General features: G+C 46.2%; 63 protein-coding genes (1 of these 63 cut by a window edge). 29 read left to right on the plus strand and 34 right to left on the minus strand.

The window, feature by feature from the left end; genetic code table 11:
• Positions 1-112: 112 nt before the first annotated feature.
• Together QZY95_RS08245 and QZY95_RS08250 are read left to right on the plus strand one after the other, a co-directional pair.
• The gene (locus QZY95_RS08245) at positions 113-544 is read left to right on the plus strand and encodes a hypothetical protein (RefSeq protein ID WP_290921978.1); all 432 of its coding nucleotides are present in this window, start codon (positions 113-115) and stop codon (positions 542-544) included.
• A gap of 140 nt (positions 545-684) precedes the next feature.
• Complete coding sequence (locus QZY95_RS08250; protein WP_290921981.1) at positions 685-1,032, plus strand: hypothetical protein; 348 nt, start codon at positions 685-687, stop codon at positions 1,030-1,032.
• A 759-nt stretch (positions 1,033-1,791) separates the two neighbouring features.
• On the opposite strand, the gene QZY95_RS08255 is transcribed toward QZY95_RS08250, so the two are convergent.
• Complete coding sequence (locus tag QZY95_RS08255) at positions 1,792-2,361, minus strand: hypothetical protein (protein WP_290921984.1); 570 nt, start codon at positions 2,359-2,361, stop codon at positions 1,792-1,794.
• A 283-nt stretch (positions 2,362-2,644) separates the two neighbouring features.
• Between QZY95_RS08255 and QZY95_RS08260 the strand changes: the two genes are divergently transcribed.
• A complete protein-coding gene (locus tag QZY95_RS08260) occupies positions 2,645-3,529 on the plus strand; it encodes a CPBP family intramembrane glutamic endopeptidase (protein ID WP_290921987.1) in 885 nt (294 codons plus the stop codon).
• A gap of 236 nt (positions 3,530-3,765) precedes the next feature.
• Complete coding sequence (locus QZY95_RS08265) at positions 3,766-4,410, plus strand: TRIC cation channel family protein (RefSeq protein WP_290921990.1); 645 nt, start codon at positions 3,766-3,768, stop codon at positions 4,408-4,410.
• 47 nt (positions 4,411-4,457) lie between these two features.
• On the opposite strand, the gene QZY95_RS08270 is transcribed toward QZY95_RS08265, so the two are convergent.
• Positions 4,458-4,703: a hypothetical protein gene (locus QZY95_RS08270; RefSeq protein ID WP_290921994.1), complete on the minus strand. Its 246-nt coding sequence runs from the start codon at positions 4,701-4,703 to the stop codon at positions 4,458-4,460.
• On the opposite strand from QZY95_RS08270, the gene QZY95_RS08275 reads away from it, so the two are divergent.
• A complete protein-coding gene (locus tag QZY95_RS08275; RefSeq protein ID WP_290921997.1) occupies positions 4,690-5,091 on the plus strand; it encodes a hypothetical protein in 402 nt (133 codons plus the stop codon). The two genes, QZY95_RS08270 and QZY95_RS08275, sit on opposite strands and share 14 nt — an antisense overlap.
• A 189-nt stretch (positions 5,092-5,280) precedes the next feature.
• On the opposite strand, the gene QZY95_RS08280 is transcribed toward QZY95_RS08275, so the two are convergent.
• The 20 genes from QZY95_RS08280 to QZY95_RS08375 form a co-directional block, all read right to left on the minus strand.
• Positions 5,281-5,847 (minus strand): DNA-3-methyladenine glycosylase I, encoded by a 567-nt coding sequence (locus QZY95_RS08280; RefSeq protein WP_290922001.1) that lies wholly within the window; start codon positions 5,845-5,847, stop codon positions 5,281-5,283.
• 146 nt (positions 5,848-5,993) lie between these two features.
• Positions 5,994-6,986, minus strand: coding sequence for a contractile injection system protein, VgrG/Pvc8 family (locus QZY95_RS08285; RefSeq protein ID WP_290922004.1), 993 nt, complete (start codon positions 6,984-6,986; stop codon positions 5,994-5,996).
• Positions 6,980-7,186: a tail protein X gene (locus QZY95_RS08290; RefSeq protein ID WP_290922007.1), complete on the minus strand. Its 207-nt coding sequence runs from the start codon at positions 7,184-7,186 to the stop codon at positions 6,980-6,982. The genes QZY95_RS08285 and QZY95_RS08290 overlap by 7 nt, the downstream gene beginning before the upstream one ends.
• Positions 7,183-7,602: a phage tail protein gene (locus tag QZY95_RS08295; RefSeq protein ID WP_290922010.1), complete on the minus strand. Its 420-nt coding sequence runs from the start codon at positions 7,600-7,602 to the stop codon at positions 7,183-7,185. The genes QZY95_RS08290 and QZY95_RS08295 overlap by 4 nt, the downstream gene beginning before the upstream one ends.
• Complete coding sequence (locus QZY95_RS08300; protein ID WP_290922013.1) at positions 7,592-9,826, minus strand: hypothetical protein; 2,235 nt, start codon at positions 9,824-9,826, stop codon at positions 7,592-7,594. The genes QZY95_RS08295 and QZY95_RS08300 overlap by 11 nt, the downstream gene beginning before the upstream one ends.
• Before the next feature lie 123 nt (positions 9,827-9,949).
• Positions 9,950-10,192 carry a phage tail assembly protein gene (locus QZY95_RS08305; RefSeq protein ID WP_290922016.1) on the minus strand — a complete coding sequence of 81 codons (243 nt, stop codon included), beginning with the start codon at positions 10,190-10,192 and terminating at the stop codon, positions 9,950-9,952.
• 166 nt (positions 10,193-10,358) lie between these two features.
• Positions 10,359-10,880, minus strand: a complete 522-nt coding sequence (locus QZY95_RS08310; RefSeq protein WP_290922019.1) for a phage major tail tube protein — start codon at positions 10,878-10,880, stop codon at positions 10,359-10,361.
• The gene (locus tag QZY95_RS08315; RefSeq protein ID WP_290922022.1) at positions 10,880-12,082 is read right to left on the minus strand and encodes a phage tail sheath C-terminal domain-containing protein; all 1,203 of its coding nucleotides are present in this window, start codon (positions 12,080-12,082) and stop codon (positions 10,880-10,882) included. Before QZY95_RS08315 ends, QZY95_RS08310 begins: the two co-directional genes overlap by 1 nt.
• A gap of 62 nt (positions 12,083-12,144) precedes the next feature.
• Entirely contained in the window at positions 12,145-12,486 is a 342-nt protein-coding gene (locus QZY95_RS08320) for a hypothetical protein (RefSeq protein ID WP_290922025.1), read from the minus strand.
• Complete coding sequence (locus QZY95_RS08325) at positions 12,486-12,887, minus strand: hypothetical protein (RefSeq protein ID WP_290922028.1); 402 nt, start codon at positions 12,885-12,887, stop codon at positions 12,486-12,488. The genes QZY95_RS08320 and QZY95_RS08325 overlap by 1 nt, the downstream gene beginning before the upstream one ends.
• Positions 12,888-12,896: 9 nt before the next feature.
• Entirely contained in the window at positions 12,897-14,372 is a 1,476-nt protein-coding gene (locus QZY95_RS08330) for a phage tail protein (protein WP_290922031.1), read from the minus strand.
• Between the two features lie 47 nt (positions 14,373-14,419).
• A complete protein-coding gene (locus QZY95_RS08335; protein ID WP_290922034.1) occupies positions 14,420-14,881 on the minus strand; it encodes a hypothetical protein in 462 nt (153 codons plus the stop codon).
• Positions 14,882-16,018: a phage tail protein gene (locus QZY95_RS08340; protein WP_290922037.1), complete on the minus strand. Its 1,137-nt coding sequence runs from the start codon at positions 16,016-16,018 to the stop codon at positions 14,882-14,884.
• Between the two features lie 8 nt (positions 16,019-16,026).
• The gene (locus QZY95_RS08345; protein WP_290922041.1) at positions 16,027-16,626 is read right to left on the minus strand and encodes a phage tail protein I; all 600 of its coding nucleotides are present in this window, start codon (positions 16,624-16,626) and stop codon (positions 16,027-16,029) included.
• On the minus strand, positions 16,623-17,510 hold the full coding sequence (locus QZY95_RS08350) for a baseplate J/gp47 family protein (protein WP_290922046.1): 888 nt from the start codon (positions 17,508-17,510) through the stop codon (positions 16,623-16,625). The genes QZY95_RS08345 and QZY95_RS08350 overlap by 4 nt, the downstream gene beginning before the upstream one ends.
• Complete coding sequence (locus QZY95_RS08355; RefSeq protein ID WP_290922047.1) at positions 17,507-17,881, minus strand: GPW/gp25 family protein; 375 nt, start codon at positions 17,879-17,881, stop codon at positions 17,507-17,509. The genes QZY95_RS08350 and QZY95_RS08355 overlap by 4 nt, the downstream gene beginning before the upstream one ends.
• Before the next feature lie 203 nt (positions 17,882-18,084).
• Positions 18,085-18,765, minus strand: coding sequence for a phage baseplate assembly protein V (locus QZY95_RS08360; RefSeq protein WP_290922049.1), 681 nt, complete (start codon positions 18,763-18,765; stop codon positions 18,085-18,087).
• Positions 18,765-19,331: a hypothetical protein gene (locus QZY95_RS08365; RefSeq protein ID WP_290922052.1), complete on the minus strand. Its 567-nt coding sequence runs from the start codon at positions 19,329-19,331 to the stop codon at positions 18,765-18,767. The genes QZY95_RS08360 and QZY95_RS08365 overlap by 1 nt, the downstream gene beginning before the upstream one ends.
• Positions 19,332-19,506: 175 nt before the next feature.
• On the minus strand, positions 19,507-19,929 hold the full coding sequence (locus QZY95_RS08370) for a sigma factor-like helix-turn-helix DNA-binding protein (RefSeq protein ID WP_290922054.1): 423 nt from the start codon (positions 19,927-19,929) through the stop codon (positions 19,507-19,509).
• A 244-nt stretch (positions 19,930-20,173) separates the two neighbouring features.
• On the minus strand, positions 20,174-20,383 hold the full coding sequence (locus QZY95_RS08375; RefSeq protein ID WP_290922058.1) for a hypothetical protein: 210 nt from the start codon (positions 20,381-20,383) through the stop codon (positions 20,174-20,176).
• 409 nt (positions 20,384-20,792) lie between these two features.
• Here QZY95_RS08375 and QZY95_RS08380 point away from each other — a divergent pair, with 409 nt between their 5' ends.
• A complete protein-coding gene (locus tag QZY95_RS08380; protein ID WP_290922088.1) occupies positions 20,793-21,170 on the plus strand; it encodes a PH domain-containing protein in 378 nt (125 codons plus the stop codon).
• A gap of 351 nt (positions 21,171-21,521) precedes the next feature.
• A complete protein-coding gene (locus QZY95_RS08385; protein ID WP_290922090.1) occupies positions 21,522-22,034 on the plus strand; it encodes a hypothetical protein in 513 nt (170 codons plus the stop codon).
• Positions 22,035-22,105: 71 nt separating this feature from the next.
• On the opposite strand, the gene QZY95_RS08390 is transcribed toward QZY95_RS08385, so the two are convergent.
• Entirely contained in the window at positions 22,106-22,750 is a 645-nt protein-coding gene (locus tag QZY95_RS08390) for a hypothetical protein (protein ID WP_290922093.1), read from the minus strand.
• Entirely contained in the window at positions 22,747-24,099 is a 1,353-nt protein-coding gene (locus tag QZY95_RS08395; RefSeq protein ID WP_290922096.1) for an AAA family ATPase, read from the minus strand. Before QZY95_RS08395 ends, QZY95_RS08390 begins: the two co-directional genes overlap by 4 nt.
• A gap of 206 nt (positions 24,100-24,305) precedes the next feature.
• Here QZY95_RS08395 and QZY95_RS08400 point away from each other — a divergent pair, with 206 nt between their 5' ends.
• Positions 24,306-24,710 (plus strand): hypothetical protein, encoded by a 405-nt coding sequence (locus QZY95_RS08400; protein ID WP_290922099.1) that lies wholly within the window; start codon positions 24,306-24,308, stop codon positions 24,708-24,710.
• 98 nt (positions 24,711-24,808) lie between these two features.
• On the opposite strand, the gene QZY95_RS08405 is transcribed toward QZY95_RS08400, so the two are convergent.
• From QZY95_RS08405 to QZY95_RS08420, 4 genes are all read right to left on the minus strand, one after another.
• On the minus strand, positions 24,809-25,345 hold the full coding sequence (locus QZY95_RS08405; protein ID WP_290922101.1) for a hypothetical protein: 537 nt from the start codon (positions 25,343-25,345) through the stop codon (positions 24,809-24,811).
• The gene (locus QZY95_RS08410) at positions 25,338-25,985 is read right to left on the minus strand and encodes a DUF6475 domain-containing protein (RefSeq protein ID WP_290922103.1); all 648 of its coding nucleotides are present in this window, start codon (positions 25,983-25,985) and stop codon (positions 25,338-25,340) included. Before QZY95_RS08410 ends, QZY95_RS08405 begins: the two co-directional genes overlap by 8 nt.
• Before the next feature lie 4 nt (positions 25,986-25,989).
• Positions 25,990-27,006, minus strand: coding sequence for a hypothetical protein (locus QZY95_RS08415; protein WP_290922106.1), 1,017 nt, complete (start codon positions 27,004-27,006; stop codon positions 25,990-25,992).
• 498 nt (positions 27,007-27,504) lie between these two features.
• The gene (locus QZY95_RS08420) at positions 27,505-27,969 is read right to left on the minus strand and encodes a hypothetical protein (RefSeq protein ID WP_290922109.1); all 465 of its coding nucleotides are present in this window, start codon (positions 27,967-27,969) and stop codon (positions 27,505-27,507) included.
• 191 nt (positions 27,970-28,160) lie between these two features.
• Here QZY95_RS08420 and QZY95_RS08425 point away from each other — a divergent pair, with 191 nt between their 5' ends.
• On the plus strand, positions 28,161-28,430 hold the full coding sequence (locus QZY95_RS08425) for a hypothetical protein (RefSeq protein WP_290922112.1): 270 nt from the start codon (positions 28,161-28,163) through the stop codon (positions 28,428-28,430).
• A gap of 299 nt (positions 28,431-28,729) precedes the next feature.
• Here QZY95_RS08425 and QZY95_RS08430 read toward each other — a convergent pair whose 3' ends face one another.
• The 3 genes from QZY95_RS08430 to QZY95_RS08440 all read right to left on the minus strand — a co-directional run bounded on the left by QZY95_RS08430 (position 28,730) and on the right by QZY95_RS08440 (position 30,839).
• Positions 28,730-29,884: a hypothetical protein gene (locus QZY95_RS08430; RefSeq protein ID WP_290922117.1), complete on the minus strand. Its 1,155-nt coding sequence runs from the start codon at positions 29,882-29,884 to the stop codon at positions 28,730-28,732.
• 383 nt (positions 29,885-30,267) lie between these two features.
• Complete coding sequence (locus QZY95_RS08435; RefSeq protein WP_290922120.1) at positions 30,268-30,495, minus strand: hypothetical protein; 228 nt, start codon at positions 30,493-30,495, stop codon at positions 30,268-30,270.
• Positions 30,496-30,635: 140 nt separating this feature from the next.
• Positions 30,636-30,839 (minus strand): hypothetical protein, encoded by a 204-nt coding sequence (locus QZY95_RS08440; protein WP_290922123.1) that lies wholly within the window; start codon positions 30,837-30,839, stop codon positions 30,636-30,638.
• 527 nt (positions 30,840-31,366) lie between these two features.
• Between QZY95_RS08440 and QZY95_RS08445 the strand changes: the two genes are divergently transcribed.
• The 4 genes from QZY95_RS08445 to QZY95_RS08460 all read left to right on the plus strand — a co-directional run bounded on the left by QZY95_RS08445 (position 31,367) and on the right by QZY95_RS08460 (position 35,265).
• The gene (locus QZY95_RS08445; protein WP_290922126.1) at positions 31,367-31,891 is read left to right on the plus strand and encodes a helix-turn-helix domain-containing protein; all 525 of its coding nucleotides are present in this window, start codon (positions 31,367-31,369) and stop codon (positions 31,889-31,891) included.
• A 266-nt stretch (positions 31,892-32,157) separates the two neighbouring features.
• Positions 32,158-32,601, plus strand: a complete 444-nt coding sequence (locus QZY95_RS08450) for a hypothetical protein (protein ID WP_290922129.1) — start codon at positions 32,158-32,160, stop codon at positions 32,599-32,601.
• A gap of 98 nt (positions 32,602-32,699) precedes the next feature.
• On the plus strand, positions 32,700-33,281 hold the full coding sequence (locus QZY95_RS08455) for a class I SAM-dependent methyltransferase (RefSeq protein WP_290922132.1): 582 nt from the start codon (positions 32,700-32,702) through the stop codon (positions 33,279-33,281).
• Positions 33,282-33,990: 709 nt separating this feature from the next.
• Positions 33,991-35,265: an outer membrane homotrimeric porin gene (locus tag QZY95_RS08460; protein ID WP_290922135.1), complete on the plus strand. Its 1,275-nt coding sequence runs from the start codon at positions 33,991-33,993 to the stop codon at positions 35,263-35,265.
• 377 nt (positions 35,266-35,642) lie between these two features.
• Here QZY95_RS08460 and msrB read toward each other — a convergent pair whose 3' ends face one another.
• Positions 35,643-36,185, minus strand: a complete 543-nt coding sequence (msrB, locus tag QZY95_RS08465; protein WP_290922139.1) for a peptide-methionine (R)-S-oxide reductase MsrB — start codon at positions 36,183-36,185, stop codon at positions 35,643-35,645.
• Positions 36,186-36,507: 322 nt separating this feature from the next.
• Between msrB and QZY95_RS08470 the strand changes: the two genes are divergently transcribed.
• The 4 genes from QZY95_RS08470 (at position 36,508) to QZY95_RS08485 (ending at position 41,492) form a co-directional block, all read left to right on the plus strand.
• A complete protein-coding gene (locus tag QZY95_RS08470; protein WP_290922141.1) occupies positions 36,508-37,941 on the plus strand; it encodes a hypothetical protein in 1,434 nt (477 codons plus the stop codon).
• Positions 37,942-37,991: 50 nt separating this feature from the next.
• Positions 37,992-38,606: a penicillin-binding protein activator LpoB gene (gene lpoB / locus QZY95_RS08475; protein WP_290922144.1), complete on the plus strand. Its 615-nt coding sequence runs from the start codon at positions 37,992-37,994 to the stop codon at positions 38,604-38,606.
• Positions 38,607-38,794: 188 nt separating this feature from the next.
• Positions 38,795-40,231, plus strand: a complete 1,437-nt coding sequence (locus tag QZY95_RS08480; protein ID WP_290922146.1) for a DUF6844 domain-containing protein — start codon at positions 38,795-38,797, stop codon at positions 40,229-40,231.
• Positions 40,215-41,492, plus strand: a complete 1,278-nt coding sequence (locus QZY95_RS08485; RefSeq protein WP_290922149.1) for a CsgG/HfaB family protein — start codon at positions 40,215-40,217, stop codon at positions 41,490-41,492. Before QZY95_RS08480 ends, QZY95_RS08485 begins: the two co-directional genes overlap by 17 nt.
• Before the next feature lie 830 nt (positions 41,493-42,322).
• Here QZY95_RS08485 and QZY95_RS08490 read toward each other — a convergent pair.
• Positions 42,323-46,945, minus strand: coding sequence for a hypothetical protein (locus QZY95_RS08490; RefSeq protein WP_290922152.1), 4,623 nt, complete (start codon positions 46,943-46,945; stop codon positions 42,323-42,325).
• A gap of 114 nt (positions 46,946-47,059) precedes the next feature.
• Positions 47,060-47,545: a type III secretion system chaperone gene (locus QZY95_RS08495; protein WP_290922155.1), complete on the minus strand. Its 486-nt coding sequence runs from the start codon at positions 47,543-47,545 to the stop codon at positions 47,060-47,062.
• Positions 47,546-47,993: 448 nt separating this feature from the next.
• Here QZY95_RS08495 and QZY95_RS08500 point away from each other — a divergent pair, with 448 nt between their 5' ends.
• From QZY95_RS08500 to QZY95_RS08555, 12 genes are all read left to right on the plus strand, one after another.
• Complete coding sequence (locus QZY95_RS08500; protein WP_290922160.1) at positions 47,994-48,284, plus strand: hypothetical protein; 291 nt, start codon at positions 47,994-47,996, stop codon at positions 48,282-48,284.
• Positions 48,285-48,340: 56 nt separating this feature from the next.
• The gene (locus tag QZY95_RS08505) at positions 48,341-48,820 is read left to right on the plus strand and encodes a SycD/LcrH family type III secretion system chaperone (protein ID WP_290922162.1); all 480 of its coding nucleotides are present in this window, start codon (positions 48,341-48,343) and stop codon (positions 48,818-48,820) included.
• 17 nt (positions 48,821-48,837) lie between these two features.
• Positions 48,838-49,851 carry a hypothetical protein gene (locus tag QZY95_RS08510; protein ID WP_290922165.1) on the plus strand — a complete coding sequence of 338 codons (1,014 nt, stop codon included), beginning with the start codon at positions 48,838-48,840 and terminating at the stop codon, positions 49,849-49,851.
• A gap of 31 nt (positions 49,852-49,882) precedes the next feature.
• Entirely contained in the window at positions 49,883-50,824 is a 942-nt protein-coding gene (sctB, locus tag QZY95_RS08515; RefSeq protein ID WP_290922167.1) for a type III secretion system translocon subunit SctB, read from the plus strand.
• A 164-nt stretch (positions 50,825-50,988) separates the two neighbouring features.
• The gene (locus QZY95_RS08520; protein ID WP_290922169.1) at positions 50,989-51,594 is read left to right on the plus strand and encodes a hypothetical protein; all 606 of its coding nucleotides are present in this window, start codon (positions 50,989-50,991) and stop codon (positions 51,592-51,594) included.
• 168 nt (positions 51,595-51,762) lie between these two features.
• On the plus strand, positions 51,763-52,215 hold the full coding sequence (locus QZY95_RS08525) for a CesT family type III secretion system chaperone (protein WP_290922172.1): 453 nt from the start codon (positions 51,763-51,765) through the stop codon (positions 52,213-52,215).
• A 37-nt stretch (positions 52,216-52,252) separates the two neighbouring features.
• The gene (sctC, locus tag QZY95_RS08530) at positions 52,253-54,013 is read left to right on the plus strand and encodes a type III secretion system outer membrane ring subunit SctC (protein WP_290922175.1); all 1,761 of its coding nucleotides are present in this window, start codon (positions 52,253-52,255) and stop codon (positions 54,011-54,013) included.
• Positions 54,014-54,069: 56 nt separating this feature from the next.
• A complete protein-coding gene (sctD, locus tag QZY95_RS08535; protein WP_290922178.1) occupies positions 54,070-55,521 on the plus strand; it encodes a type III secretion system inner membrane ring subunit SctD in 1,452 nt (483 codons plus the stop codon).
• On the plus strand, positions 55,521-55,754 hold the full coding sequence (locus QZY95_RS08540) for an EscE/YscE/SsaE family type III secretion system needle protein co-chaperone (RefSeq protein WP_290922181.1): 234 nt from the start codon (positions 55,521-55,523) through the stop codon (positions 55,752-55,754). Before sctD ends, QZY95_RS08540 begins: the two co-directional genes overlap by 1 nt.
• A gap of 36 nt (positions 55,755-55,790) precedes the next feature.
• On the plus strand, positions 55,791-56,006 hold the full coding sequence (locus QZY95_RS08545; protein WP_290922184.1) for a hypothetical protein: 216 nt from the start codon (positions 55,791-55,793) through the stop codon (positions 56,004-56,006).
• Between the two features lie 16 nt (positions 56,007-56,022).
• Entirely contained in the window at positions 56,023-56,397 is a 375-nt protein-coding gene (locus tag QZY95_RS08550; RefSeq protein WP_290922187.1) for an HrpB1 family type III secretion system apparatus protein, read from the plus strand.
• Between the two features lie 18 nt (positions 56,398-56,415).
• Positions 56,416-56,584: the start of a hypothetical protein gene (locus QZY95_RS08555; RefSeq protein WP_290922190.1), read on the plus strand. 293 nt of this gene lie beyond the right edge of the window; 169 of the gene's 462 nt are visible here — the first part of the coding sequence; it begins with the start codon at positions 56,416-56,418; its stop codon lies beyond the right edge, outside the window.

Raw genomic sequence — 56,584 nt, forward strand, 5'->3', positions numbered from 1 at the left:
TGCCGTCGTATGATGGCATCATCAGGTGTTTGCCTGATGTGACCGGCCATAACAGTATTGAGACGATCACCTATAACAAGCGGATTCATCGCTGGTACAAGGAGATGCTGCTATGCCCATAGGATTGCTTACACTGCTTGGAGGCTGGAAGAATGCCATTGTGCTGGGAATTCTTCTCGTTGTTGGCTTGATTGCCTGCTACTACTGGAACGACTACCAGAACCTGCAAGAGACTCACAGGCAGCTCCAAGCAGATTACGACATTGCAGTCAGTATCAACAAAGCAAATGAGGAAACTCTACAACTGGCTCAGCGCCAACGTATTCGCGAGGAAGCCTTTACCAAGGCGCTAATCTTACGCAGAAACGAACGGGAGAAAACCCTCCATGACCAAATTACAATGCTCCAGTCTATCGAACGGCCTGAAGGCGATAGGCTTTGTCCTATTCATCCTGCTATTGAGCGTGCTATTACATGGCTGCGGCCGTCCACAGATACAGACGGTAGTAAAAGTTCAACACATCGTCCCCGTTCCCCCGACTAGCCTAACGCAGTGCCTAGATAAGCCCGTCCCTCCCCCCTTACCACTCGAGGGCGCCGAGGTCGGGCGGTTTATTTTAGAATACGACCATGCCTACGAGGACTGCAAAACAACCCTATCAAAATTTAAGGAATGGCTTGACGATGCACGAAAACGGTATGCTAACGCCGGAACCAAATGAGCTTTACGGCAAGGCCATAGACACCTTTGGCGAAGCGCACCAGCTCACCAAACATTCCTCTGAACTTGCAGAGTATGCAGGTCGCATCTCTCAGCTCTCATGCGACAAGCAACGCGGGATTGATCTGAATGAAACATTGAAGGAAGCAGCTGAAGAATATGTCGATGCGATGATTATTACCCATGCACAGTTCATAGAAATTTTGCGCAGATCAGGAAACTTGAACCAGTTCATGCAATACGTGAACGAGTACAAGCCGGTGGCTTTAGAAAAACTTCGTACAGAGTTATGTAACTGTAACGACGTTTAAGAAAATTTGTTCTTTTATTTAACGAAGCCTCGGATATAGTAGCCACACATATGCACGTAGGGGCATATCACTATGTTTTCGTTGGCCTCAATGCGTTCACGCAAATGGTTTGCGTGGGTTCACTACCCCTCTGCTGATGGGAGCAGAGCAATTGAGGTATCCCTTTTGGCCTCATTATCATTCTGTACAAATACCCTCCCCCCCCTAGTATTGTGTACAGCGCTGTAAAAAGAATTCTCCAGCAAAAGGATTCAACAGCATTCGGGACTGCTTCGGCAGTCCCTTTTTTGTGCTCAAACGTATTTCAACTTCATCGTATTATTTCTATGTCTACAGATGGTTACTGAACATAAGAAATGTGCGCACGATGTGCGAAAATATGTGCGAATTTCAAAAACTATAGCTAGTTTTAGGATAACTTGGGATGTGTTCAGTCAATGTAACTCCCTATTACTTAAGGCATTCTCTAGCTTGCCGACAACCCAATTACGACTCGAAATCGTGCTTGGGCTTAACCGTCCAACGAGGGTTCGAATCCCTCTCTCTCCGCCAACGAACCATAAATAAAGGGCTTTATCCGAGTGGATGAAGCCCTTTTCTGTATATTAAAAAGGTTCGATTCTCCTTCGCGGTTCGTTTTGTGGTTCGATTTTGTAAAAAAAGAGCTTCAATCTGTCAGATTGAAGCTCTTCATTTTTTTATACTCCCCCACCTATAAGACGGCAAAATGTTACCGCGGGTAGATACGTTCGATAAGAGTTAAAAAATATCTTCTTTAGAAACAACATTCAATTCTTTAACATTCTTAATTGTACGCTTAGCATCGTTTCGGGATTCCAGACCGTTTTTTTCGCTGTCTCGTATTTGGGTAAGCAACCCTATAGCCGCATCTTTTGCATACTTTTTGTTCTTCCTAAAAGAGTCCAGATAATGACCGCATGTTTTATGCCCCCCAACAACGTAATCAAGAACGTCTGTACCGCTACTGCCTGAGAATTTAGCAGTATAATTTCTTGAGAATGGCTTAAATGGAACGAACTCACCAGCGCCTGTTATAAAAAAGCCTTCTCGCTCAACAAATCCGCTCACCCTATAAGAACATCTTCTTGTATCTAATGGATGCTTCCATGATGAAGATTCGCCATCTTGTCTCATGTACGATTTCACTTTTGCAGTGTACTTGAACATAAAATAATCTTTTCTACCATTTTGGTACACCAACTCGTAATACTCTTGTACATTCTTAACAGATATTATCAAGTCTTCCCGTACGCCTGCATAGGCAGTTGTCGCCAGCAACACCAACATTAAAACTAAACACCTCTTCATCCCCCCTCCTTGGGTTTAAAAAGAAAACAATGTTAAGAAGTTAAAACATAGACTGCTGCATACCTCATTTTATATAAAAACATCAAGCAACATGTTGCAATTCTTAAGAAATATCTTCTTTCACGAGCCGTGTTACACAAGCTCTCCCCATGTCATCACTAATCCGCACTATTCGCGTGGAAAATTCTCTCTTCCATTTACCATCTTTTCTTTAACTTTGTACCGCATAGAAAGTAACCAATTGCCATGACTAAAAAGAATAGTACTACCATATTCAAGAGATATGACATCATTCTTTCTTGACAGAACAGACCTCCTGCTAAAAAGTTACAGAATGAACATGCCACTCTCCATCACTATTACATACTCCCTCTTACTCTTTGCTATCATCACCTTCTCTATGCATAAAAGAAAGGAAGGACTTGCACTTGTTATTCTTACATTAATCGTTGGAAGCATTTGGGGTGCAATCAGTCCTTTTTCCTCTTTGTTCGCTTTAGCAGGTTTTATTATTATAACGATGACTCACACAAAGCGAACAACCATGAACCTGACAATGCATATGGCGTTTATCGCATGGTGTGCCGCACTCTACTTTCATTGGATTCCGGGGTTCCACAACTGGCAGGTGCTGAAAGAAGTTTATGCAGGGCCCGAAAGCACGGCTTTCACCATGTATGCAAATCTGGACAAGCCCTTAATTTTCTGTGCGTTAAGTTTCGGTTGGGTGCAAGTATTCGGCAATCATCAGTCATTCCGACCTCGAATGCTGCTGCTCAGCGCCTCAGGGCTAGTCGGCATGCTCTTCTTAGCATGGGGACTTGGCGCAATTCGTCCAGAACCTACTCTGCCCGCTTGGTGGTGGATTTTTGCTTTAAACAACCTATTTCTCACTTGCACAACGGAAGAAGCCCTATTTAGGGGGTACCTCCAGCAAGGACTCTGTACTAAAGCGGGGCCTTGGCCAGCGATTGCCATAGCAAGCCTACTTTTTGGACTTTCCCACTATCATGGTGGTTCCTTGCTTATTGCATTCGCCAGCCTAGCTGGAATCTTCTACGGAATAGCTTTTCAATATAGCTCACGTCTTTGGGTTGCTATCCTATTTCATTTTTTATTCAATCTTAATCACTTACTTGTTTTTACGTACCCATCTGCCACCATGTAAAATCTCCATATACATCTCCCATCAAAAAAACAGTTGCAATCCGTTTCATAGTTCGTTAAGCGACGCAGTCTTTTCCAGTAAATTTGGTGTGACATCATCGATTGGAAAAACAACTTCGACAAATACTGCTGCACTTCGCGGCATAAAAATACATTTCGAGAAGATGTGCTATCAACATAGCCTTCTTGCTCATATTTCTATTTGAATGCGTAAAGGCATTACACAAGGAAGAACGGATGGAGATTTTCAGCTACTCTTTGGCGATGCTTGGCACAGTCGCCTTTGCTGTTACTGCGGTGCTTGCTTCCTCCAAACAGAGAATCTCTCTTTTTGGTGTATGCGTTGTCGGCATTATTACAGCCATTGGCGGGGGAACCATCAGAGATCTCATTCTTGATGTTCCTGTCTTCTGGGCAACCGACTTGAACTATATTTGGGTAGGTCTTGTTTCAAGCTTGCTCACCTTTGTTGCTACGCCGCTCTTTAAACGCAAATCGATTCTTGCACTGATGCTCTATATTGACGGACTCGGCGCCTCGCTGTTTGCTATACAAGCTATGGATAAGGTCTGGGAACTCCAGTTCGCCATGCCTGTAGGCCCAATACTGCTTGGTGTCATCACTGCTATCGGCGGCGGTGTAACCCGTGATGTCCTCACAGGCCGTCAGTCTCTTATTATGACACGTGAACTCTACGCAACACCCGTGGTCTTAGGTTGTATCGTTTTTTCCGCACTCGCCCACGCGTTTCCGGAACACCGTGCAACCCTCGGCACATTATGCATCCTCATAATCTTCGGCATCCGTTCTGCGGCAATTCACTGGAAACTCTCTGTTCCAGATTGGCTCATGACCAAAACAGCTGAGGAAGACGGCTTCTAACGCAGAACATGTGCTAGAGATGCACCATCTTACATTTCAAAAATCACCTACATCACCCCGTTGTAATAAAAGGCTTCTCTTTTACAGAGAAGCCTTTTTGTTTGTGCTCCCGCCGCAACACGTAAAAGCCCCATATAGTCAGAGCTGGCCAACTCCTTCCCGAAAATATCATTACATAATATCTGAACGGGACTACGATAATACTGCGTATACATATTGGCAGAGGCGACTTTTACACGTTCATTTTTTAACTGCACTCCTGTGCAAAGAGAGGAAAAAATGACAACAATCACAAAAGAACGCCCTCCAGGATTAAACGACCCCGGTATTGGTAAGGAGGTCGCTTTACACGTTGAAGACATAGAGCGTCTGAAAATTGCCAAAAAAGAAAAAGAGAATCTGACTGAGGAAGAAAGAAAGCAGGCTGGATTTGATTGCATTATTACCAAACACGGAATGTGCGGATTCGCAGGCAGCGGCTGTCATGACTACATACTCAACACAAACGCACATAAAAATCATACTGTCACCATCAACACAAACTGGCGGCAAGGCATTAAAGACGGATTCTACACTGATACCTATCAGGTTCCAGCAGGAGGAAAAGTTTTCCTCGGATGCACCAGAAGCGGACAGATCCCTGTGATGGAATATCATCGCTCCATTGTCGGTGAAGTGTAAGGAAGGTACTATGAGCGATCACAAAAAAAGCCCCCTACAACAGGGGGCTTAATCATTACATTACAGAAGCTTGTTCTGTGGTCTCAATCTATGCCTGAAACGTACAATGAAATCTAATACACTTCAAGTAATTTTGAGGTGTTATGCAAAACACCTTAGAATCAGCTAACCATCAGGGCTTGCGCCCCATCACAGGGCTTTGACTTCTGCATATCTAAAACATGAAATTTCGTGATCATTCACCATTCCCACAGCCTGCATATATGCATAGCAAATGGTTGGTCCCACAAATTTGAAGCCCCGCTTTTTAAGCCCTTTGCTCATTGCTTCAGATTCAGGAGTACTCACAGGCACCTCAGCAGAGGATGCCCACGCATTCTGCTTTGGTTTTCCGTCAACAAACGACCAGATATACGAATCAAAGCTGCCGAACTCTTTTTGTACTGCCAGAAAACATTTGGCATTTGAAATAGCGGCAGTAATCTTCAACTTGTGCCGCACAATTTCTGAATTATGCAATAATGCTTGAATCTTATTTTCTGAATATGCCGCAATACGACTTGCATCAAAATTATCAAATGCCCTGCGGTATCCTTCCCTTTTTTTCAAGATTGTACTCCAGCTTAAACCGGCCTGCGCACCTTCAAGAATCAACATTTCAAAAAGAAGACGATCATCGTGAACAGGCACTCCCCACTCCTTATCATGGTATGCAGCATCCAAAGCCGTAGTGTTCGCCCATTCACATCGGTTCATATCGTTCTCCTTAAAATAATAGTCCATTGTTGCTGCTACAATTCCAGATGCCACACCTTTTGTACAGAGCGAATGGCTGATACGTTACTTCATAACAAAAAAGGATGCTGGCATCATATCCAACATCCTTTACTCATTTCATCTTATTACCCTGAAACAGGCCGTTCACCTTCAATGCTTGTTGTTGCACCAGAGGAGCTCATGGAATGAGTTGCTTTCGTTACACTCCATGTACCGTTAATACCGGTTCGAAACCCATCAAGCACAATGCGAGACTCTGCCACCAACTCCGGTGTAAACGGCAATGACAGAGACAACGTCCATTTTCCCCTTTCATAAAATGCAAGACGCTGCTTTGCTGCTTGCAACGCTGTTTCTTTGTTCGAATAGACACCTTTTATGCGGTAAACAGGATCACCTTCACCAGCAACAACTTCAACATCTTTTGCGGCAGCAATATCCCGATACGTTGAAACAATCTTTTTAAACGCCCCACGTAACGATATTTTAGCAGAACCGCGCGTTACTTGCTCCTGAGATAAATGCACCACAGGCATTGGTTCGCCTCGAGAATTATACCCTGCTCCCCGTTCCACAAAAAGAATGGTACCGCCATTCACTTTGGCAATTGCATCATATTCTTTGGCGATACGAGTAAGCAAATGGATATCTGATTCATCCATCTGATCAATATGATCGAGCTTAATTAGGCCAAGCTTTTCAGAAACTGCCACTTCAAGCCGATGCTCAGTAGCAATAGAACATACCAGTTCTTTAAGGGTACAGGCTTTAAACGAGCGCTGCCGCTGTGACTGTAACGGCGAACATCCGGAAGAACTTCCTTCAAACGGAGCGGCGTTCGCAGAAATTGTCATGGTGTGGGGTGGAAAACTCAACCCTACTTCATCAACAATGTACTTTCCCATAGGGGTCAACGCGCCTTTATCACCCATTGCAACACAGAGTTCAGCTCCGGTTTGCGGCATAGCAATTCCCGGATCATTCAACGTAATGCTCAAGCTGTCCGATTGATATCCAGCCGCATCAGTAACTGTAATCTGAGCGCAATACTTTTGAAGAAGGCTTGTGATGTCATCATTATTGGCAGTAATCCGATAATCAAGCGCATATCCTACCATAAGCGAACCGCATCCTTAACTTCTACACGTTGAACTTCCGGAAGCAGCACCAACACACCAACCGGAAGAACTGCGCCACGCGATGCGAGACCTTTATTTGCAGCAAGCACTTGTTCAAGCGCTCCAGTCTGTCCGCCATAGTGCTTCCAGACAATCGCATCCAGAACATCACCCTGTTTTGTATAATATACTCCATTCACAGCTTATCCCCATAGTATTTCAGGTCCATTGTGAACTCAATTTTTCGCGGCAATCCAGATGCTCTAAATTCGCTGGATGTTTCCTTTACACTTGTAATGCACCAATAGCCTTTTATGGTTCCCGTACCGGAAATCAATAATAACGGCCTACCGGAACCAGCCAGCTTGCGCATCTCTTCAACCTGCTCAAGTCCACCACGAAAATACGGGAAAATCACACCGGACAAAGAAAGAGACGTTACGCCTGTTCCGGTAAACTGCAACACAGGACTACTTCCAATACGTGACTGTTCTGGCCAGTTGTAAGAGCTGCTGTGACTATAATTTTGATACGCCGCAGTATTGAGCGTAAACGTAAAGTCACCTAACTTCATCATCCCCTTACTATCTGCCACGCCAACATTTTTACTCGTCATACATAGCTCCGGAAGAAGAAGTCACAAACTTATCATGCACGTCATCTGCAATTTCTTTGGAATCTTGTCCTTCGCCTGCAGTAACGTTGATAGTTACATAGTTGGTTATCACCTGCTGTTTTGAGTCAGCTTTAGCGGGTAACGATTTTGGGGAAGAAGTTGCTGCAGCAAGTGAATAACTCTGTTTTGCTTCAACACCATTCCCCTGTTTGTCGACTCCTGCAATCGAAGTCTCATGCGGTGTCGCCTTTGTTGATGCTTTTACGCTGTCACCAAAGGAAGACTTCACCTTTTTTTGCTCTACAGAAGGTCGTGCCAATGTCTTCTCAGCACTCTTTCCAACAGGAGCTTCAGTCGCCGTTCTTTCTCTGTTATTTTTCTTTACCTTTTGCGGTTGCTCATCTTCATCATCACCAAAAATCGATGTGACGAGCTTACCGACCACTCCTCCTGTAAAAGCCTCTTTAAGCGCACCCCATTTCTCGCTCACCAGATCAATGGCCGCCCCAATCCCTCTAACGATGAGTCCTATAGGACTATAGGCAAAGACACGTCCAAGCACATTTAATCCTGCGACAAAATACTTCTTAAGAGAATCCCACTTTGCGTACACCGTCCCAATAGCTAGTGCGATTGCACCAATAGCCAGCCCAATAGGGTTGGTAATAAAGGCAACCCCGACCGTCTTAATCCCTGCAATAAGAGCAGGAAAAGCAGTCGTAATAATCGGTGCAACAGCTTGCCCTATGCTCCAAATGGTCTGGGCCATTTTGTAACCTGAAAACGCAAATTTGGCGGTCATTATTGCCCCGACAGCAGTCGCAACAACTCCAAATCCACCGAGGAAATCCACAACCTTCAAAATTGCAGAACCAACGTTTGTCAGCACACCAAGCAAGGTAAAAGCAAATTCACCGATTTTAGGTAACGCTTCACCGATCATCGCGCCAAATTTTTTAATATCTTCTCTATGCTCATTAAATAATGCACCAATCTTAGGAGCCAGCGTCGCTACGTACGGCTCAAGAGCCCCGCCGATAAGTCCTGAAAACTCTGCAGAAGCTGATGAAACAACTGAGTTGATACTTTTCATTGCTGTTGCGTACTTAACAGCACCTTGACGACCTTCTTCAGTTACAAGACTCTGCTTAGCCTGTTTCTCATAAACATCTTCTAAACTTTTACCCGTAGACTGAAGATAGCTAATTAATTGCGGGGCATTTCCTCCAAGTAACTGACTGGACAATGACTTAGCTTTATCAGCATCTCCCATTTTCATAAGAGCCGATGTAATTGTTTTCATCCGCTGCTCAGGAGATAACTTTTCTACCTCCTTGAGTGATAATCCAAGAGTATCAAGCGCACTACCAAATGAATTATCCTTCGGGGAAAGTTTAATACGCCCGAATTTATCATTCATTTCTTTAATTAGATTCCCAACGCCACCAGCCTTAAGTCCCGCTTTCGAAGCAATCCCCTCCCAGGTTTCCAAACCTTTCGCTGAGATCCCCAATGATTTCGCCAAGCGAGCTTGACTGGCAGTAATGGTATTTATATTGGAAATTTTCGCTCCAACAGTTGCCATGAAGCCAAGCCCTTTAGAGAACTTTTGCGCACCAACGGCTCCTGCTCTCAATGCATTTCCAATACCTTTAATACGCCTAGCACCACCAAGTTTACCTAGCCTGCTCCGTGTTACCTTTAAGCTGCTACTGAATTTTTTTTGTGATGCAGTACACTTTTTGGTTTCATGAACAAATGTTCTAACCCGATTTCCTGCCGTTTTTACCGCTTCACCAATCGAAGCCATATTCTTAGAAATCTGCCTCAATGAAGCGGCTTTTTTCGTTTCACTAACAAACGAGCTAAGCCGACTCCCTGCTTTTTTTACAGCTCTACCAATCGAAACAAATTCTTTTGTCGTTAATTTTATTGAGCCAGAAATTGACTGCACACCTAGTTGTGCCGTTCCTATGGAGTGCGTCATGCCGGAGGCTGACTTTCCTACCATACCTACAACATTGCCAAGTAGCCGCAAGCCATCTCCAGCTTCAACAACCTGTGCAGAGCCGTAATTAACTAAAGAAAGATCGACAGCCTGAATATTAGCAAGCGCGATATTCATATTAGTTAACTCAGTAGTTACTGCCTCCATAGCAGAACTAAATGAGGGCGCTACTGCGCCCCCGATTTCAAGCATTACTGCTTCTTTTTTAACTGTCATTTAGTCTCCCTACCTCATGTGTCCACATGGCAAGTTCCTCACACGACATTTCCATTATTTCGTTGTACCCCCAACCGGTAAAACGGGAGAGGTACAACGTATAATTACGCGCCACTTCAGGCGTTAGGATAAAAAATCCTGATATGCGGTATGGAACTGGTTGTAATCTGCGATCTCAAGTTCTTCCAGAACTGCAGTAGAAATTTCACAAAGATTAGAAAAAAGAGTCAGTTCCATTTCTTCTTTGTCTGCTGCTTTCTGAGCAATAATCTGATCGCGAACCTTAGGTGCACGCATGGTAAGCACTTTGTATTCATGACCGTCAACAGTAACCGGATATTTCAATGTAATCTGAGTAGTACGCATTATATTTACCCTTTTCAGGTTCAATGTTATAAATAAGGTTGATGATTTAGGCGCGGGGAAGAAGTCCGGTGCGAAGATAGCGCCACTATACAAACACCTGACTCCTCCCCAACCCTGTTACCTGTATTCTCGCCTTACAGGCACACGGCTACGCCAAAGAAGGAATTTACTTCGCGGAATTAAGACCAAGGTTTCCACGATGCTCAGCAAGCTGATCCCTGCCGTTAATAATGCGCTTCATGTTCAGCACATCAATTTCATGCACTTCTTTTTCATCCTGAATATATTTGTAGTAATGCAGGTTTACGGTGTAGACAGTTGAAGCTTCACCGCCTTCAGTCCATGCACTTGGAGCAATCTTTGTGATTCGTCCTGACATGTGTACTTTTACCGGAGTAACCTTGCCGTCAAAGCTTTCCAGACTGCCATAAACAGTCAGCTTTACGCCGCCGTTAGTCGTTACACCAAAGAGCTGAAGTGTCTCTTGGCACTGTTTTGTCGTTGTAAACGTTGCAACAAGTTCTTCCATACCTTTGTCTAAAGACACAGGGGCATCCATACCGCCAGCGCGGAACTGCTCAAGCTTAAGGCTCAGATCAGGAAGTTTTACTTCTTTAAGGTTACCGGCAAAGCCGACATTTTCTACAACCAGATTCGCACTCTTTAATACATTTTCTGCTACAGCCATTACTTAAATACCTCCTCAACGTAGCCATTAGTCATGCGGCTACGGAATGTCACACGTTCTGCAGTATAAGCCGGAGTAAAATCAAAATCGAAGTAGGTATGTCCCTGTTCAACTTCTGATGAGCTGTTGATTTCGCTATCAACCCAGCACTTGCCACCTAAAATAGCGCCTTTCTGTTCAAGGGTTCGCAGGAACTGGTTTACGGATTCCTGAACCGCATCAAAATACACTTTGCCCACTGGTCTATCCACAGCCCACATGTGTGCCTGCTGAATAGATTCATTAATCATGTCCGCGATACGTCGGGTAGAAAGGAACGACCATCGTGCATCGCTGGAAGTAGTTCTGTTACCCCACAGACGGTAGCCGTCTTCGCAAATAATGGTTGCAACTTTGTTTTCGTTAAGTACGTTCGCTTCACTTGCAGGATCACCCAGTTCAAACGGAACTGGACGCGCCACACCCGAAATACCCAAGATTTCCTTGTTAGATGGAGACCACCAGAAACCTTTCTCCGCATCAGTTCGGGCAATAACGCCGGCAACGCGTGCAGAAGCAGGTTCATCAGAGTAAACACCATCGCGATATACCGTCACAAACGGGTCAACAATGTATGTTCGAGGAGAACCGAACAGCTTTGCATCCTGCATTGCTACTTCAGAGTTGCTATTACAACCGTCTTTAATGACAATCGCATTCAGCTTATGTGCAATTGTTTCCAGCTCTGCTGCAACAGGGTTTTTAAGATACGTACCCAAGTTGTCCGGATCTTCATGACGCTGATGTGTAAAGCCAGATGCAACCAAAATCTTAGGTTTTACAGCGCACTTAGATTTTGCACCAAGAAATGCATGAACGCCTTTAAGACCTTCGTTTGAACTGCCACCAACAATATTAGTCATCGTCGCTTTTTCATCTGCACCTTCAGCAACTCGGACAACCACAACCAGACCATGATGCTGATCAAAAATAGCATCCATAGCATTCGGCAATGTACCTGCACGATTCCCCTTGGTATCAAGCTTTGCAGCCTTACGCGGGCTACCGTAAATCAACACCGGAGTATCAAGTGGAAACGCAGTTTCGTCTGCATCTGGAGCAGTACCGATAAGACCGATAACAGAAGAGCGTACAACCTTTACCGGACGGCCACCTTCATCAATTTCAATAGTCTCAACACCATGCAGAAAATCTGTACTCATTACTAATCCTTACGTATAAATGTTACCAAGTGGGAAGAGTTCCCCCTGCCCGTTTCAAAAAATTACATTGAGGCTGCTACAGAATGGTTGAAATATTCATCCCCCGCATAAAACACAGCCAGAAAATATTTCACAGCAAGCCATGCTCGAAGCGGCAACAGCCACTTACTTTTGCGAGAACAAATAAACACCATGTTTGCTAAAAAGAATAAGTCCGCCTTTTGCTTGTCCTCCCCTTCCTGATACATCCAATCATGAATATTACAGGCTTCAGAAATATCTGCTCCGGCAAGGGTATCGGGAACCAGCCTGCCAATAATGCCGTCCGGCCCGCAGCCGTTGCACACCCTCGATTTTAGAGCATCTGAAGCTTCCTTATAAGTTTGTGATGCCAGCAACTCCATTACGCACTCACCTCCGCCAATTCTGCCCGTAACGCCTGAGCCTGCTCTTCAAGCTCTACAAGACGCGCCTCATCTTCAGCAGTTGCAGTGCCGGCAACTTTCGCGCGCAATGGGCGAACTGAAGCAAGATCGTTTGCAGTAAGTTGCTGTTGAATTTCGGCTATACGTTGCTGTACTAGCTCTGTTTCGGTTGGCTCTGGTGATTTTGGTGGAGGGGTGAAAGTAATTGAGCCACCAGAGGTAACTTTCGTATTATATGGGGCAGCAAGATGTGCTTCATCACCGAAAATAGCCTGTTCTTTTTCGGTTAATTCTTCCCATCCATCGGTAAGCAGTTTTGATGCATCTTTGTTATTATCAACATTGATAACGCCAAGTTCTTTTTTTTTAAACAATCTCATATATTGCTCCTATTGGTAGGCATGAAGTTTGCTTACTGGGGAAGAAGTCAATGCTGACACACTAACAACCACTATTTGATCGCTTGGAATAAAGACCCCCGTAACCGGCCTAGGATAATTTGAAACATTACCAAAAACGATTGGTTGCCCTGTTTTTGGTAATATTCCAGAAACTAAAGATATAGTTGCATACCCAACGGGGCTTGCAGCATCCCCTTCAAGGAAGATCAAGAGGGGGCGTCCTATAGTAACACCTGTAATTGTCCATATACCAGTTGTAGATCTTGTACTTAAAAGGTGATCTACACGATTCAAATAATCAAGGTCACCCTTATCAACCTTATTCCCATTAATCGCTGCCACCTGCTGCGCTAACGCCAGCATATCCACATGAGCAGCATTTACAGGCACATCAAATGCTTTAATGCACGGCAAGACATAGGAGGTTTTCGGGCGATTTTCTTCGGCAGTTGGGACAACAAGACTTGAATCGAAACCTAATCGCTCTACGCCATGAGCTGAACTGTCTAATGAGCCACCATCAGGTGCAGAACGTCCATAAAATGCCCCTAATGGTGCTTCGTTACCTGCTGCTTTTGCTCTAAATGACCCTGTAATTCTTCGAATAGCATCGTCATCCCAAGAACCAGCCTCTTTACCAGCATGTGCAGCAGCAAAATAGCGGGTATAACACGGAAGAATAAACCATTCGCCGCCATCCCAGCAGTACTTACCGCACGTACCGTCTTGCGCTGCTGCCTCTGCATCCCATGCTGACTCAGTCCTGAGGTAGTCCCCGCCTTTCATCCACTCAAACAATTGCGGATACGCAGAGCAAAGAACCTTCTGCTTCACATTCACAGGAATTGTACCTGCCAATGCTTCGCCATTTGTTGAAAAACAAAGCTGACCAACAGGAACGCCGGCTATTGTTCCCCATGCTACACCACCGTCTGCCTGCTTAATAAGCACCTGCCCAGCTTCCCCACTATCAAGTGGTAACTCATGCGGGGTTGGGTCTTTTATATGATCAGAAAGATCCTGCTTAGTCGCCAAAACTAAAGACTGATCAACGGTAATTTCAATCAACTCAGAATTGCTCAACTGCAACTTCATCTGAACGCGAATTTCACGTCCGGAACCTTCGTTTAGCCCTGGTTTATACGTTTTGGGAAAACGACTAATCGCAATAAGGTCACCATCGCTATCAAAAATGCCGAGCTCTGTGATGGTGAATCCACCAACATCAACCGGAATAACCAAAGCAATGTTCACTCGGTTTGCGACATTTTCATCCAAAACAACCTCATTAATGGCCGCACGGTGCACTTCATGAGTCAGTGCCGTTGCATCCAAATCTAAAACGGGATTCTCACCATCCCCCAAAGCCATATGGGTCAATGTCAACTTTTGCCCTAACAGCGACGCGCTTGCTAACTTACTTAAGCCAACGCGAGTAATTTGCGGATAATACTTCTGTGCCATATCTATTTCCTGCTTTATGCACTTACCTGTTAAAGGAAGATATTCAGCTAGTCAGTTAACGCTGCAAGTTCTGCCTTTAGTTTTTTGGCTCGCTGATCCAGCGCAATGAGCTCTTCCTCTTCTTCCTTTGTTGCAGTACCAGCTACTTTTGCTCGTAACAGCCCAACAGAAGCAAGGTCATTAGCTGCAATCTTCTGCTGAACAGCATCAATACTCTCTAAAACAAGCTCCTCAGAAGTCGGTAACGCCAGTTCCGGCTTTTCAAAACTCGCCCCCTCCGGCAGTACTCCTTCAACTTCTGTAATTTCATGCTCCGAACCATCAGGCATGTAGTATTTAGTGCCGCGCATATCCTGAACATTTTCCCACACAGTCCCGTTCCATTTAGGATGCAATCCTTCACGGAAATCAGGTGCCTTTCGCGTTGCTGTTAACGGTCGAGCATTCTGAGGATTGGCATAGCCGGAATACGTGTAGTAGCCTTGCTTGTTAAAATAATGATTCTGCATTTACGCCTCCATCGGCGGAAGATAAATTGCCGGGGTAAAGCCATAGTTCTTTGGTCGAATTTCTCTTGCAGACTCTCTACCGTAAACAGGAGAAGAGCGAGAGGCATCAATAGAAAGAGTGCCACCATTAAGCGAGTAATGCCCACCTCCATATTGATCTAGTTTATACATACTTGTAGATGCCAATGCCCCACTATATGAAACTGAATTAGAGTTTGTTCGTATTGCATTTGGTTGCACAGACCCCACAATATTTGGCGCAGCATCTCCTTGAACACTGCCGACCTTTCTCGTTACGCCGTTAACAAAGCGAGAGAAATAGCCGTCACCATTTTCATCAAACAAATTCGGCAGAAATACATGCGTTGCGTTCTCTGTCACTCTATGTGCAGCTTTGTATGCTGCGCTCATTGAAAGAAGGGTTTTACCGGCTTGAGAGGTCTTCAACAGTCCTTCACCATTCGCTACATAATGATGTTCGGGCAATTCATTCGGGGGAAACGGCACACCATAGATATGCCCTGCCGGCAACATTGGTTTAGAAACAAGTAACGCCTGCACCTCCGCCTGAGTATAATACAACTCATTATGATCATGCGCTGTTGGCGGAAAGAGGTTTGGTTTTTCAATAACCTCTCCCCATTTAACAGGATGTTTTTCTGCTTCATGACGATGAATCTCCGCTCCTACAAACGAACGTGTCGCCATCACCGCAGACGGATCAACAGACAAGGTCACAGCATCAGGATTCTGTAGTTGCAGTTTCATCTGCACTCGAATCTCGCGTCCTGTCCCTTCATCCAACGCCGGTTTATAGGTAGCGGGAAACAGTCCCACTGCAATCAAATCACCATCAGAATCAAAAAGACCTAGTTCCGTAATATGAAAACCACCAATCTGAACTGGAATGACGAGAACAGCCAACACAGTGTTTTCAGAACTCTCATCCAAACGAATCTCGTTAATCTGAGCACGATACACTTCATGCTCAAGTTGCTTTGCATCAAGGTTGATACTCGACCCGCTACCATCACCAACTGCCATGTGCGTCAATGAAACTTGCTTATTCAGCAAAACAGCATTGGTAAGTTTTGCTAAGCCTACATGAGTAAGCTTTGGATAATATTTTTGTGACATTCAATCTCCTACCCAACAGTTTCATAAATTGTGTACCCACAATTCATGTTGTAGCAGCCACTGGTTTCCACAGCTTCCGGCATCAACGGTTCAATCGCCACCATTTCACCGGTCATTACGCATGCACCTGCATACCATTCGCCAGAAACAGCACCTGTCACGCTCAACTTCGACATATGAGAACGTGTGTTCTTAGTTCTCTCGACAACGTTGAGCAGACTATTCACCACCTCTTCAGAAACACCGCGACCATCAGCAGTAATTTCTAACTCATAGGTCCCTGCAACTGCGTTTGGTGTCTGCTCCCACCATTCAATAGTATTAATATTGTAACCAAGAGCATTAATGGCATCCTCTACTGCCCCTCGAGTGCCCTTTTTCTTATGAACAGCAATAGCCCGTGCCGTTACCTGCCGCTTTTGCTCTTCACTCCACTCTTCGTTCCATTCATCAACAGACCACTCATAGGCAAGCCACGGAAGCACCTGCACTGGACATGTCTGTGAATGACGAAGCGCATTGACAAGAACAGGCAATGAAAACGAACGAGCACAGGTCTTTTCTAACGCCCGCTCATACCTTGTTGCATTGGAGGGAAGTAGACTCATTTCTTACCTCCAGCCTCCAAAGTAATCTTTGTGCAATATGCGGCCTCATTCCCCTGTGTCATAATGTCCGCGGCAGGAGAGGAAATCTCTACGCGGGAAACACCAGCAATATGCAACGCCGCGTCAATACCTGATTTTGCAATGCACGTACCAAGACAATGGCTCTCTTCAACGTATCGTTCCAAATTTTTACGCGCTTCAGCGAGCACCTTTTCTGCGGACGGCCCCGGAAGAATGGTCAGCGCAGCGTTAACTTCATATTCCCGAACATTAGCGGGAAGCACTTTCAGTTGATCCGTAAAAGGTCGAACTTCCTTAGAAAAAACTTTGGAAACTGCATCCAAAAGCGCTTGATTGGGAGTGCCGTTACCTTCCTTTCCAAGGATATACAGCTCTACTTCCACTGGTGCCGGAGAGTGAGGATGTGCATCCTTAACTCCTACAACGGATAACGCGTGAAAGATGTACGCTCCTTCAGGACCTGCAGTGCTGAACCCTTCTGGTGCCATAACAATACGTTTTCGATACTCATCATCTGATTCGTATGCAGGCGGCCTAGGTGGATATGCATCCGGATCACCTGCATCTAATAATTTACGTTCCAATGGAATTGACGCTGCCAGGTGATCAAGATCTGTACCGGTAGCATATGCAACCAGCACGGCCTGAGCTGCCTCATTAATCCGCTGACGCAACAAGAGTTCCCTGTACGCATTTGCTTCAAAGATCTTGTAAACAGGATCAGAAGCTAATGGAGCCGTAAAATTCGGGTCCAGCTCTTCATGATACGCAATAAGCTCTTTAAGAATTTGCTCAACGCTCAGAGACTCAATGATCTCTGGAGGCGCGAGACGTGAAAGGTTGATCGCATTAAATGCACTCATTGTACTTCTACTCCCTCAAGCGTGATCTTTTTGCCATCCGGCAGGTATTCGCCTTCCAGATCCAGAGACAAAACCCCGTTCGTTGCAGAAGCAATACGCACGCTTGTCAGTTTGAAACGCGGCTCCCAGCGACTAAGCGCTTCAGCCGTTGCCGCGTAAAATTCAAGAGAAGTTTCAGCATTAACCGGCGCATCAATTAAAGACGGCAACTTGGAACCGTATTCCCGATTCAAAACACGGGTTCCGATTCGAGTTGACAGAATATCGACAATTGACTGTCGAAGATGCGCTATGCCGGAGAGTCGCTCTCCGTTTTTTTTATTAATACCGTTCATGAGTGCAAAATAGCGATATTCAAATTGTAATTCCAATGCAGTTTGTGACGTTTACATATTTTTTTAATTTTCTATTTTCACTTTGAATAAATATGAAACACTTCTGACTACAATTTTAAATCAAAAAAAGAACGACGCTGAAAAGTTACATCAACTTAACAGCGCCAAAATACTTCGCCACATTGCTATATTACTAAATGCTACATACAAATTTTATCTATATATGAACATCACTACTCTTAACTTGGTGAGCCAGTCCCTCCTTCCCTACAAGAATGAGCATGACTGTTTAAAGAAACTCGAGCCACGACATCATTATCCGTCGTAATTGAATCAGTTGCGTGCAATGAACCATTAAAGCGGGCGTTGCCCCCATTACTGCCGCCACCTTGAGACAAGGTACCGTTAATTGTCGTTTGTCCGTTCAGAACAATAGTACCTGCTGTAATTGTTACTGATGACCCTGCGGTCACCTCCACGGCACTCCCCGCAGAGGCAGAAATATTTTTTCCGGCTTCTGCTTGAATATCACCTGCCGCAATCACAGAGACATCTCCTTTGATGTCAGCAGTTAACACATGCGCCGCCCTGTCGTACTGTACAAAAGAACCATCTTTATAAACAGTCTTCTGAACATTCGGACTATGCTCCGGTGCCGGATACTTAGCCTGATTCAGCACCCCAACGATAATACCGCAGATCTGCCCCGGAGGAGTGATCACAAAAACCTGCTCCCCCACTTCCAAAGAATCATAGGTACGGTTTCCCGCTGCCCGTGTTGTAAGCCACGGCAAATAATCAGTAACAACTGAGCCGAACTCAACCCGAGCAGTGTTCGTGGTGTAGTCAACAGAATGAACCGTTCCGACACGGGCAAGGCAATTCAGCTGCCTGTTCATCTCTGCAATCTGAAAACTCATTATTCCTCCACAGGGTACACTTTTGTGTACTTATCCAGATGCTTCAAACCGATCTCCGGCGCCATAGAAAGAAACACCGTATCCGGCGTAACAAACTCTTCGCCATCTGATCTAATGCAGATAGAAACCTGAAATGTCAGCAACCAGGGAGATAATGACGCGAACTTAGGGAACGCGGTATCAACGCATGCTTTTACAAACCGTGCCCCCTGCATTGAAAGACCAAACCTGTTGCCATCAATAAATAACGCAAGCTTTGCGACAAGATCACGAATGGCTCGCTCTTTCCCTTCGCCTGTAGAACCACCAAACACCCGCGCCTCAAAATCTAACGTTACAAGAAGACGCTCCGCACCAGTATCAGCACTATGTGCGAACGACGGCATAGTCAGCAAAAAAGCCGGAACCGGACACGGAAAATCGCCGCTGTCTGGAAGCTCTGTGTAATCTTCAACCGTTACCAATTCAGGAAACGCTTCTTTCACAGCTGTAAGCACATGCGCATGCACATCTGAAACAGACACTGTCTGCCCACTGCTTTGACTCTGTACATCTTGAGTCATCATATCTTTTTCCATACTTCTGTTACCTCAGCACAAGCAGTCGTTAATAAAAAAGGCTACAGACACACAAAGCATGTCCATAGCCTTTCATCACCTGTGTATAGGCAGTAACTACATAGCAATGCAAAACACATCCAATGCAGTTTGTGACCTCCTACACATTTTATACAATCAATTCTTATGCATTACCTGAGGTATAATATCCATCAGACATAACAGCACGCTGAGAATGCATCCAACGGCTGTATACCATCTTTACTGCAGAAACAGTCATTCCAAGAGCCTCCGCAATATCTTGATACCGAAGCCCCTTCTGGCGCATTGCAATAATCTTCTTATTACGCTCCAGTTTAATTAGGCTTGAGCACCGTGGAATCGTCAACGGCTCTCCTGCATACTCACGGGCAAGCTTATACGCAGCCTGCTCACCAATGGTTTTTACCAACCAATGCGAAGAGTGCATATTATCCGGCCTTGGAACATAGAGACTCCGGCATCCCGTTTCCCGTTTCCCTTTCACTAGTTCCAACGTCTTTTCTACACCGATAACTTCTGCAATTTCCTGTGCTGTCGGTGGCAGCGCATCATTTTGAATCTGCATACGTACCTCTACTTACGTTCATCAACCATTTCTGCGACGACAGGAACACAGGGCTGCTGTGTTCCTGCACTATCAATCAACCGTCACGCCCGATACTGTTTTTTGAAAAGCGCCCCTTTCAAACACGTACCGCTTTCGATTGATCAACCGCATCCACCGGATTCCACGCCCACCGGTGAATCAGAACATACACACATAGCTACAATGCACAGTCAGTAACCATCCTGTCCGTGCACCATCAAAACTATGCGTGCCCTACAACCTGATGTACGGATTTCTTTCGTTCTCTGCGAACAACATCATCACTGATGTTCGCAGTCTGCCGCTGGAAATCATCAAACCCGGGAACCACGTATCCGGCAGCAGTAAGCCGCACTGCGGACTCGTATGCTTTCATGCCGAGACGAAGCCCGACAGAAATAAGTTTGATTGTTTCCTCTGCATGTACGTTCATAGACTTACCCCTTTACTTGTTTAATCAGGCACACGCGAAAAATGCGCTGTGCCGTCGCTAAGCCGCATCAACTCGGCTATACGTTTACAAGTAACAAAATCCTGATTTCAAATACACACACATGATATGGAACGTTCACTTTGTACATACTCAACACAATATTCTGCGCAATCGATACAGCAAAAAAATAGCTTCACTCTTCTTTGTTATTTTGCTGAATAACTAAGCAACAAGTACACTGCATCTTCAAAAATCATCTTGCCTGTTTGATACAATCAAAAGCCCAGCGCTAGGCTCGATTCTGCTATCAATAAGAAAACACTACTTTTCTCCAATTTGACTATTCACACAAAATACTTTTTATCCTATAACCCGTCCTCGCTATTGAATAGACATTCAGGAGAAAACCATGGGACTCTTTGACGCCATCCTCGGCAACGCCTCTGAAGTAGAAGCACACAAAATTACTAAAAAAATTGAACCTATTATGTTTGACGGCGAAGTCATTGAACGCGCTTTTAAAGTAGTGCGCGACATGTACGTTTTCACAAACGCCCGCCTCATTCTTATAGATAAACAGGGGATGACTGGTAAAAAAGTCAGCTACCTGACCATCCCGTACAAATCCATCAGCACATTCTCAGTTGAAACAGCGGGACATTTCGATATGGATTCTGAGCTCAGCCTTTGGGTTTCCGGCCGCAAAGAGCCTATTAAAAAAGAACTCGCAAAAGGCTGCGATATTGTGGGAATCCAAAAGACTCTTGCACGAAAAATACTGTCATAGCCATACAATGCAAACAAAAGCCCCGCAGTTGGAATTTTTCAACTGCGGGGCTTTTGTTGTATTTACACTTTAGCCGTTACAACACACTCTAAAGTTTTATTGTAATATTTTAACACAATGAACAACGTTCACACAAAACACTGCATAACACATCGAAAATACATTTACTTTTTCTAAAACTGTTTACGTCTCCTTAACCAGACATATGGTTATTATTCTTCATCAACACAGACACGGAATAGACACTGCACAACATACCTATTCATGATGCAATACCCCCTCTATTGCTTATGATATTGTGCATATTTTCAGACACACTACGCATTATGATGAAGGATTACAGGAGGAAAAATGTTTTCCTATGCTCGTTTGTGCATCACAGCACTTCTTATTGTCGCACTTACAGGTTGTGCATCTATTGTCAGCGAAAGCGAATACCCAGTCAATTTCACCAGCACAACAAACAACGTCAGCTTTGTCATCACTGATGCAGATGGCAAAGTTGTTTATCAGGGTATTCCACCTACCACCGTTACATTAAAAGCAGACAACGGTTACTTCTCAAAAGCAAAATACAGAGTAAAATGGACCTACGCCGACGGAAAGGTAAAAGAAACCATGCTCACGGCCAGCATAGACAGCTGGTACTTTGGTAACGCCTTCTTTTTAGCCGGCGGGTTGATCGGTGTGCTTATAGTCGACCCGCTTACCGGAGCCATGTGGAAACTACCTAAAGCATACAACGATACGTACGCAACAGTAGTGAAACAAGTTGAAGGAAACAAAAAAGAGCAACAAGTAAGCTTTGTAAACATTGAATCCATCCCGATGGAACAACGAAGCAAACTTGTGCCTGTAATGTAGAGGCTCCATTGTAAAAGCGCTCTGGCAACAGAGCGCTTTCTTTATATCATCATTTTCTATTAAACAGTCGGTTACCCACTCTGCTCTTCATCGATAACAAGCCCCTGCCGCTGAATCTCGTACCAGATGAACGGGGCATAGCGAGCGATCTCTGCATTCGTCAAAGCATCTTCCCGACTGCGGTCACTGTAACGCGCGTAATACTCCGCCCGTTCAATGTCATAAATTTCTTTATCCAGACTCAATGCATCCAAAATTTCGTACGCTTCATCTTCCTGCTCAAAAGTCAGATCTTCAGAAACCGCAATCATGCCGGTATCCAGCATCAGTTCAAAAGGATAAAAGTCCAGATCATAAGGGCAGGTCAATTTTTCCTGTCCGCGTGTGGAATTAACCCGCCTGTCGGCAAGCAGATAATTATCCCACTCATAGGCAAGCCATGCATCCTGCGCCTTCGGGACAAAATGCTCCACACTGCCTTCACGGTTTCCGGAACCGTCAACATCAGGATTTAAATAAACAGCAAGATACGCGCAGATATCGTGATAACTGGCATGCAGCATAGGAATAGCCCTGCTCCAGTACCGTCGCCACGAAAAATTTGCAGGAGGAGGATCGCCCTGTTTTACGCGGTGCCGTTCTAAAAACCGTCTCCCCGGTTGCCGAACCCGTTTATCAAAGTTGGCCGGTTCCGGAGCAAGAGTCACTGGAATCATAAATTCCAGCCTCGTTTCTCAGCACGGGTCAGCCAAAACGACCAGAACGGATCTGCCTGATGCAAGGCAGCAACCAGCTTTTTATGCACCTTACGCGCCTCTTCCTCACTCACCCTGTTGCGCACTGCAAGCCGTGCTTCTTTAATAGCTTCTTCCCGCTGTTCCGAAGAATCGGTCTCCAACCCGAATACAGGGCTGGTCAACCAAGCTGCGGATGATCCACGGCGTACCCATTCTTCTTTTTTCAGCTCTATCTCACACTTTTCCTTGTTCATATCGAAAGAGTACAAAGCATCCTGTGCTTCATCAAACAACGGATCAAGCGACGCAAGAACAAGCGGGGAATGAGTCGTACAGATAAGCTGTGTAGACACGTCATAGTCCGTAAGCAAATCCCCCATAACAGACTCAAGCGACTTCAAAATACTCCGCTGCCATTGCGGGTGCAGGTGAGATTCCACCTCATCCACCATGAGCACAATCTTTGTAGCCGGAGTCATTTTGTACTTTTGACACAACTCAATGTGCTCATTCCATGCCCATGTCATGGCATACAACAGCGATAAAATTTTACGGATTCCGGCAGAAGCATAGATCAACGGAGTTTCTTTGCCGAACTCAGATTTTATGGTCGGGAATTTACGGCTGTCATCAGCCTTTACTCTACGCAGACTGCCGATAGAGAACGGCTCACCCTTTGGAGAAAGATGACGCACACCGTTCTTTAAACATTCATATGCAAAGCTGCCTTCACGCTGCCAGTCCCCCCAGTCGGCAATCAGTCCGTTAAATTCCTGCCGACGGCGCTTCTGCACGCCGTTCCAAAGCTCTGCCTGTGAATAGATTCTGGTTGTCTGCTGCGTAAACGAGATACTTACATTCTCATAATGACGCGAACGCTCCTGCACCAAGGCTCTGGCAAATTCATCCGCCTGTGCCTTTACCGGATCATACATGGCAACTGTGCCGTCATACTTCATGTACAATACAATAGCACTGCTCGGAGAATTGCCTTCAATAATCGGGGTATCTTTGTTCGAGTTACAGCTCCACACCTGCCCGAGGCGCTGAAAAACGTACTGCTGGATCACAGCATCTTTGTTGATGGAATCAAACTGTCCCAAAATTGCAGGTTCAGGCTGATCAATGTTGTTGTAGGAAGCAGTAATAAGAGACTCCGGCATAGCCATTTCGCCCGCCCATTCTTTGGTGAGCATCCACCATGCCACATCCAGAACAAAACTCTTTCCCAAGCCATTGTCGCCCGTAAAAACGGTGAGCCTGTCTCCGAACTCTATTTCCAGATGCTCAGAAGGCCCGACGTTGTTCAACTCAAGAGTTTTGATCATTACTGTCTCCGTAAAAAAGTATATCCGGCGCAGATCGCGCTTATAAACCAGTTTGTTATGACTACTATAGTCCAGTTCATCATTTTTCTCCAGTCACGGAACAACAGGTTCCTGCACAAAACAATACCGCCAACACCTTTTCTGGGCTACGATAACAAGACACACAGTAATTTTATGCAACCTTAGGCACTCATGCAGGAAATCATATGGAAAACCTTACTCCACAAGAAGTTTTTGACCTGATAGCTCAAGATTTCGGAAGTCACATACGGCTTACAGAGGTGGATTACGCCCTGTGTGCCGAACGTACCAAGAAATTCAAAGAGCTGCCGCAAGAAGAACGACTGTGCGCTCATCTATGCTTCCTGCGCTATGAAGGACAATGCGGCGCACACAAAACAGGCAGGATCGCCTATCTTCTTAATCCGGATCACGAGGCAACGTTCGAAGTAACCCTGCGCGTTCACGTATGCATCAACGACCAAAGAACAACGCGCGAAGTGCTGCTCAGAGTACCGCCGGTAACAAAGCTGGGGCTGAGCTGCACAAAAACATTCACACGCCCCGAGGCAACGCTGTGCTTCACCATTCTTGAAGAAAAAATAGTGTAACAACTAACCAAAGCCCCCGAAACATACTGTAACGGGGGCTTTTTCTGTCGTTATCTCACCGGGCAGAACATCCGCCTACAGTGATATTGTATTCAAAATTATATTCGTTCAATCTGACGCGGCAATCCGGCTCGATCTCCGCGATTGCTTATGACATAGATGGATTTCCCGTACCGCGCATGCTGCCCGATATCAAAATGGAACCATGACATACCGCCGAATGCTTCAATACGCTGCATATACTCAAACTGAGGCGCATTGGCATTTTCAAGCATTTCATCCCAAATTTCATCCGGCGTTGTTTTACTGAACTTGCAGTCCATAGCACGAAACAACTTGTGTTCCGACAACGCAGCGCCTTCACAGCAATCAACAGGCCGCCATCCGGAAAAACGAAACATGTGTGCTGCGCCCTCTTTCCATTCTGCCTCAGTAAAACGATGCCAATTATTGATAACGCAGGAGCCGTAACGTTCACGCATTCTATCCAGTGTCACAAGAACACGATAATCAAACAGTCGAAACAGCGCGTTTTTATCCGAATGATAGGCAGAAACAAACGGTGCAGGAAGTAAAGCAGGCGGCGGCAACAGCTCGTCGATACTAAAATGTTGAGGAATATAGGTACTAGCCATTGTGTGCCTCCACAGCAAGTTTCCCGCCGACACAAGCTGCCAGCGTAACAATCGGTTTCTTCTGCTCTGCGTTGCCTGCCGCAAGCAATGCCTTTGCCTGTGCAGCATTTCCAACAAGCGCCACCCCTTCTTCGTGGCTATGAAAATGCGCCTCATTAGCAATGGCTGCGCGCCCCGCCAGTGTCCCTGCATAGGACACCCCCCGACGCGAAAAGCTTCCATACATTCTGCAAAAATCTTTTCTAAACCACATTTCGTCGTCAGCAGACACATTGCTGCACAATTTTACCCAGCCGCCGAAGCCATGTTCTACAACCGCTGCTGTAACAGCATCATCAAACACAACAGACTTCCACGCCCCCACTTTTTTCACTGCTTCCAGCACCTTCGATGCTTCCACTTCCCCTACATCGTCAGGGCTGCCCCCTATCAATTCATCCAGTTCAACAGGCTTAGGAAAAAAGCGACACCGCCTGATTGCATCATCAAAACCTTGTACAACCTCGGCTAGCGTGTACTTTCTCAGCGCTCGAAAATAGATTTTAGTTGTAAGCTCTTCCGCAGCAACGTTAAACAGCTGGCACAGCCCCAAAAAACGTTTCAAAAACTCGTCACGTTCTTCAATACAATTCCAATCCATACACTTACCCCCGCTGCATCATTGCGTCGTATACAGCGCGGTTCGATGCGCTAATTCCTGCTGAAGCCGATACCTTTTTCGCCAGTTCCGGCTTCGGCAGATAAAGCCCTTCTTCAATCTTCACCATGTTTGCAGGAAGAACAATCCAGTCAAAATTCGCTGTCCATCCCCTGTCATTCTCACCCGCTAAAAACGTGCTTTGGTGAACCAGAGAAAAATAGTTTTCCCACCATGCCAGATTTTTGCGGTCTAAACCAGAGTTCCATAAAGATTTTAGTCGAACTTTCCGCTGTGCCGTCACCTCCCTGCATTTAGGGAGCTTCGTGCAAATACGATTATATGCCTGTTGGATTTGAGCATACGGACACGGGGTGCGCCTCTGAGTATTTTTTACTGTATTTTTATCGTCGGCGGGCAAGGAAGAATGTGCCGGCATCCCTGCCACAGGGATGCCTTCCTGATAACACTGCACATGTTCTAAATCCCGACACCCGTCATCTGCCTTTGCAGTTCCGCTCTCCATTTCTTCTTCTGTTCCCTGCTCTCTGTTTCCTGTTTTCTGATTAGGCAAAGCAGCCGCAAGCTCTTCAGCAAAGGTGACGGTGAAGGCTTCCTGAAATCCCCTTGTCATGGTTGCCACCAACTCCTTTACTCCCAGCAAAATAACGGTTCGCAACGGACTTTCCGGCAACTGGCAATAGCCGTAATGCCAGCTTTTTACGACATTGGGGCTTTCCGGAAGGTTATGCTTTAAAAAATTCGGGAACCAGAACAGCAACTTCCGGTCATATTCAACAATGCCTTGCCGCAACACCTCCTCAAAGGCTTTCGTGAACGCTTCCAGCTCCATTCCAAGTTCACAGGCCAGACCGGGAACCGTGGCACGCAACGCCCCCAGCTGGGTCAAATCCTGATGCGTAAGCATAAAAAACAGCACCAGTTTTGCCTGATGTGACAGAGCTAAAAACTTTGCGTCGTTCCAAATGCATACAGAAATCTTGCGATATCGTTTCTTTCCCATACGCAGCACATCCTCGCTACTTAGCTACAAAAAGTTTCATCTAAGCAGCAAGAATACCTCATCGATAGCCTTTCAGTAAGGCGTGCTACGTACCGCTGGAACCATTGCATGACCCTTCCCACGTCGTAAATGGACAGCCCCACGCACCCAGCAAAGGAAATTTTGTTTCTTCTCAATCTAATATTGAACTTTTGCCCATGAATCATTAAGGTCTCACGCGAGGTGAACATGCTAAATAGATTTTTATTACTGCTCAGCAACTATGTATTGTCATTTACTCTGTTTGTAACCTTTCTCTTTCTTTTAAGTACGTCTCAGTACATTCAGTAACGGGGTCTCACATCCCGACTATTTTTTTGTGAATAAGCACCGTCTCCTCTGCTCAATTGCGGACACGGTGCTCTGTTCTTGCGTGCATAAAAAAAATCCGCTTCTACACATGTAGAAGCGGATTTTCTCTTACAAACAACCAGCACGCTAACCGGCTAACAATTCATCTTAAAAGTGTAAACGAACACCGCAGACTGTTTCCAAAACTTCTGTAAGCGGTAATACTTTATACATAGGCAACGTTACGTTCGATGCAACCGTAGTAACGTCAATTGCCCGTTCTTCTTTCTCTTTCCTTCCAGTTCCCTGCAGGTACACATTTCCACTGGCATCCTGAACAACAGATTTCAGCGTAAACTTAACAGCCTCCGGCTTCTCACGCTTCTTTGTATAGGAAAAATCCATAGGGAATCCTTCGTCCGTTTCCCACAAAACCGTCTCCTGCGCCTCTCTATCACGAGCATTCGGATACTTTTTCCGCTTACGGGGAGCAACCGTCACATCCTGCACTTGCCCCGCACGCTTTTCTGTTATCTCAGCAATCAATTCTCTGTAGTTACGAGCAATGCTCCTACGCCACCAACTGTTGAAAACTAACGCAACAACCACAACTACCGCGATAATCCAGTACATGTAACGCTCCTGCATAAAAGAGAAATAATAAATTTAAGCAACAACAGTAAATAACTTCAATAAAATAGCAAACAACACGCACTAGCACTGCAAGTTATCATTCACTTACGAATATATGAGTCTATATATAATACAGCGTCTCATTAAAGACTAAATGTGACTATTGAACTTTCAACAATAGGAGATACACTATGACAGGCCAATGGACACAATTTAGACCATGTACAAATGGTGAGTGCTCTAAGCTCCAGCAAGTGCTGGGAGTTGGCGTTCAATATCAGCCACTCTCTGTGGCAACACAGCTTGTAAACGGTACAAATTACTGCTTCTACTGCAATGGAACAGTAACTTCACCGGATAGCCCCGCAAAGCCGTACAAAATCTATGCTTTCCAACCGCAAGGTTCACAGAAATTCGATCCTAACCAAGTTCAGATCGAAGAGCTACCTCTCAAACCTTAGCGTTGTTCTGAGCCCCCGATTGGGGGCTCACTTTTGTAACAAGTCTTTTTTACGATTCTTGTCTCCGACGGGCAGGGGAAATGATTCCCCCTGCACCCCCCATTAGGGCTTACGAAAGGTTTCACGAAAAATAGACGACTCCACTTCGACAAAGCCGGACACCGCATCAAAGCCTACAACACTCATCACATATCGCCAGTCGAGAGGGGCTCCCTCTCGCGGGGTGGAGGGGCAGCGCCCCCCTCGCCGAAGGCAACCTTGTGCTAACAATAAAAAAAGGGAGCCGAAGCTCCCTTTTTTTACATCTTTATGGGTTCTACCCATTCTCGTTTTTGTAAATCATAAAGACCGTACTGAATAGACGAACTGGACGCAGCTTGCTGCCCTACTTTTAGCAACCCGTTATCTTTAAGGGTAAACAAGGTGTACTTGCATGGCAGAATAGTTTTACCAGCAAAATCCAGCACCCCTACACCATGATCATCTGTAACCACGTATCCGAAGGTGTCTACATAAAGGCTGCAATATCTTGGCGGCACAACAACGGTACCGTCACCTAACAAGACTCCGCCTTCTTTTTGCTTATTCCAGACGATGTAGGCATCTTTCACACCATAACTGTTAATGCTGTATGCCTTCGTATAGGTGTTTGAAGGATCGCGATGTGCAGGATTAAGCGTCCGTAACATTGAATACAGCCTGATGATCTCTGCCAGTCCTCCACTTCGGGGCTGAACGCATCTGCTATGGGCGTTTGCAGAAGCGGTCCCTGCCGATGCGATCAGGTGTACAGAATTCTTAGGCATATCGGATTCGACAGAAAGACCGGAACCAATCTCTGTTTCCGATTTTACAGAAGCATGGCTGTGATTTTTCATATCACAATTACACGCTTTAACAGGCGGAACAAAACTCTCTGGCCGTTGCTTCGTAGCACACGGAATACCTGAAACAGAGGCGCGCCCTACAATATGCAAACCGGAAAAGGCCTGATACTGATGGTAAACAGCCACAAGCTCATTACGTTTATGATCGTAATAAATAACACCGTCCGGCTCTCGAAAAAGAATATCTTCCGGTGAACGAACTGTTGAAACAAGAAAGCGCTCCCATTGAACAGCTTCCTTCTCTTCAGGCACAACTGCTACCACAGCTTCGCCATAATCAATATCGTATAGGGAAACGCCCATCGCACCACAGTTTGCGTTGAGTCCGTCAAAGGTTATTCCTGCGGCTGTGTTTGCAAACGGGATCACTGTACTGCCAAGAGGCAACTTAATCGCAAAATCTTTTAAAGAATGAATTGCCCCCGGAAAACGCTGAATACCTAAATTGGCAACTTTACTACGCAGACGGGCAAGGCGTGCCAAGTCGCCTGCATGCTGTTTTTGCAGTGAAGAAACAAACCGTTCAGAAAGACCACACTCTTCTTGTAGAGTGTCACTTGCATGCACATATGATGCTGCTATCAGTAGCATTGCCACGCAAATAGGAGTTTTTTTCAATACAGTAGTCAAAGTAAAATGCACTATTGAACACCTTTTTTTATCATTCTATAACGATGTAAAAGCATCCCCCCTGAGCATTGTGTGTAATTATTGTTACATTTCGCAAAATAACTACACATAACGATGCTACCTTTTGTCCCCGCACAAAAAATAGTACACACCCAACAACAAGAATATCCACAGCAAGTCAAGAAAAAACTAGATACAGCCATGGGATATACTATATCTGTCACACGAAACGCACCTTCACTTTGGTTTATAAATGGAATGAACAAACAGAAATAGTAGGACAAAAAAAAGAGCCGTTCCACAACAGCTCTTTTGATAAATTATGCATGGCCAGTATAATCAAGCTGGTCAGAAGCAGGAGCACCTCCATTCCCAGATGAAAAAACAGTCTTTCGGGGCAATCGTTGCAGCTCTATTATGCGGGCTTCGAATTCGTGCAGATTAGGTACAGTGTAGCCAGCCTCTTCAATGCGGCGTGCGCTTTCGTATGCCTTAATACCAAGTCCCAACCCGGCGGCAATAACATTAATAGTTTCTTGTGCGCTCATTATAATTCCTTTACTAAAAATAGAACAACTTATATCAAAGGCGTAGTTTCAATATAAGCAAACAACTATCGATGAGCACTAGCTATCACATCACTATAGGTATTGCCATGTGTATACAACTGTATCCGCATAAAAGATAACTATCTTTGAATACCGTGAGGATCACCTTCCTGCTTCTGAGCAAGAAAATTAAACCCTTTACGCATAGAAGAAAGGTACACCTCAACCGAAACTTCTTTATGCCCGCATTGTTTGCAGACACGCTGCCTGACAATACAATTATCATCAGAAACATTTGAGCGCGGAACATGCGTTTTTGCTCCGCAAACAGGACATAACAACATCCTTACTCTCCTATAGTATATAAACTCTTACTTCATGCGTACACACAAAGCTTTTTGCATCATACATTACATAATGCCACAAAATCATACCATGTAATGTAAAGTAACCTTAGTACAATTCTTCTCTCTAAATATATTTGAATTACAAAATGATAACTCTACACTTACCCTATTCATATATAATTAATAAAAAATATTTATTGCTTTTTTGAAAGCATTGATCATAACACCTTCACAGCATGTCAATTGCAAAATAATAAATGAAACTTTAAAGTAATTTTTTGATTTTAAAAGACTAAGAACTGCATAAATGCAATTAATGAAGTTTTTTGATTGAATTCAACAATGTTTTTTTATTTATTTAATTTATTTTACATAGCAATAGATTATTAAAGCATTTTGACACTACTCTTTACAGTGTGATATCACCTTTTTTACCAAAAAGAATATTTAAAAACAGCACAAACACTTTATTACACAGTTTATGCATTTATGATGCGTCAACACAACAAAAAAAGTCAAGCCCAATGCTCAGACAACAGAATACAAAAAGAACAACTGCAAAAAGCACAGGAAAATATGACCCTGAAAACGCACAGGCATGGGCCGTCATTATGGCCAAGATCCTCACTCTACGTGCGCAGGGAAAAACCATGCAGGAAATCGGCAACCTTTTCGGTGTCGGTAGAGACACAGTCTCACGTTGGATCAGTAAAGAATTCGGCGGGGAAAAGACTACATTCGGAGACATGCTCCGGTATGCAAAAGCATTGGAGATTCCATTCGAAAAACTGCTGACATCTCCTTCCGTTCCTCCTGTCGTATCAAGCTACAATAGAACCGTAGGAACTCTGCTCAAAAACTTTGCAAAGGACAGTGATCTATCCGTACCGGAAATTTCACTTGCTTCAAACATTCCTGCCCATGAAATAACGTCAATTTTTTCAGGTGATCATGCAGCCACTCCAGAACAACTCTACGGCATATGCTCTGCTATAGAAGTTAATGCAGGGATTGTATTAAAACAGGCAGCACGGTTAGCTCACTCCTAAAAATTGTGTACTTATCTACACAGTAACTTACTGCCAACATACAAATTCCCGCCAACGTCACACTTCGCACACCCTGCCTTTGACAGTCCTTTACGCCGAATGTTGGACTAACACAACAAACAGCGAATTATTATCTCAATAGAAATTTCATAACATCGACAGCAAGTTTCATCTGTACAAGCACCGCACTCTTTACGTACTATCAAACTGAGCCTTCTTCCTTTGGCTCTTTACAGTGAACGTAATCACCACACGGAGAAATACATATGCTGACGACATTTCCCTGCTCCAACTGTGAATCTACCGTTTCATTTACCTCTAAGAATATCGAAAACTATGCCGTGCACAGCGTACTCTGCCCGCACTGCGAGTCCCTCAACAGCAACAGCATCGTCGACGAACTAGCAAACAGCGTCGGCAACCGCTACCGCCGAAAGTTTCCGAACGACCTTGAAAACAGACACATCCTGATCCGAAGCGAACCCATTGAGGATGTAAACAATGCACGGGCGTACACATTCACCTGTTCAGAATGTAATTCGCAAGTCCACTTCAGCCCGATTCGCATACAAAGTAGAATTGAACACACCGTAACCTGCCCTAAATGCTCTACGCGCAACACAAACGATGCCGTCGACCAAAAAGGCGAAGACATGTGCAGTAATTTTGTTGTGGTTAACACTGAAGGAAAACTTGTTCCGCAAACATAACCGACACACAGAATAACAAACCAATATACTTTCACTTTTTTATGCGTTAGGCAGAAAAAGAACGAGTTTTTTGTAACACATGTCAAGCGAGTGGTGTTATGCAATACTATAATGAAAATGCCGTGGAATATGCTGAAAAGACTTTGCCGATAAGCATGACTGAGCAGTACGAAAAATTTTTGCGTACCCTGCCTCAAAACGGCTTTATTCTGGATGCGGGATGCGGCTCAGGTAGAGATGCCCTGTACTTCTTAAAGAACGGGTATAAAGTGGACGCCTTTGACGGATCTGACGAAATGGCTCGTCTTGCCGGCCAACTCACCGGACTGAATGTCAAATGCTTACGCTTTCAGGAGTACACTCCACGCCCTATCTATGATGGCATCTGGGCAAATGCATCACTGCTGCATGTCCCGCATGAAGAACTTCATGATGTGCTGGCAGCCTTTCGAAAATCCCTGAAACCTTGCGGCACGCTGTATTGCTCATTCAAATACGGCAAAGAAGATTCCGTGGACGCTCATGGAAGGTGCTTTACAAACAAAACATGCGAAGCACTCGATAAGGATCTTGCAGCAGCAGGATTTACCGCACGACGTTCAATAGCATTACAAAAAAGTACTACACCGGAAGGCGCACCTCAGGACTGGGTCGGAGCACTTGCGATAGCCCCTGACTAATAGACCTCATAGAAAACAGTACCCCCATCAATATTTCCAACAAGACTGATAAGGTAATTTGAGCCAGCTATTCCGGCTCTCATCATGCATAAAAAAAGCCCCTGCACGCCACTGCAGGGGCTTTTTCATATTGAAACGCATGTCGCCTATAGTCCCACTATTATTACGATTTATTTCTATTCGTCCTAGATCAAGTCTCTAGAATTTTTGTAGCCGCGTACATGATTTTTGGTACTATACACCTTTTATATTTCAACATGTTAGCCAAATACGCTACGTTATTGTGCATAAAACAGCACATAATTCCTATACATATTTTCACGTAGAAGCGTACGCCTTATTACCTGCCCTAAGTGCATAATTTCCAACAGATGATAATTCCATATTTCAGAGGATGTGCATTTATCTCTTGTTTTATAAAAAGTTTTCAACAACGAGAAAGCGTTTTGTTTTGCACAGTGATTCTTTCACTACTGCAATACAACTTTGTTGATCGATTAATACTTGCTCAATACAGTATATATTGAATGCAGTATTTTTTCTTTAGCCTATATATAAACGCAATTTTCTAAAAACTCACTCTCTAAAGAGTACGACAAGGATTAGCCCCCATGTCGCTTTGGTACGGTGAGTATTTTTTGAAACTCTCGGTATAAAATTTTGAACGGCTTTTAGTTTAGAGTCTTTGTGAATTCAAGAAGGAATTATCATGAAACGTATTATTACTCTTGCACTTGCTTTGTGCATGGTATTCGGCGCAGCGCTCAACGCTTCTGCTGCTGAAATCAAAGCTTCCGGTAACATGTGGGTAGGCTACGACTACCTTAACGTTGACAACGACGGTAAAAAAACCGACTTCAAACAGCGTTTCCGTACTCAGATCGACATCATCGCATCTGAAGCTCTCTCCGGTACCGTATTCTTCGAAATTAACAACACTTGGGGCCATAACGGCAACAAAATCGGTAACGGCTCCGGTGGTGACCTCGGCGCTGACGGTGTAAACATTCAGACCCGTCGTGCTTACCTCGACTTCCTCGTACCTAACACTGCTATTAAAGTACGTGCTGGTATCCAGGGCTTCGCACTTCCAGGTGCTATCGCTGGTAACGTAGTACTCAACGACGACCTCGGTGCTATCGTTGCTTCTACCTCTTACTCCAACTTCGACTTCACTGCATTCTACGGCCGTCCTTACGACCAGCATGACGCAGACGGTTACGACAAACCAGAATCTTCTGTTGACGTTTACGGTCTCGTAGTTGCTGCTAACTTCGACACCATCACTATTTCCCCATACGCTATGTGGGCTGCAACCGGTGAAAACGCTACAACATTCTCTGATAAAGATAATGACGGTGTTAACGACAAATTCAACCGTGACACACAGTGGTACGGTGTTGCTGTAGAAGCAACTCCTATCGCAAACCTCGTTCTTTCCTTCGACGGCGTTTACGGTAAATCTTCCGGTAAAGACGGCGGCTTCCTCGTTGCAGGTAAAGCAGCTTACACCACTGAATACTGCGTACCTGCAATTAAAGCTTGGTACGGTTCCGGTAACGACAGCGATGGCGAAGGCCGTATGACTGTTCTCGACAACGGCGGCGACTACGCTGTAACCACTCTCGTTGGTGAAGGTGCAGTAGGCCCTATGTCTGACGCAGTATTCGGTAACGCACTTGGCAAATGGGGTATCGCACTCGAAGCTGATGAAATCTCCTTCATCAACAAAGTGTCCCACATTGCTCGCGTAGCTTACATCCGCGGTACTAACGACGACTCCAACAACGATCTCAGCATCGAAAACTGGAGCGAAGACGACAGCGCTGTTGAAATCGACTTCGTTACTACTTACAGCATGTACGACAACCTCGATCTCGTTGCAGACCTCGCTTACGCTTTCACTGACTTCGACAGCGAAAACGCTAACTCAAGCGTAGACAACGTATTCAAAGCTGGTATCCTCGCCGTTTACAGCTTCTAATTAAACCTACTCAGAAACTAAAAGCCTAATGAAAGGGGGTGCTGGAAACAGCATCCCCCTTTTTTTTTGCCTTCGGCGAGGAGGGCTCTGCCCCTCCACCCCGCGAGAGGGAGCCCCTCTCGACTGGCGATATGCGAAGTGAAAAAAGTCGTTGATGTAGGTTTTGGCTTCATCGAAGGACAGCGGCTGTTTTTCGTAAAACTTTTCGTAAGCCCTAACGGGGGGTGCAGGGGGAATCATTTCCCCTGCCCGTCGGAGACAAAAAACTCAAAAAAACTCTTACACAAATTGCTCACGGGGTGGAGGGGCAGCGCTCCCCTCGCCGAAGGCAACAGAACACAAAAAAAAGACTCCGGATTCGGAGTCTTTCTTATATGCTATTTCTTTTTAAACAGGTGCAGATACTCGCCGTAGCCATCCTTCTTCATATCTTCCATAGGAATAAACCGGAGCGCTGCGGAGTTAATGCAGTAACGCAGATGACTTGGCGGCGGGCCGTCAGTAAACCGATCACCAAGATGCGAGTCAGAAGTTTTGCTCCGCACCTCGTAGGCTTCACCAAAGAAAGAGAACTTTTTATGCAGAGTCAGGTACTTCGAATCGATAGGCTTTGTGAATGCAGGCCAGCCAGAACCGGAATCATATTGATCTGTTGTGCTGAACAGCGGTGCTCCTGAAAGCAAATCAACATAAATACCATTACGAGAATAAAACTTGTAGTACGGATTCTTAAACGGTGTTTCCGTACCGTCTTCCTGTGTTACTTTGTATTGTAAGGGAGTTAACAGCTTCCGCACCTCTGCATCTGAAGGCTTTTTATATGTATCCCACGGCGCAGCATTTGCCACAGCAGCACCGGAAGCAAAACAAAACATTGTACATACAGTTAACAAACACGTTATCATTCTGTTCTTTTTCATTTTTCCTCCAATACTTGTTACGAAACACTATAGTCTTTTCACCAATAATGCGTTCCGGTACTCGTATTCTTGATTACCGCCGTTATAACGCATTCTGGAATTGGACTCATAGTATTTATTCCACGAGTGTCCACTCACCTTAACTCTTTGCAAACCTCCCCTCTTCTATGATCCGCCCGCCTTTAATCGATATTTTTGACTTTTAAATAAGTCTGACTATATCTCTCAACAAATAGTAACGCAGAATAAATACAGCTGTATTGAAAAGACATGGTCAATCTTGTACAGACACCATGATTTGTAACTTTTAATGGGGTGGGAAATGAACCGATTCTCATTTGTATTACTTCTGTCGGTAATATTGATGTCCGGCTGCGCAACAATGCAGCAACAGGACCAAAGTGCGTTACTCAAGCCGTACTATCTGGGTGACACTGCGACAGCCTCCTCTGTTCTTGAAACTGACTATGACCGTGCCCTGCCATTCTTGCTCGATGCGAGCATGGTTCGCTTCAGTCAGGGTAACTTTCAAGAAGCGTACACTCTGCTCAATGAATCTGAAGCAGAGGTCAAAAATGATGAGACTGAAAGCGATGTTTACGCTGCATCCAAGGTTCTCGGAGAAGTTCTCTTTAACAGGGAACTCATGAACTATAAGCCGCGTTCAAGCGACACGGTTCTTATCAACATGTACAAAGGTGTTTCTCTGCTCGCGCTTAATGATAACGATGGAGCACGCGTAGAGTTCAACCGTACGCTGGATCGCCAGCGCCGCGCGGTTGAAAAGTACAAAGAAGAAATTAAAGAGCTGCGTGAAGAAGCCAAGGAGCAAAAGGCAAAACAGCGAAAAGAAGTTGCCCAGCGTAAGAAGGCAAAAGATAAAACGCCTGTTCTTGACCTTTTGCGCATTCAGAGTGTTGCAAAAGAATCCGTGTACCAAAGTATGCCGGAGGTAAACCACTGGACAGGGTACGGTAATTTTGTAAACCCGTATGCAACCTATCTTTCCGGTTTATACTTTTGCACAAACGGCGAAATGAAAAGCGATTACAACAAGTGTAATACCATGTTGAAGCGTGTGAAGGGGATGGTTCCGAAAAACTCATACCTTCAGCTGGACACCGCCATGTCCAGAGACTTTGCTCGCGGAAGAAAAACCAGCAAGTATCGTAAACCTACCGTCTGGGTCATTTTTGAAAATGGCCTCGCACCGGAGGTTGATGAATTACGTCTGGATATTCCACTCTTCCTTGCTGGAGAACGTGCCGGAGTTTCCATGGTTTCTTTTGCAATGCCCCGTCTGAAAACCCGCGATGAAGCACTGCGCTACATTCAGGTAAAATCCGGCTCTAAGAAATACACCTCTAAAGAGCTCTGTAACTTTGACAGGGTAATGCAGGCGGAATACAAAGCACATCTGACATCAACAATCACCAAAGCTGTTGCTTCCACTGCTACTAAAACATTTGTTCAATACCTTGCGCAGCGCAGTGGCGGACAGCTTGCAGGTATCGCAACCGGTCTCTTTACCTCTGTAATGACGCAGGCAGACACACGCTCTTGGCTTTCCCTGCCGAAAAACGTGCAGATGATGCGAGTACCGAAACCGAAAAATAACACACTGAATATTCAGGCTCCAAACGGCGCAGTACTGGCGACAGTAGCGCTTCCGGACACCAAATATTCTATTGTTCATGTCCGTATGCCACAGGCAGGCAGCCTGCCGTATGTACAGACTATTCCACTTGGCAAATAGCTCTTACAGCTTACTATATTCATTCATTTTTTTACGACGGAGCACACACAATGAAAAAATTATTACTTCTGATGGTTATCGCTCTTATTGCCCTCACCTCCGGTTGTGGCAAACGCAACGAAGCAACCATGATTGATCCATACAACGACACCAACCCACGCATTATGGGCCTCGGCTACAGAGACTTCGAACAGGCTGCAAACACAGCTGTTAATGAAATGCTTGCATCCGGTGCTGTTTCCAAGCCGGGTGGCGGTCGCTACGTCATGGTTGTTTCCCGTGTTATCAACGACACCATGCAGAACATCGACACAGACCAGCTTGTTAAAAAAATCCGCGTTCAGCTTCTGCGTAGCGGTAAAGTTGTAACAACTACTGCTATCGGCGTTGACGGTGCAGAAGATCCAATGGTTGCAGCAGCTCGCAAGCTCAGAAAATCTAAAGAAGTAAACCAGAAAACTGTGGCTCGCAAAGGCCAGATTATTGCTCCTGATTTAAGCCTTTCCGGCAAAATCATTCAGCGTAACCACCGTATCGATTCTGATACAGATCAGATCGAATACTTCTTTATGCTCACTCTTACCGACATCAACACCGGTCTTGCATTCTGGGAAGGCGAAACTCCGATCATCAAACGCGGTGATTCCGGAACTGTCTCTTGGTAGACACCTTCTAGCACCGGATACACAGATCTATTTACACGGATGAAAAGCTCTGCGCAGTGCCTGAAATGGCACATCACACGGTGTACATAACGCACTGTTGCTCCATTTTTCCGCGCTGTGCGGAGCTGTTCATTCGGGCTGATTCTTCAGCCCTTTTCTTTACTGTATTTCCTCTTCCGGAGAACTACATGCAGAAACACATTTCACGTTCTGTTCAGTGCTGCATTACAGCACTCGTCACCCTGCTCTTTCTGCCTGCACTGTCCTTTGCTTCAGGCACACAAAGTCTTGAGGCTCCGGCACCAGCCACAGAGCAGCAAGCTATTGCTATTGAAGAAGCCATTGCTGATGCAGCTGTACCGCAGGTGGTCGACCCGCGTGCTGAACTTGATGAACTTATTGCTATCTATAACGAAAGCGGCAAGGGTGCGGCTTTTCAACGCAGACACGACAATCGCCAATTGTTTTACACAGTAAGCAGAGCCCGCGTAAAAGTTGCCGCCGACCATCCGGACTGGGCTAACTTCCGCGTTATGGCATTTGAGGAAGCCCTCCTCAAAGCACAGGCAGAATACATGAAATTCCTTGGCGTAACCGTACGTGCAAAAGCACTGCAAAGCGTTAAAGAAGATCCGACCATGCCGGAATTCACTCGTGATGACCTTGGCAATACAAACAGATTTGAAGAGATTCTGGATAAAGCTGTTACCGTTCTCGGTGCAAAGCTGGACTCCATGCTTGATGAAAACGACATTGATCCTGAAAAATTCAAAGCTCTTCCTAAAGAAAAGAAAAAAGACCTGCTCCGCAATGCCATTGAAAAACGCACGCTCACAACAGCCAGTGCAGAGCTTTCAGGCATGATTCCGGTGCAGACCTTTGAAGCAAACAATGCAGAAGGCCGTCATGAAGTTGCCGTTGCAGTTGTTGCTTCCCCTAAATTCAAAAGCTGGGTTTCCTCAATCATAACCAACAAAGGAAACCTGAAAGCGAACCCGCGTAAAGCCGGCGGCGCAACTGTGCGTCAGATCATCGGTAAAAATCCTGCTGCGTTATTCCAGCAATTCGGTATCCGTCGTATCTACAACGAAAAAGGTTATCCGGTTCTCGTGTCATACGGTCAGGCCGGCAACTCATACACCGGAAACGACTACGACGAACGCGCTGAAGGCCGCGAAATGGCACTCCGTCATGCGGATGCACAGGCATACGCAAACTTCGCTTTCCTCTTCAAATCCCACGGGATGTTCAATCAGGAAGAAGGCCGCAAGACTATTGAAAAGACTATCGGCAAAATCCAGCAGGAAGCAGACGGCAGTACCTTCAGCAGCAAGGAACGCTCTAAAGAATTTGTGAGCACCCTTAACGAAACCATCAGTGCAAAAGGTCACGTCAGCAACCTTCCGGGCGTACGCAAGCTCACCACATGGGTATACAAACACCCTGAATACAATCAGGAGATAGTCGGCGTTATCTACACTTGGTCTCCACAGTCCAACAGACTTGCGCGCGAACTGAAACGGGCAACCCGAACAAACAAACCCGCAACTGCTCAGAAAACTCAAAAACGAACTTCTACCAACGCAGTTATGGGTCAGGAGATGATGGATGTTGACGATTTTTAACACCCCGCCGCGCAAGCTTGTTTTGCGCACGCTGATTATTGCCTGCTTAATGCTGCTCATTTTCTCCATTGAGAGCCACGCAAAGGTGGTTACTGCCACCGCAACGGGCAGTGCAGCATCACGTCAGGCAGCTATCGAAGATGCACTCATTCAGGCAGTCCGCCAGATTAAGGGAGTCAGCCTCGACTCTGCGACTATGTCTGTTCGTTCCGGAAAAACTGTCAGCAAAAACGGCAATCGCTCTGCCAACTTCAAGGCAGAAAATGCATCCGTAACCGGTATGAAAAGCTCCGGCGTGATTGCAGGGTACGATATTATTGATGAACACAAGGCGAACGGCTTATGGAACGTTACGCTTGATGCACAAGTCAACGTTTACGAAACTCCGGGGCTGTCACCAAACAGCCGCCGCAAGCTCGCCATTGTAGGCTTCAAAGCCTCCTCCACCAACCGCAAACGGGGCGTGCCGACAGTCTTCCGCCAAAAGCTTACAGACCGTTTAGTACAGAGCCGCCGTTTCACTGTTTTGGATAGAGAAAACGAAGCACTCTACAAACAGGAAAAAGCCAACTGGAAAAGCGGTGATTTTGCAGTTGAAGAACAGGCAAAGCTTGGAATGCGCCTTGGAGCAGATTACCTTGTGACAGGCAAAATCCTTTCCTACGTAACAACCAGCTCCCGTCAGGACATCAAAGTCACCGGCGAAAGCTACTACGTAGAACGCATTGCCGCGCAGGTTTCCTACAAAGTAATTGTGCCTGCTACCATGCAGGTTAAGTGGTCTTCCACTGTTACTGTAGATAAAACCTACGAGCGAGACACACAGACTTCCAGAGGCGCACTGTCTGCACGGTTGTCAGAGATGATTTCACAAAAAATCAGCACTGAGCTGTTACAGGCAATTTACCCGATCAAAGTCATCAAGGTGACAGGTAACCATGTTTTCTTAAACATGGGCGGTGTAAACCTCAAAGTTGGTCAGTGCTACAGTGTGTATCACCTTGGCGAACGGCTTATTGATCCGTACACCAAGGAATCTCTCGGACGTACTGAGACCAAAGTTGCTACCATCAAAGTGACCGAGGTAAAAACCAAATATGCCGTAGCAACCGTTCAACACAGATCCGGCGCGATCTCAAAAGGCAACATATGCCGCCCAGCTGCACGGGTTTACAGTGGTAAGCACGTAAAGCCGGTACAGCGCAAAAAATCCACCGTGGATTTCTCAAAAAGTGGCGGCGTGAAGCTTCCATTTGATTAAAACAATGACTCGCTAAAAAGGGTGGAGCAAACGCTCCACCCTTTTTTATTTTGTTTACTGTTTTTTTAAGAGCTCTTTGTTTTTTGAATTCTTTTTGCCTTCGGCGAGGGGGGCGCTGCCCCTCCACCCCGCGAGAGGGAGCCCCTCTCGACTGGCAATAGGCGAAGTGAAAAAAGTCGTTGATGCAGATTTTGGCTTCATCGAAGGACGGCGGCTGTTTTTCGTAAAACCTTCCGTAAGCCCTCACGGGAGGTGCAGGGGGAATCATTTCCCCTGCCCGTCGGAGACAAAAAAATCAAAAAACGCTTACACAAATTGCCTTCGGCGAGGGGGGCGCTGCCCCTCCACCCCGCGAGAGGGAGCCCCTCTCGACTGGCAATAAGCAAAATGAAAAAAGTCGTTGATGTAGATTTTGCCTTCATCGAAGGACGGCGGCTGGTTTTCGTAAAACCTTCTGTCAGCCCTAACGGGGGGTGCAGGGGGAATCATTTCCCCTGCCCGTCGGAGACAAAAAAAACAAAAAACGCTTACACAAATTCTCTTCGGCGAGGGGGGCGCTGCCCCTCCACCCCGCGAGAGGGAGCCCCTCTCGACTGACAATAGGCGAAATGAAAAAAGTCGTTGATGTAGATTTTGGCTTCATCGAAGGACGACAGCTGGTTTTCGTAAAACCTTCCGTAAGCCCTAACGGGGGGTGCAGGGGGAATCATTTCCCCTGCCCGTCGGAGACAAAAAAAATCTTACATAAATTGCCTTCGGCGAGGGGGGCGCTGCCCCCCTCACCGAAGACAAAAAACTCAAACCGTCGAAGACATAAGCCTTACCTGTAGCTATGTCCGGATAACATCATCCATAATCGCTATCAGCCCTTCGACATCGGGGGTAACAAGTTCTCCGTCAGGGGTTTTCGGCATCGAAGCGAGCGTATTGCGAACGGTTCGATCAAACCCATTCAGATCCTGAGACGTAAGCGCCTTTTTAAAATCGCTTTCAATGCGCTGTGCATCAGTTGCAGACACACCCTGCCTTACGAGGGAGTAGGCAAGCAACGATGACGCAAGCGTGTACGCGGGAGCCGGATATTTCTCAGGATTATTCAAAATCCCCAACGCATTCTGCGCGCGTTCATAATCCACGCCGCCGGATGTTTTCGGGAAATAATCCTCCAGCACATATTGTTGCTTTGTTGTCAGATTTTCCGGCACTAACTCTTCGGCAGAGAATGATGACACTATCCCAGCCAGCGTATCCTTGGAACTCAGCCCTGCACGCATAGGCAGCGCATCAGTGTTCTGCTCTACCATCGGTGCAGCGTTAATTTGCATCAGTTCTTGCTGAGTAAATATCTCAGCAATATTCATTGTACTGTTGGATTGCTCTGTAATCGCTTGACGAATCCGGTCTGCCTGAGAGGATCGGGATATCGCTCTATCGAGAATTTTAAACGGCACAGCATGCCCATTAACAACGGCTCTCCCATTGACAAACTCAATATTCTGGCGATCTTTTCCTGCTTCGCGCTCCTGAGCAATCAATTGAGACTTAATCTCCTGAGACTGCGCATACAGAGTTGAAAGGCCGTGCTTCAAGTTGGCAATATCTTTTGCACTCTCTGGTAATGCCGCCACTGCTGCATCAATATTTCGAGCAAACTCATCTCCATTTCTACTCTGGAATGCCTGCGTTGCTGCGCGAGTAAAACGATCGACCTCTTTGGCTCCGGTATGCTCGCGTAAAGCTTCTCCATAGCCTGCCACCAAGGTTTTATAATCACCCTGAACTGTTTGATACCTCTGGTTCTGAGCAAGCCCCTGTTCGATTTTCTTTTCATCCGGCGGTGTGTAACTGGAAAGAGAATCCGCCACAGACTTGCCTACAAGACGAAATGCCTCTTCTGATTTAGGAGTCTGCGCCAGCTTCACGTCACCAGACTCAAACAACGGCCCCGTGCAACTCGGCTTAATTTTTACCCCTTTCTCATGATGGAATTCCACTTTGCCCAGCGGAGATTTCATTGAGAACGTGTCCTTTCTTGAATAGTCGTAGACAACAGCATTCACACCAAGAGTACTTTCAAAGGACTGACTCCTGTTCTGCGAAACTGAAAGAACTTCTCTATTCTTCTCATCATGGAACAACGCCCCGAAGAACTTGCTCATGTCCGGATGAATCTTAGGATCATATTTTTCCAACTTTTTCTTGCCGACTTCAGATAAACCGTACTCGACAGAAATCGGATCACGATGCTTCAGAAACTTACCCAACAGCTCGGTTGTTTCCTTTTTTACCTGCTTATCGCCACCGCTTATCTCTTTCGCCAACTCACCCATACGATACTTTTTCACAGGCCCTACAGTATCCAAACCAACTGTAAACGTCGCAGAAGTCGGCTTCTGCTTTGCTTCATCAAATGTATAGGAAACATCCTCAGAACGATTCGTTTTGATCGTAATTGCTACGCCAACATTTGGCTTGAAGCCCAACGAACCTACACCGATTGAGTCCGTAGGATTTGTCATACTTGATGTTCCAATCCCCGGAAGCCGCACCCCTCCACTGAACTTTGTTTGTGAAAAGTAATGATCCTTCTTCACGGTTTCGGTGTTGCTATGCTCACCCTTTGCGTCCACTTTAGAATGCGTAGTATTGTCATGTGACATCACCTGAACGGCAGCAGCGCCTTGAAGACCGAGCTTGAATCCGACGGACTTCTCACCCTCTGCACCATATTTAATCTCACCTAACCCAGCATTACCAACCACTGTTAGTGCTGCTGTTGTAGAGCTGTTTGTATGACTGCTGTTATCAGAAGTTTTTTCGGTGCTCAGCTTTTCTAAAGCCTTAGGAGTTAATTCCCCAGCAAGAAATTGATCCAGTACTTTCCATGACGGCGTCGCTCCATCGTGAGGGAAGAAAAAGTCACTGGTATACTTCTGGTTATAAACAGTCTTATCATAACCAAATTCAACACCAGCCGCTCCGCTGACTCCTACATCAGTACCGGGAATCTTAATACCAGCACTGGCACCACCCCAAACAGCACCATGGCCGGCAACTTCTTTCTCTGACGCAAAAGAAAAACGAAGTCCGGTCTTTTCTTTTGTGACGGTAATTGCGTTGCCATGAGCAAATTTCCCTGTCACCTCAGGACAAACGCCGACTCCTACTACAGGAAACGTTTTCCCTATTGCTTCAATCGGGTGCAACACACCACCAGTATGCGTTCTGGTAGAGTCAAATGTAATTGATGACCCAGGTTCAAGATTATAGACAATATCTTTGGTCGCTTCACGGAAAGATCGCTGATTCGTATTTAACCCGTGAGCAAAGCGACCTCTTGTCTTAATCTCATCACTGGAAGAAAACACCTTGCTCCAGTATGCTGCGGAATGAGCAATCTTCTCTCGCCCTTTCACTCCCTGAACAACAGAATCTGTGCCCACAACAAGTGCTGAGTTATTATGCTTGAACATAATCTCCCGTGTGGCGGAATCAGTAAGCTCAGCCCTTGTTTGTTCAAGTGACGCCTTGTCGCTGTCAGAAAGCTCCGGATGCGCTGCAATGTGGGAACTTATTTTAGTCTGCTGCTCAGCACCTTTCTGCGCAATGTCACAAATAGCCTTCTGGTTTGCATATAAGCGGGCAACCAATGCTGAGGCATTATCCTTTTTAGAAATATGTATCCCTGAATCATGCAGCGCTTTAAGCGTGTTCACGACCTTATCTGATGAATTATCAGAAGCTACGACGTTCTGTTCCAATTCAAACGAGGCGTAACGCAATTTAAGCTGATTCTTCCATAACGTCGCAAAGTCATCTTTAGACGTCGCATCCCGTTTAGCAGAACCTTCCTGAGGCTTTATGGTTCCATCATCATTCAACAGGTTGTACTCTTTAAGCAGTAAACGGCATGTTGCTTCAGAATCCTTATTCAACGTGTTGATTGAATCCACAGCGTGATCCGCCCCCTGCAGAATGTGCCGCTGCGTTAAGAAACCATTATTCTCCGCCTTAAGTTGGCTTTTCAATTCTTTCTGGTTGGTCTTCAACACATCACGAACATCAAGTTCTGCATTCTTCTTAACGGTTCTTGCATCAAGCTTTTTCGTTCCGTGCTGCTCTGCAATGTAGCCTTCCTGCTTTGGCGGCTTCATATATTTCCCGAAAAAGAAGCGGAGAGCAGCCTTCCCGACATTTGTCTCCTGCTTACGCTCCCGACCAGAGGCGTGTGCTTTGAAGAAATGGTTGTTTTCAAAAGTAAGCTTTTTGGTCTTATGTAATGAGGCAAGTCGCTTGTCAGAACTCTTTTGCAAAAGCTTTTCAGAAAGCTTATCCGAAGGAATTTCTTCCATCTTTGACTTTGCTTTCGGGTGGGTGAACCATCGGTCGCCAACACCCTTGAATGCAGCCTTACCACCAGTTGTTTTATGCAGCTCTGTGTACTCCACACCTTTATGCTCAAGCTGCTTCCACTCACTCTCTTTCGGGTTCTTAAAGAATACGTTTCCCTCTTTACACATCACCCAAATGCGCCCCCGTTTATCAACAACTATCTGCTGCGGGTCGTTATGCGGAAAATCAATATGCGTGGTTTCCCCATCAGTAATAACGTCAACAGAACCTTCTTTAAGCACTGCAAACTGTTTGCTGCCCACCATAGCAACATCTTTTGTTCCCTTGGAGTGCATACCGTCACGAAACGCGCTGTTTTGAATAGAAACATCAACCGGTTTCCACTGATGACGTGAAGGGGTGTATTCTTTCCACACACCGTCTTTATTCAAAAACGCCATCTTTCCGTCTGCGGTGCAGCGAGGCTCAGGATCAAACTTGTTCCCGCCGGACGGCACGGCAGTCCAACCGTTTTTTGTATTGTCATGGTGGAAAATACGCCCGGACTTATCTGTAATCCAAAGATTGTTTTCTCTATCAATAGACATATGCTGCACAGACTCTGCGTTCTCCGGCAGCCTGAACGATCCGACAATTTGAGTGGAATCATCCGCATTGTACATATTGATGGTATTGCCGCCGGAATGCGTAAGAAGCTTTCCATCAGGCTGAATCGCAAACCCTTTAGTATCCGCCTCTACAGTCGCGACAGGACTCAAGGTATAGTTACGCCCGTCACTGCTCTCCGCTTTAATAACTTCGCACTCAGAAGGAGTTGTTTGAACGAGTAAATATGGAGTGCCATCTCTGGATTCAAAGCTTGATTTGATAGTATCGTTCGGGGAAAGCGCCACGCCATCTGCCTGAACCAGATTGACGTTGCGATCAAACACACTTTTCATCATTGGCTGCGGTGCTCTACCAGCCTCTACCGTACGTTGCGAATTGGCAGTTGCTGATGCAGCAGATGTTCCTACTTCCTTAACAGGAACAGCAGGGTTGAATGTTGCGCCCTGATATTGATGCGCAGCAGAGGAAGAAGCAGAACCGACCTGTGTCATAGTATAAATCTCCGTATGTGATGATGTTGAGCAAATGTCCCTGTTACGCCGGATCACACGGTAAACTTACGCCAACCAGTGCGCCGTATTCCGGCAACAACATTCCACTGCCGATTACACGCGCATTCCCGCCATCGGCATGGATGCAGGTGCAGGAATCTCTTCTACCTTCTGTTCCGGCTCGTTGTGTTCCGGCTCCACAGCACCAAGCTTTTCCAAATGTACTGCCCACGCTTCTGCTACGTTTGCAAAATCTTCCATCACCGTAAAAAACTGATTCTCTGTTAACGCACTTAACGGAGTCTGATACTGAAGCAGCACAACACCCGTATTCTCATCTACTCCCAAAGTTGCCCCGTGTGTTTGCTCAAAAAACACGTTGGCACCCAGCAATGCTGCATACACCTCTTCTTTGCCAGCCTCGGGCATATCGCCCAGCACACTGTACATAAAGAACTGACCAGCCTCTTCGCTGGTTTCCATGTTCACAACAAGATCATCAATAACAAGAGAACACGCACCGCTCTCATTCAATTCCAATCCTTCTAAACCGACACTCTCTCCAAAATGCTCCAGCATTTCTGCAAACTGACTCTGCATATATTTCTCCTGTGTGCATCCCGTATGCAGGACACGTTAGAATTACATTTGTGGTGGACAACAGCTGCCCCCGTTGTTCATGCAGAGTGCCTTTTCATCTTTCATGCCAAATGTAACATGCTGATATTAATCAATTTAACCAAAGAAACGATTATGTAATCCTGCCAATTCAGTGCACAAGTATTCCTTACATGCCAACTTTGGTGGAAGAACCTCCCCCGCCAGTTACATCGCCAACAATTGTGGCATGTTGCCCACAACGTGCTCAAACGTAAACGCTCTCATTTCCCACTTAATATATTGTTTTCATTGCAAAAACACCCTTGGCACAACTTGTGCTTCTTCTGTGTTGGCAAAAGGTTCTTTTGCAGCAGGCAGGTACCGCAACCACAATGTGTGCTGCAAAACAAAAGACTCACCAACACATTCAATCCAAAGGGAATTTCGTATGAGCCCAGATGTCGCAAAAGAAAGCCTTGAACTTGTAGAGAAAAATCAAGAACTGCTGGAAAAGCTGGATGAAACAATGCGCGAACAGCGCATGCAGATTGCCAACATTGAAGCGGAGATGGAAAGGCTCGGGCTCAGTTTCTCCAAAGATCTCCCGATGGATCAGCTGACCGATGATCAAAAAGCGCAGCTGACAACACTTCAGGCAGACATCGAACGGATTGAAGCCGAAATGGCTGAGACAAAAATTAAAGTTACCAGACCAAGAACACACCGGATGATGGTCTAGCACCAAAAACAGTTGCACAAGGCACACAGCGCCTACACGACAAAGGGAGACCACTCATGACCGTAGAACAAGACGCAACACTGTTTGACAAAAACATTGCCGAGCTGGCCAGCAGAGCTGCCCGCGGTGAGGTTATTGTCAAAGAAGAACTCGGAATCACTGAACAGGAAATGGAAGCCATGTATGCCGTGGCGTACAACCTGTTCCAAAATAAAAAATACGATGACGCGATTAAAAGCTTCAGTCTGCTCGCCATGTTTAATCCTATGGAATACAAGTACATATTCGGCATAGGCTCCTGTTTTCATATGAAGGGAGAATATGCAGTCGCCAGTATGTACTACGTCATGGCAAGCGCACTAGATGAAGAACAGGCTGCCCCTTTTCTACACACTGCTGAATGCATGCTGGCTATCAAAGACGAAGAAGGCGCACGTGACAGCCTGAACATTGCAATCAGCAAGGCCAAAGGGAACAAGCAGTTTGCACCAATTCAGCAACGCGCAGAAGTGATGCTGACTAACATGAGCGCCTGACAAAGAGAGAACTGAGTATGTCAATTACCACGACAACAGGAGTCAGCGGAAATCCCGCCGCGACTTCCTCAGGGGTAGTTTCCGGCTCACAGACCGATCGACAGCCGGCGACACCGCCCTCAACAAATGGGGATCTGCAAGGAGCTTCCGGAGCGGCATATGCTGCCAACTCCCACATGTTCATGGAAGCACCGAAGCTGGATAACGCGAGCATGATGCTGATGCTCACTAAACTGCAATCAAAACTTGCAGACCAGCAGACCACCCTTGCAGGTGAAGACATTAAGTCTAAACGGAAAGATATGAAGGATATGCACGAAAAACGCATATCCAAAATGCAGGAGTACTGGGACAAAATGGCAAGTTCCACCAAGGGCGGCTTCTTCGGAAGACTGTTCAAGGGACTGAAAGCATTGTTCTCCGGTGACATCAAAGGCTTTTGCGACAACATGGAAAAAGCCTTCACCGAAGACATTGTTACCGCCATTATCAGCGTTGTTGTCATGACCGTATGCTGCGCCACCATGGGGCCTATGGGAGCACTTGTCGCTATGGCGGTGCTTACCCCTTCCATGATGGGCGACCCTATGCTGATGGGGGAATTTGCAGACATGATGGGACTTGAAGGCGATGCCAAAGAAGACTTCATGAAAGCTATGAAGTGGACAGGCTTCGCCCTTGAAATCATCGTTGATATCGCCATTGCTGTGGCTGTCAGCGTTGCTACAGGCGGTGCTGCCACCGGCCCTGTTATCGCTCTTCTGGTTGCCAAAGCTTCCGTCATTGCAGCCCGCGAAACAGAGCGCGGAGTGCGCGACTATCAAGCAACCAAGGCACAGGCTGAAGGGCTTGAGGCATACGCAGATGCAGACCGGCTTCAGGCAGATGCCAACGTCGTTCAAACAAACATCAATAAAGACATGGATCGGATGAAAGACTTTCTCGATAACTTCGCCAAAGTCATTCAGGACAGCGCGCGCATGTTGCAGAAAAACTATCAGGCAACACAGGCCGCTGCCACCAGCGTTTAACCCGATTCAGTAGATTTGTGAGGATACATTAATGACCGCAACAGGTACTATTCCCTCTTTTGACGGATGGTCTGCAAACCGGATTCAAAACTGGATTGAGACCAACCCTGCCAATACGCAAGGAGTGGAACAGGCACAGGTTGTTCTGGCATCCATGACAACCGGTGATGTGAAAGGTGCTGCAAGTGCGCAGGAAATGCGTGCAGGCTCTATCACACTTCCTGCTCCGAGTAATGACATCGACCTGAAAGGTGCCGGTGACATTATGGCCAAGTTTGAGGAACTGTTGATTCTCTTCCAGCTTATGGCGGCAGAGAACAAAAAATTCACCAGACAGGATGCAAATGCGTTGCTGGAAAAAGCAGCGGACAAGCTGCTTCAGGCTGCGGATAAAAAAGATGAAGGGGCTGAAAAAATGCTCTCTATGGCGATTGTGGCACTCGTTGTCACAGTTGTCGGTGCTGCCGTCAGTATTGCTCTTGCTCCGCTTGCAGCAGTTACCGGCGGTGCAACACAGGGAGCACAGAAAGCCGCTACAGAAGCCGCAAAAAAGGCGACAACAGAAGTTATTAAAAACACACTGAACGCCATCAAGACTTCTATCATCAAAACAGTAAAACAAGGTGTTAAGCACACGCTTAAAGCCCTGCTCAAAACCATTGCACAGGCAGCATCTAAAAGTGCTTCCTACGCGGCAAAAGGCACAACCAAAGTTATGTCCAACCCGCAGGCATGCATGGGCGTGTTTCAGGGCGTGTCACAATCTATGAGTGCTCTTGGACAAAGCAAGTCCATGATCGCGCAGGCAGAAGGTGACCGCTATCAGGCTCAGGCAACAGAAACACAGGCGCATCAGAAAAAAGCTGAAGAACGCGTCGGTGATTTCCGTGAAGCCATGAAAAAAATGAACGACCTCATCCGTACACTGTACGACGCAAAAATGAAGTCGGAAGAAGCAGCGGCCAAAGCATAACACGCTTCAAGCCGCTTCCCGTTCACACAGACATACAAACGTGCAGTCAGTCTGTGCGGTGCGGGCAGTATTCAACAGCGGACTGAAGGCAGCCCGCTGCATACCAAAACAATAAGCACTGCGGTTAATTATTCGCAGTACACAGCAAACTTATGGAGATTATTATGAGTACTACAGGTGTACACGCTTCTAACGTTCAGTCCCTCGATTCCGGTTACTTTCAGGTAGGCGATGCAAAACTTACTTTTGCCGACCTTGTTATGCTTGTGGGTCTTAACTCCCTTAAGTCTCAGGACAAGACATTTGAAACCATGTTCAAAGAGTCTCAGGAGCGTTCCGAATGCATGAACTTGTTGAACGATTGCATCCAGATGCTCAACACCTACAAAGATAACTTTGATAAAGACGGCAAAGCCATCGACAAAGGCGGCTACACTGGCAGCTCTGATGAACTCGTCGGCTTAACCAATGCAGACAAAGAAAAATGGCTCTCCGTGTACAAGCCAAAACTTACTGACTCCGGTCTTGTAAAAGACAAAGAAGCAGATCAGGCTGCATGCATGGGCATCGGCTCTGATGCGCTTTTCACTAAAAAAGAGCTTGATAACTTCCTTGAGAACGCCAAGCTTGCTCAGTCTAACATGAGCTCCACTAACGAGCAGCAGATGATGAAAACCAACCAGGCTGCAACAAAGCGTTCAACCATTTTGCAGCAGCTCCAGACCCTGCTCTCCGCGGCTAAAGACGCTTCCAGCGCTGCAGCACGCTAACTGATACGCTAAACCTGTTATCGGTCTGCTGCCTGCACCACACACTTCATGCGGTACAGTGTGCAGTCTTCAGCAGACCGATTATCATAAACACCCCCCTTCGGGAGTCTTCCCCTCGGGCTCCTGAAGGGACTTTTCTTACGCCTGCACAGGCGGAAAGGATTATTCATGCAATCAGACACACTCACTCAAGCGGTTGCAGAGCTCAGCAAAGAACTCACCATTTCACCCCCGGAGCCTGCCGCGGACGGCAGCGTCACGTTTACATTTTCCAATGATCTGGCTCTAACATGCTTTACCCGCAACGGAGCCTTGTACCTGAAAGGGCTGGTTGCACACCTGCCCCACCTATCTCTTTCACAGCTTCAAATTCAGGCATTGTACAAACGCCTCCTGCAAACGTCATTGGGGATTATGAAAGAATCCGCAGTGAGCTTGTGCCTTACACCGGACGAGAAAGACATCATCCTCTACCGCCGCATCATTCCCTGTATGCACAAAAGGGTTTCAATTGTTGATGCAGCAGAAGAGTTTCTGAACCGTCTTGAAATGCTGCGGGCAAAAACAACCGCACCGCAGTATTCACGACCGCCCGATCAAATCATGTTTATGCGCCCGTAGCACCACAGCCCAACGCACAACCTCTCTCTGGAAGCTTATGAATTCACGCCTCATCAAATTTTTGCTTATGCTCGTGCTCATCGGCGCACTGTCCCTGCAAGCGAACGGAGAAAATAAAGACTGGCTCAGAAACCCGTTCTATTTTACCGCCAAGAATGACCCGATAAGTCTTCTGCTGGATAATTTCTGCGCAGCGCAAGGTGTTACCGCCGTTATCAGCCCGCAGATAACCGGCAAGGTAAGTGGAGAATTTATGTTTTCCACGCCCTCTATCTTTCTTGATGTCATTACCCGAAACAACGGGCTTACATGGTATTTTGACGGCAACAATGCCTATTTCTACACACTTGCCGAAAACGATTCCGCGGTTATCCAATTACGCTGGCTCACGCCTGCCCGCTTAAAGGCTACCCTAATCGACATGGGGCTCTACGATTCACGTTTCCTCTGGCACGGGCTTCCGGAAGAACGCATTATCTATCTCACAGGCCCTCCACGCTATATTCAGCTTATCAGAAACCTCGTAATCAAACTGGAATCCACAGCTTCCAGCGATATGGTTATGCGGGTCTACAAGCTAAACCATGCATGGGCAGACGACATTACACTCACCTTTATGGAAAAAGAAATTTCCATCCCCGGTGTTGCTTCCCTGCTTCGAACAATCACAGGAGGCGGAAGCCCTGCCCCTGTTCCTCGTGTTCAGACCACCAAATCTCTTGGTGTTCTCGAACAAAAAGAACTGGAACGTATAGAAGCCAAGCTTCCTCCTCCAGACACCACACAGAACTGGACAAAGGCTGCCCGCATTCTTGCCGACCCACGCCTCAACGCAGTTATTGTCTGGGATTTACGGGAACGCATGCCGTACTACGAACAGGCAATTTCACAGCTCGATACACCGGTAGGACTGGTGGAAATTCGCGCTGCCATTGTGGATGTATCAATCAACCGACTGGATGAACTCGGTGTGAGCTGGAATATTTCCAAAGCTGTTGATGTTGACGCCAAAAAAGGAACCGGCGGCTACGGGACAGTCGGCGGCGCAAACGTCGGAGTTCCACCGGACACAACCAAGTTCTTCAGCAATGCCGGAAACGGACTGAACCTTACTACCATTTACGCAAACGGCATTGACCAGTTTATGATGCGGGTAAACGCCATTGAATCAGACGGTGATGCCAACACCCTTTCACGTCCCGCTGTGCTTACCTTGGATAATGTGCAGGCTATGCTGCAAAAAACAAATACCTTCTACGTAAAGCTGCAAGGGAAGGATGACGTTGATCTGCACGATGTTACGTACGGAACAGTCCTCAAGGTAACCCCTCACATCATCAATTCGCCTGAAGGTCAGCAGATAAAGCTTGTGGTGAATATAGAAGACGGGTCTGAAAACCTTACTGCACGCGGCTCTGACGACATCCCTGTTGTTTCAAGAAGCACCATCAATACACAGGCCATCGTCGGTGAATCACAGGCACTCGTCATTGGCGGGCATTACTTTGAAAAACGTAAATACAGCGACAGCGGAATCCCCGGATTACGAAAGATCCCCCTGCTGGGGCCGCTGTTTAACAAAGAGTCATACAACGTAGAACGAGTGGAACGACTGTTTGTTATCTCGCCGCGCATTGTGAATCTCAAAAATCTTGCTGAAATCCAACAGCGCATCAAAGAGGACACCTTCAGCAAAAGCATTATCACACCGGATGGTTCAGTTGCTCAAGATCCGGAACCGGATCGAGGCCCTTATGCAGGATGTACCCGCAAAAATATCCGTCCTGCACATCCGTAATGCAAGAAATATTATTCGATTTAACAGCCTCTTACTGCACACCGTAAGGTCACGTTATGACGCAAAAAACAAACCACATTCTTAAAATACTTTCCGGCCCTAACACCGGAGCTGAAGTAGCGCTTGCCTATGGTGAATACACCATAGGCAGCGATGATGCCTGTGACATCATTCTTGCTGACAGTGCCATTGCAGACTGCCATCTGCGTCTCCTTGTGCAGGAGGATACCGTGACTGTCTTTCCACTCGACGGGACAATACTTCGTAACACGCTGCAACTGGATGCAGACGGCGAAGTCGTGGGAGATTTTATCCCGCTTACCGTCGGCGGAACACACATCTGTTTCGGTCCTGCCAATGAGGCTTGGCCTAACCTGCCTGTGTCTTCACTGCTTGAAGGAGCCGGTACTCCGGATACAACCCCCTTCGACTCCACCGGAGCCGCTTCGGAAACTCATCCCGCAGATTCTCCCGAGCGTGAAGACACAGAGCAGGAACCGGATCAGGAAACACTCCCTCCACTTGAGTTGGTACAGCCGGAACACACTCCCACCCTGCCGAAGCCTGCAAAGTTCTCAAAACGGCAACTGTGTACTGCCGCCTGTACCATGATGGTCTTTTTGCTGCTTGCAGGACTGAGCTTTACCGACAACCGCCCACCCTCTGAGCAACTGACAACGCTGTTGGCGGAAAGCGGGTATTCAGAGCTGAAGGTGAAAACAACTGAAAACGGGGAATTATCTGTTTCCGGCATGGTTCCATCTGAGGACTCACTTCATACATTACAGCGTGTTATCAAAGAAAAACCTATCAACACAACGCTCGATGTCCACGTGGCAGAATCCTTGGCATCGTCGTTGCAAAACACTGTTATCGAACACGGAATGGTGCTTCAGGTTTTGCATGTCAGTGACAACATTATTCGCGTCAACGGATATGCCAAGGATGACAACGCGGTACAACGCATAGTTTCCGTCATTGAAACACTGCCCGTTGCCCATGCAGACATCAGATACTCACTCACAGACTGGAAAACCTTGAAGCAGGAAGTTGCACGTATCTTAAAAGAGCGTGATCTGCTGACCGCGCTGACCTTTTCTGCTGAGACATTCACCGTGAACGTTACAGGTGAAATAAGCGAAGCACAGGCTGCCAGCTGGGAAGGAGCTCGTGATGAAATTGCCGACCTATTACAGGCTCCGGCTCCGTTTACATCGATTAAGCGTCCTCTGACCACTGAAGAAGGAACCACCTCAGACGGCTCCGGTTCACGCCGCACCCGTTCAGGAAAAAGCGTCCGCAACGAACTGCTCAGCTGTTCCGCAGTAACGTCTCTAGGATGGATTTCTGTAGAAGGGAAAAGGCTTCGGCGCGCCCGCGTCAGTGGAAAAGCCTACACCATAGGCTCTAAAACAGCACAGGGATACCGCATTCAAGAAATTACGGATTCGCTGATCGTTCTGTCAAAAAAAACACATACCCTCTACTGCCCTGCAGGAGAAAGCTGATGCACATTTTTGAAGAAAACTTCGACCTCGAAAAAGCTCTGTTCGAAGACACGGAAGGCAGCACGCTGCGGCTGGTAAAAGACGGCTTGCAGGAAGGACTGCACACAACCCGTAAAAACATCGATAAAGGCCTTTCGCCGGACGATTTCACACGGGCGCAGGCACTCAAACAGGCTTTTGAAGCTGCCGAAGTTGTCGTTGAAACCAGCTGGAAGAACTACCGCCTCCCGTAGCCGGAGCCTTTCAAGCACAACACAAGGAGAGTTACCATGACCATGTCCAACAGTATTTCAAACAGTCTCTTCAGCACCATCAAAGCAAAAAGCAACGATGTTGCCGAGTTCTCCAAAAAAGAAAACTTGAGCGAAACAGACATGATCAAATTCAACATGTCCGCCAGTAAATACCAAATGATGGTTTCGCTGACTGCAAACCTTGTAAAAAACCTGACCGAAACAGAAAAGCAAGTCGCCAACAAAATGTAGGCACAGGAGTCACGGCGTGGAAATAGACGGTTCTTACAGAAAATTGCTCGGTAAAAGCGGCTTTCTTGCACTCAAACAAGGAATGCACAAAGAGGCAGGCATTATCTTTGATGCTCTGGCACTCACTGCGCCGGATAATCCGGCTCCTATTCTGGGGCAGGCAATGGTGCAGATGAACATGCGGCGCTACGCTGAAGCAGTCAGCACAATTGAAAACAACGCCCTTGCCAAAGACAAGAATAACCTCATGAGCCAAGCCTACCTTGGCCTTGCATTGTTTCTTAACGAACAGACAGCTCGGGCAAAAGCCGTTTTGAATGAAGTAACAGCGCAGAAGGAAGATCCGGCAGCGCAGCAACTGGCAAAAGCGTTACTTGCTGAAATGAAGTAACCTTCAAGGAGATACCATATGCATGAAGTAACAGCCCGTCAGGCTCTGGAGGCTATCCGTCAAGCTGCGGAAAAGCAGTCCACAGGGCCGGGAAAAGCACATGAAACAGACATCTCCCGTTTTCAGGATGTGATGAAACAGGACAGCGTTCAGGAAGCCTCTGCCCCGTCTCAACTTCACGCTGAGG

Source organism: Halodesulfovibrio sp., assembly GCF_015482765.1.
Classification (GTDB): Bacteria; Desulfobacterota; Desulfovibrionia; order Desulfovibrionales; family Desulfovibrionaceae; genus Halodesulfovibrio.

Coding starts and splice junctions, on each gene's coding strand:
- QZY95_RS08245 (WP_290921978.1), top strand. CDS start 113: ATGCCCATAGGATTGCTTACACTGCTTGGAGGCTGGAAGAATGCCATT.
- QZY95_RS08250 (WP_290921981.1), top strand. CDS start 685: ATGCACGAAAACGGTATGCTAACGCCGGAACCAAATGAGCTTTACGGC.
- QZY95_RS08255 (WP_290921984.1), bottom strand. CDS start 2,361: ATGAAGAGGTGTTTAGTTTTAATGTTGGTGTTGCTGGCGACAACTGCC.
- QZY95_RS08260 (WP_290921987.1), top strand. CDS start 2,645: ATGACATCATTCTTTCTTGACAGAACAGACCTCCTGCTAAAAAGTTAC.
- QZY95_RS08265 (WP_290921990.1), top strand. CDS start 3,766: ATGGAGATTTTCAGCTACTCTTTGGCGATGCTTGGCACAGTCGCCTTT.
- QZY95_RS08275 (WP_290921997.1), top strand. CDS start 4,690: ATGACAACAATCACAAAAGAACGCCCTCCAGGATTAAACGACCCCGGT.
- QZY95_RS08280 (WP_290922001.1), bottom strand. CDS start 5,847: ATGAACCGATGTGAATGGGCGAACACTACGGCTTTGGATGCTGCATAC.
- QZY95_RS08285 (WP_290922004.1), bottom strand. CDS start 6,986: ATGGTAGGATATGCGCTTGATTATCGGATTACTGCCAATAATGATGAC.
- QZY95_RS08295 (WP_290922010.1), bottom strand. CDS start 7,602: ATGACGAGTAAAAATGTTGGCGTGGCAGATAGTAAGGGGATGATGAAG.
- QZY95_RS08300 (WP_290922013.1), bottom strand. CDS start 9,826: ATGACAGTTAAAAAAGAAGCAGTAATGCTTGAAATCGGGGGCGCAGTA.
- QZY95_RS08305 (WP_290922016.1), bottom strand. CDS start 10,192: ATGCGTACTACTCAGATTACATTGAAATATCCGGTTACTGTTGACGGT.
- QZY95_RS08310 (WP_290922019.1), bottom strand. CDS start 10,880: ATGGCTGTAGCAGAAAATGTATTAAAGAGTGCGAATCTGGTTGTAGAA.
- QZY95_RS08315 (WP_290922022.1), bottom strand. CDS start 12,082: ATGAGTACAGATTTTCTGCATGGTGTTGAGACTATTGAAATTGATGAA.
- QZY95_RS08320 (WP_290922025.1), bottom strand. CDS start 12,486: ATGGAGTTGCTGGCATCACAAACTTATAAGGAAGCTTCAGATGCTCTA.
- QZY95_RS08325 (WP_290922028.1), bottom strand. CDS start 12,887: ATGAGATTGTTTAAAAAAAAAGAACTTGGCGTTATCAATGTTGATAAT.
- QZY95_RS08330 (WP_290922031.1), bottom strand. CDS start 14,372: ATGGCACAGAAGTATTATCCGCAAATTACTCGCGTTGGCTTAAGTAAG.
- QZY95_RS08335 (WP_290922034.1), bottom strand. CDS start 14,881: ATGCAGAATCATTATTTTAACAAGCAAGGCTACTACACGTATTCCGGC.
- QZY95_RS08340 (WP_290922037.1), bottom strand. CDS start 16,018: ATGTCACAAAAATATTATCCAAAGCTTACTCATGTAGGCTTAGCAAAA.
- QZY95_RS08345 (WP_290922041.1), bottom strand. CDS start 16,626: ATGAGTCTACTTCCCTCCAATGCAACAAGGTATGAGCGGGCGTTAGAA.
- QZY95_RS08350 (WP_290922046.1), bottom strand. CDS start 17,510: ATGAGTGCATTTAATGCGATCAACCTTTCACGTCTCGCGCCTCCAGAG.
- QZY95_RS08360 (WP_290922049.1), bottom strand. CDS start 18,765: ATGAGTTTTCAGATTGCAGAGATGAACAGGCAGCTGAATTGCCTTGCC.
- QZY95_RS08365 (WP_290922052.1), bottom strand. CDS start 19,331: ATGATGACTCAAGATGTACAGAGTCAAAGCAGTGGGCAGACAGTGTCT.
- QZY95_RS08370 (WP_290922054.1), bottom strand. CDS start 19,929: ATGCAGATTCAAAATGATGCGCTGCCACCGACAGCACAGGAAATTGCA.
- QZY95_RS08375 (WP_290922058.1), bottom strand. CDS start 20,383: ATGAACGTACATGCAGAGGAAACAATCAAACTTATTTCTGTCGGGCTT.
- QZY95_RS08380 (WP_290922088.1), top strand. CDS start 20,793: ATGGGACTCTTTGACGCCATCCTCGGCAACGCCTCTGAAGTAGAAGCA.
- QZY95_RS08385 (WP_290922090.1), top strand. CDS start 21,522: ATGTTTTCCTATGCTCGTTTGTGCATCACAGCACTTCTTATTGTCGCA.
- QZY95_RS08390 (WP_290922093.1), bottom strand. CDS start 22,750: ATGATTCCAGTGACTCTTGCTCCGGAACCGGCCAACTTTGATAAACGG.
- QZY95_RS08395 (WP_290922096.1), bottom strand. CDS start 24,099: ATGATCAAAACTCTTGAGTTGAACAACGTCGGGCCTTCTGAGCATCTG.
- QZY95_RS08400 (WP_290922099.1), top strand. CDS start 24,306: ATGGAAAACCTTACTCCACAAGAAGTTTTTGACCTGATAGCTCAAGAT.
- QZY95_RS08405 (WP_290922101.1), bottom strand. CDS start 25,345: ATGGCTAGTACCTATATTCCTCAACATTTTAGTATCGACGAGCTGTTG.
- QZY95_RS08410 (WP_290922103.1), bottom strand. CDS start 25,985: ATGGATTGGAATTGTATTGAAGAACGTGACGAGTTTTTGAAACGTTTT.
- QZY95_RS08415 (WP_290922106.1), bottom strand. CDS start 27,006: ATGGGAAAGAAACGATATCGCAAGATTTCTGTATGCATTTGGAACGAC.
- QZY95_RS08420 (WP_290922109.1), bottom strand. CDS start 27,969: ATGTACTGGATTATCGCGGTAGTTGTGGTTGTTGCGTTAGTTTTCAAC.
- QZY95_RS08425 (WP_290922112.1), top strand. CDS start 28,161: ATGACAGGCCAATGGACACAATTTAGACCATGTACAAATGGTGAGTGC.
- QZY95_RS08435 (WP_290922120.1), bottom strand. CDS start 30,495: ATGAGCGCACAAGAAACTATTAATGTTATTGCCGCCGGGTTGGGACTT.
- QZY95_RS08440 (WP_290922123.1), bottom strand. CDS start 30,839: ATGTTGTTATGTCCTGTTTGCGGAGCAAAAACGCATGTTCCGCGCTCA.
- QZY95_RS08445 (WP_290922126.1), top strand. CDS start 31,367: ATGCTCAGACAACAGAATACAAAAAGAACAACTGCAAAAAGCACAGGA.
- QZY95_RS08450 (WP_290922129.1), top strand. CDS start 32,158: ATGCTGACGACATTTCCCTGCTCCAACTGTGAATCTACCGTTTCATTT.
- QZY95_RS08455 (WP_290922132.1), top strand. CDS start 32,700: ATGCAATACTATAATGAAAATGCCGTGGAATATGCTGAAAAGACTTTG.
- QZY95_RS08460 (WP_290922135.1), top strand. CDS start 33,991: ATGAAACGTATTATTACTCTTGCACTTGCTTTGTGCATGGTATTCGGC.
- msrB (WP_290922139.1), bottom strand. CDS start 36,185: ATGAAAAAGAACAGAATGATAACGTGTTTGTTAACTGTATGTACAATG.
- QZY95_RS08470 (WP_290922141.1), top strand. CDS start 36,508: ATGAACCGATTCTCATTTGTATTACTTCTGTCGGTAATATTGATGTCC.
- lpoB (WP_290922144.1), top strand. CDS start 37,992: ATGAAAAAATTATTACTTCTGATGGTTATCGCTCTTATTGCCCTCACC.
- QZY95_RS08480 (WP_290922146.1), top strand. CDS start 38,795: ATGCAGAAACACATTTCACGTTCTGTTCAGTGCTGCATTACAGCACTC.
- QZY95_RS08485 (WP_290922149.1), top strand. CDS start 40,215: ATGTTGACGATTTTTAACACCCCGCCGCGCAAGCTTGTTTTGCGCACG.
- QZY95_RS08490 (WP_290922152.1), bottom strand. CDS start 46,945: ATGACACAGGTCGGTTCTGCTTCTTCCTCTGCTGCGCATCAATATCAG.
- QZY95_RS08495 (WP_290922155.1), bottom strand. CDS start 47,545: ATGCAGAGTCAGTTTGCAGAAATGCTGGAGCATTTTGGAGAGAGTGTC.
- QZY95_RS08500 (WP_290922160.1), top strand. CDS start 47,994: ATGAGCCCAGATGTCGCAAAAGAAAGCCTTGAACTTGTAGAGAAAAAT.
- QZY95_RS08505 (WP_290922162.1), top strand. CDS start 48,341: ATGACCGTAGAACAAGACGCAACACTGTTTGACAAAAACATTGCCGAG.
- QZY95_RS08510 (WP_290922165.1), top strand. CDS start 48,838: ATGTCAATTACCACGACAACAGGAGTCAGCGGAAATCCCGCCGCGACT.
- sctB (WP_290922167.1), top strand. CDS start 49,883: ATGACCGCAACAGGTACTATTCCCTCTTTTGACGGATGGTCTGCAAAC.
- QZY95_RS08520 (WP_290922169.1), top strand. CDS start 50,989: ATGAGTACTACAGGTGTACACGCTTCTAACGTTCAGTCCCTCGATTCC.
- QZY95_RS08525 (WP_290922172.1), top strand. CDS start 51,763: ATGCAATCAGACACACTCACTCAAGCGGTTGCAGAGCTCAGCAAAGAA.
- sctC (WP_290922175.1), top strand. CDS start 52,253: ATGAATTCACGCCTCATCAAATTTTTGCTTATGCTCGTGCTCATCGGC.
- sctD (WP_290922178.1), top strand. CDS start 54,070: ATGACGCAAAAAACAAACCACATTCTTAAAATACTTTCCGGCCCTAAC.
- QZY95_RS08540 (WP_290922181.1), top strand. CDS start 55,521: ATGCACATTTTTGAAGAAAACTTCGACCTCGAAAAAGCTCTGTTCGAA.
- QZY95_RS08545 (WP_290922184.1), top strand. CDS start 55,791: ATGACCATGTCCAACAGTATTTCAAACAGTCTCTTCAGCACCATCAAA.